At 42.3% G+C, this 57,671-nt stretch carries 36 protein-coding genes and 1 tRNA gene (1 of these 37 cut by a window edge); 30 read left to right on the top strand and 7 right to left on the bottom strand.

The genetic code is table 11. The annotated features are described in order from the left end of the window. The 5 genes from HMPREF9420_RS11255 to HMPREF9420_RS11235 form a co-directional block, all read left to right on the top strand. Positions 1-894 carry the 3' portion of a sigma-54-dependent transcriptional regulator gene (locus HMPREF9420_RS11255; protein WP_007135830.1) on the top strand. It extends 366 nt beyond the left edge of the window, so 894 of the gene's 1,260 nt are visible here — the last part of the coding sequence; the start codon falls outside the window, past its left edge; it ends in the stop codon at positions 892-894. A gap of 29 nt (positions 895-923) precedes the next feature. Beyond that, positions 924-1,436 (top strand): LPS assembly lipoprotein LptE, encoded by a 513-nt coding sequence (gene lptE / locus HMPREF9420_RS11250; RefSeq protein WP_044079253.1) that lies wholly within the window; start codon positions 924-926, stop codon positions 1,434-1,436. A 6-nt stretch (positions 1,437-1,442) separates the two neighbouring features. Then, a complete protein-coding gene (locus HMPREF9420_RS11245; RefSeq protein WP_007135828.1) occupies positions 1,443-2,282 on the top strand; it encodes a hypothetical protein in 840 nt (279 codons plus the stop codon). A 4-nt stretch (positions 2,283-2,286) separates the two neighbouring features. Next, complete coding sequence (gene secG / locus HMPREF9420_RS11240; RefSeq protein ID WP_007135827.1) at positions 2,287-2,637, top strand: preprotein translocase subunit SecG; 351 nt, start codon at positions 2,287-2,289, stop codon at positions 2,635-2,637. 93 nt (positions 2,638-2,730) lie between these two features. Beyond that, a tRNA-His gene (locus HMPREF9420_RS11235) sits at positions 2,731-2,806 on the top strand. Between the two features lie 157 nt (positions 2,807-2,963). Here the strand turns inward: HMPREF9420_RS11235 and HMPREF9420_RS11230 are convergent. Continuing rightward, complete coding sequence (locus HMPREF9420_RS11230) at positions 2,964-4,238, bottom strand: NAD(P)/FAD-dependent oxidoreductase (protein WP_007135826.1); 1,275 nt, start codon at positions 4,236-4,238, stop codon at positions 2,964-2,966. 632 nt (positions 4,239-4,870) lie between these two features. Here HMPREF9420_RS11230 and dnaG point away from each other — a divergent pair. From dnaG to cls, 4 genes are read left to right on the top strand one after another with little or no spacing between them, the layout of a single operon-like run. Beyond that, positions 4,871-6,814 (top strand): DNA primase, encoded by a 1,944-nt coding sequence (dnaG, locus tag HMPREF9420_RS11225; protein WP_007135825.1) that lies wholly within the window; start codon positions 4,871-4,873, stop codon positions 6,812-6,814. Between the two features lie 21 nt (positions 6,815-6,835). Further along, positions 6,836-7,171, top strand: coding sequence for a 6-carboxytetrahydropterin synthase QueD (gene queD, locus HMPREF9420_RS11220; RefSeq protein ID WP_007135824.1), 336 nt, complete (start codon positions 6,836-6,838; stop codon positions 7,169-7,171). Continuing rightward, the gene (locus HMPREF9420_RS11215; protein WP_044078942.1) at positions 7,155-7,727 is read left to right on the top strand and encodes a 7-carboxy-7-deazaguanine synthase QueE; all 573 of its coding nucleotides are present in this window, start codon (positions 7,155-7,157) and stop codon (positions 7,725-7,727) included. Before queD ends, HMPREF9420_RS11215 begins: the two co-directional genes overlap by 17 nt. Further along, positions 7,728-9,152, top strand: coding sequence for a cardiolipin synthase (gene cls, locus HMPREF9420_RS11210; protein WP_007135822.1), 1,425 nt, complete (start codon positions 7,728-7,730; stop codon positions 9,150-9,152). A gap of 247 nt (positions 9,153-9,399) precedes the next feature. Here the strand turns inward: cls and HMPREF9420_RS11205 are convergent, their stop codons facing one another. Further along, positions 9,400-10,254, bottom strand: coding sequence for an OmpA/MotB family protein (locus tag HMPREF9420_RS11205; protein WP_007135821.1), 855 nt, complete (start codon positions 10,252-10,254; stop codon positions 9,400-9,402). A gap of 308 nt (positions 10,255-10,562) precedes the next feature. On the opposite strand from HMPREF9420_RS11205, the gene HMPREF9420_RS11200 reads away from it, so the two are divergent. From HMPREF9420_RS11200 to HMPREF9420_RS11175, 6 genes are all read left to right on the top strand, one after another. Then, positions 10,563-11,105, top strand: coding sequence for a carboxypeptidase-like regulatory domain-containing protein (locus HMPREF9420_RS11200; RefSeq protein ID WP_007135819.1), 543 nt, complete (start codon positions 10,563-10,565; stop codon positions 11,103-11,105). Next, entirely contained in the window at positions 11,080-12,903 is a 1,824-nt protein-coding gene (locus HMPREF9420_RS11195) for a MutS-related protein (RefSeq protein WP_007135818.1), read from the top strand. Before HMPREF9420_RS11200 ends, HMPREF9420_RS11195 begins: the two co-directional genes overlap by 26 nt. A gap of 443 nt (positions 12,904-13,346) precedes the next feature. Then, complete coding sequence (gene purL / locus HMPREF9420_RS11190) at positions 13,347-17,081, top strand: phosphoribosylformylglycinamidine synthase (RefSeq protein WP_007135816.1); 3,735 nt, start codon at positions 13,347-13,349, stop codon at positions 17,079-17,081. A 16-nt stretch (positions 17,082-17,097) separates the two neighbouring features. Then, the gene (locus tag HMPREF9420_RS11185; protein WP_007135815.1) at positions 17,098-17,634 is read left to right on the top strand and encodes a chromate transporter; all 537 of its coding nucleotides are present in this window, start codon (positions 17,098-17,100) and stop codon (positions 17,632-17,634) included. 13 nt (positions 17,635-17,647) lie between these two features. Then, positions 17,648-18,220 carry a chromate transporter gene (locus HMPREF9420_RS11180; RefSeq protein ID WP_007135814.1) on the top strand — a complete coding sequence of 191 codons (573 nt, stop codon included), beginning with the start codon at positions 17,648-17,650 and terminating at the stop codon, positions 18,218-18,220. 28 nt (positions 18,221-18,248) lie between these two features. Then, positions 18,249-19,133 carry a DMT family transporter gene (locus HMPREF9420_RS11175; RefSeq protein ID WP_007135813.1) on the top strand — a complete coding sequence of 295 codons (885 nt, stop codon included), beginning with the start codon at positions 18,249-18,251 and terminating at the stop codon, positions 19,131-19,133. 19 nt (positions 19,134-19,152) lie between these two features. On the opposite strand, the gene HMPREF9420_RS11170 is transcribed toward HMPREF9420_RS11175, so the two are convergent. Next, the gene (locus HMPREF9420_RS11170) at positions 19,153-19,641 is read right to left on the bottom strand and encodes a DUF1648 domain-containing protein (protein WP_007135812.1); all 489 of its coding nucleotides are present in this window, start codon (positions 19,639-19,641) and stop codon (positions 19,153-19,155) included. A gap of 261 nt (positions 19,642-19,902) precedes the next feature. Between HMPREF9420_RS11170 and HMPREF9420_RS11165 the strand changes: the two genes are divergently transcribed. From HMPREF9420_RS11165 to HMPREF9420_RS11155, 3 genes are all read left to right on the top strand, one after another. Continuing rightward, positions 19,903-20,802 (top strand): diaminopimelate dehydrogenase, encoded by a 900-nt coding sequence (locus HMPREF9420_RS11165; protein WP_007135811.1) that lies wholly within the window; start codon positions 19,903-19,905, stop codon positions 20,800-20,802. Positions 20,803-21,350: 548 nt separating this feature from the next. Then, positions 21,351-22,277 carry a magnesium transporter CorA family protein gene (locus tag HMPREF9420_RS11160; RefSeq protein WP_007135810.1) on the top strand — a complete coding sequence of 309 codons (927 nt, stop codon included), beginning with the start codon at positions 21,351-21,353 and terminating at the stop codon, positions 22,275-22,277. 121 nt (positions 22,278-22,398) lie between these two features. Further along, positions 22,399-24,213, top strand: a complete 1,815-nt coding sequence (locus tag HMPREF9420_RS11155) for a DUF349 domain-containing protein (protein ID WP_007135809.1) — start codon at positions 22,399-22,401, stop codon at positions 24,211-24,213. 403 nt (positions 24,214-24,616) lie between these two features. On the opposite strand, the gene HMPREF9420_RS11150 is transcribed toward HMPREF9420_RS11155, so the two are convergent. Genes HMPREF9420_RS11150 through ruvA form a run of 3 tightly spaced genes read right to left on the bottom strand, consistent with a single transcriptional unit; the run spans position 24,617 to position 33,336 of the window. Then, a complete protein-coding gene (locus HMPREF9420_RS11150) occupies positions 24,617-25,198 on the bottom strand; it encodes a GNAT family N-acetyltransferase (RefSeq protein WP_007135808.1) in 582 nt (193 codons plus the stop codon). A gap of 14 nt (positions 25,199-25,212) precedes the next feature. Continuing rightward, a complete protein-coding gene (gene sov / locus HMPREF9420_RS11145; protein ID WP_007135807.1) occupies positions 25,213-32,703 on the bottom strand; it encodes a T9SS outer membrane translocon Sov/SprA in 7,491 nt (2,496 codons plus the stop codon). Positions 32,704-32,718: 15 nt separating this feature from the next. After that, positions 32,719-33,336 carry a Holliday junction branch migration protein RuvA gene (gene ruvA / locus HMPREF9420_RS11140; RefSeq protein WP_007135806.1) on the bottom strand — a complete coding sequence of 206 codons (618 nt, stop codon included), beginning with the start codon at positions 33,334-33,336 and terminating at the stop codon, positions 32,719-32,721. Between the two features lie 1,005 nt (positions 33,337-34,341). On the opposite strand from ruvA, the gene HMPREF9420_RS11130 reads away from it, so the two are divergent. From HMPREF9420_RS11130 to HMPREF9420_RS11100, 7 genes are all read left to right on the top strand, one after another. Beyond that, positions 34,342-35,406, top strand: coding sequence for a glycoside hydrolase family 43 protein (locus tag HMPREF9420_RS11130; protein WP_007135804.1), 1,065 nt, complete (start codon positions 34,342-34,344; stop codon positions 35,404-35,406). A 17-nt stretch (positions 35,407-35,423) separates the two neighbouring features. Further along, positions 35,424-38,483: a hypothetical protein gene (locus HMPREF9420_RS12925; RefSeq protein WP_007135803.1), complete on the top strand. Its 3,060-nt coding sequence runs from the start codon at positions 35,424-35,426 to the stop codon at positions 38,481-38,483. Between the two features lie 225 nt (positions 38,484-38,708). Then, a complete protein-coding gene (locus HMPREF9420_RS11120) occupies positions 38,709-41,216 on the top strand; it encodes a DUF2339 domain-containing protein (RefSeq protein WP_007135801.1) in 2,508 nt (835 codons plus the stop codon). A 729-nt stretch (positions 41,217-41,945) separates the two neighbouring features. After that, the gene (locus HMPREF9420_RS11115; RefSeq protein WP_007135800.1) at positions 41,946-42,347 is read left to right on the top strand and encodes an FMN-binding protein; all 402 of its coding nucleotides are present in this window, start codon (positions 41,946-41,948) and stop codon (positions 42,345-42,347) included. A 102-nt stretch (positions 42,348-42,449) separates the two neighbouring features. Further along, on the top strand, positions 42,450-45,158 hold the full coding sequence (locus tag HMPREF9420_RS11110) for a SusC/RagA family TonB-linked outer membrane protein (protein ID WP_007135799.1): 2,709 nt from the start codon (positions 42,450-42,452) through the stop codon (positions 45,156-45,158). An 11-nt stretch (positions 45,159-45,169) separates the two neighbouring features. Further along, positions 45,170-46,771: a RagB/SusD family nutrient uptake outer membrane protein gene (locus HMPREF9420_RS11105; RefSeq protein ID WP_007135798.1), complete on the top strand. Its 1,602-nt coding sequence runs from the start codon at positions 45,170-45,172 to the stop codon at positions 46,769-46,771. A 2-nt stretch (positions 46,772-46,773) separates the two neighbouring features. Continuing rightward, positions 46,774-48,291, top strand: a complete 1,518-nt coding sequence (locus HMPREF9420_RS11100; protein WP_007135797.1) for a ComEC/Rec2 family competence protein — start codon at positions 46,774-46,776, stop codon at positions 48,289-48,291. Between the two features lie 739 nt (positions 48,292-49,030). Here the strand turns inward: HMPREF9420_RS11100 and HMPREF9420_RS11095 are convergent. Beyond that, positions 49,031-50,437: a C1 family peptidase gene (locus tag HMPREF9420_RS11095; RefSeq protein WP_007135793.1), complete on the bottom strand. Its 1,407-nt coding sequence runs from the start codon at positions 50,435-50,437 to the stop codon at positions 49,031-49,033. Between the two features lie 88 nt (positions 50,438-50,525). On the opposite strand from HMPREF9420_RS11095, the gene HMPREF9420_RS11090 reads away from it, so the two are divergent. From HMPREF9420_RS11090 to HMPREF9420_RS11070, 5 genes are all read left to right on the top strand, one after another. After that, the gene (locus tag HMPREF9420_RS11090) at positions 50,526-51,776 is read left to right on the top strand and encodes a CobW family GTP-binding protein (protein WP_007135792.1); all 1,251 of its coding nucleotides are present in this window, start codon (positions 50,526-50,528) and stop codon (positions 51,774-51,776) included. Further along, positions 51,776-52,492: an HAD family hydrolase gene (locus tag HMPREF9420_RS11085; protein WP_007135791.1), complete on the top strand. Its 717-nt coding sequence runs from the start codon at positions 51,776-51,778 to the stop codon at positions 52,490-52,492. Before HMPREF9420_RS11090 ends, HMPREF9420_RS11085 begins: the two co-directional genes overlap by 1 nt. Positions 52,493-52,688: 196 nt before the next feature. Beyond that, complete coding sequence (dxs, locus tag HMPREF9420_RS11080) at positions 52,689-54,569, top strand: 1-deoxy-D-xylulose-5-phosphate synthase (RefSeq protein ID WP_044078936.1); 1,881 nt, start codon at positions 52,689-52,691, stop codon at positions 54,567-54,569. Continuing rightward, complete coding sequence (gene trkA, locus HMPREF9420_RS11075; RefSeq protein ID WP_007135789.1) at positions 54,566-55,912, top strand: Trk system potassium transporter TrkA; 1,347 nt, start codon at positions 54,566-54,568, stop codon at positions 55,910-55,912. The genes dxs and trkA overlap by 4 nt, the downstream gene beginning before the upstream one ends. Then, positions 55,909-57,366 carry a TrkH family potassium uptake protein gene (locus HMPREF9420_RS11070; protein ID WP_007135788.1) on the top strand — a complete coding sequence of 486 codons (1,458 nt, stop codon included), beginning with the start codon at positions 55,909-55,911 and terminating at the stop codon, positions 57,364-57,366. Before trkA ends, HMPREF9420_RS11070 begins: the two co-directional genes overlap by 4 nt. Positions 57,367-57,671 lie beyond the last annotated feature (305 nt).

Here is a 57,671-nt window from a genome sequence, read left to right as displayed (position 1 = left end):
ACGCAGGCAAGACTGCTTCGTGTGCTCGAAACGGGTGAGTATATACGCGTTGGAGGCCAAAAGATTATGAAGACAGATGTGCGTATTGTAGCCGCAACGAATGTCAATATGCACAATGCAGTCAGTGAAGGTAAGTTCAGAGAAGACTTGTTTTATCGTCTAAATACTATCCCAATACAGATTCCTCCCCTACGAGATAGGGGCGAAGATATTATCCTTTTGTTCCGACTTTTTGCCATGCAGATGGCTGAAAAGTATCAGATTCCAAAGATAACACTAACAGACGAGGCCAAGAAATTACTCATGCAATACAAGTGGCCGGGTAATATTAGGCAGTTAAAGAACATTACTGAGCAGATGTCTATCCTCAGTAAACAACGCGAAATCGATGCAGACACGCTATTACACTTTATCCCTCACGATGAAGAAAGCACGCAATTAGCTACGATTTCAAAGCCTGGTGAGCACTCTTATGAAACAGAACGCGAGATACTATATAAGATATTGTATGAACTTCGCGGTAATGTCAACGACTTAAAACGCGACATAAATTTGCTGAAAAAGCAGATTAATGACAACAATATGATTGCCAACGTGCCAAGTTTCCAAGGGAATGCCATCGTCCCTGCACAGAGTTCATCACTCATTCGCAATGAAAGCGCTCACCCTTATGGCATTATCAGCACCCCGACACAAGAGGTTCAGCCCGACACTTACGATGCCGTCGCCGAAGAAATCAATAAGCCTGAGAGCCTAAATCTTAATGATTTAGGACGCCAAATGGTAGTAAAAGCTTTGGAACGCAATGGAGGAAACCGCAAAAAGGCAGCGCAAGAGTTAGGTATTTCAGACCGAACGCTCTACCGACGCATCAAACAATACGGACTCGATTAAGGCTTATGGCCTTACTAAAGCTCACGAAAATGAAGAAACTAAAATACATCTTAGCGCTTTGTTTGCTTGTTTTTATGGCCTCATGTGCCTTTAAAGGCTACAAGTTTAACGGCGCAAGTATTGATTATAGCAAAACAAAGACGATACAAATTGCCGAGTTTCCCGTTCGCTCCAGCTATGTTTGGGGACCTATGGGGCCGTTATTCAACAACCGGTTAAAAGACCAATTTGCCGATCATACGAAGCTAATCCAAGTGAAAAGGAACGGAGATTTGAAGCTGGAAGGGGAGATAACACAATACACTCAGCGTAATAAGTCGGTGACAAGTGACGGAAGATCTGCACAAACAGAACTTGCAATGACCGTTAATGTGAGGTTTACGAACTCGAAGAATCACGCAGAAGACTTTGAAAAACAATTCACATCAACTGCCAGTTACGAGACAACAAAGAGCTTAAATGCCGTTCAAGAAGAACTCGTTACACAGATGACAAAAGACTTAGTGGACCAGATTTTCAATGCAACAGTAGCAAATTGGTAAGTAAATATGGATATTAAGCGCCTTATTCTACATCCCGAAACTATGGACCGAGAGACCCTTTACGATCTCCGCAGCTTCATTGCGCTCCATCCTTACTGCCAAACAGCAAGACTGTTAATGCTGCAAAACCTCTATATTCTACATGATTCGTCGTTTGATGAAGAGTTGCGTAAGGCCGCAATCTGCATCACAGACCGTCGCATTCTCTTTGACATGATTGAGGCAGCTCACTATAAAGTGCACGCAGGAAAATCCACTTTGACGCAGAAAAAGCTTCATGAAACGACGGCAGAGAATGGAGACCGCACTACAAAACTTATCGATACGTTCCTCGATTCTATCCCCGAAGACACCGAAGATAAGACAAATGACAAGACCAAGCGCCCCACTCCAGCCGATGCTACCGTGGACTATGTGGCCTACTTGCTTAATCTTGAAGAGGAAGAAGAGCAGGAACAACATCGTCATAAGGCACAAGACCGCACGTCAACACTTATTGATAATTTCATCGAGGATGGCGGATTCAACCTCAGTACCGAAGAGAACACTGAGGATGAACTGTCAAAATACTACACACCCAATTATCGTTTAGAAGACCTGCCGCATGGAGATGCTACGCAAAATGAAGCTCCTCAACAGCCTATTGATAATGAAGAAGTAGACGATGTAGATGAAAATTATTTCACAGAAACCCTTGCTCGCATCTACATTAAACAGAGAAGATATGAGAAGGCTTTGGAAATTATTAAGCGTTTAAATTTGAATAATCCAAAAAAAAATGCTTACTTTGCAGACCAAATGCGTTTCTTAGAGAAATTGATCATAAATAATAAAAACAAAAAATAAAGCAATGATTTACACATTATTAGTCGTATTGATCGTACTTGCAGCCATTCTTATGGTCTTTGTTGTATTGATTCAAGAGTCAAAAGGTGGCGGTTTGGCATCAAACTTCTCATCTTCCAATGCCATCATGGGCGTGAGGAAGACTACCAATATGATTGAAAAACTAACCTGGGGACTCGCCATTTCAATGGTTGTTCTTAGCGTTCTTTGTGCTCGTGTGGCACCAAGTGCACCAACAGATCAAAGTGTTATGGAGAAGAATGCTACTGAAACACAGACTACTAACCCCATAAACACACAGGGTTTTGGGGCAAGTCAGCAAGTGCCTCAAGCTCCTCAATCACCTGCTAAATAAAAAATTAGTAAAAAATATAAGGAAAAGTTTGGTGTTTCCAAACTTTTCTTATACCTTTGCACCCGCTAAACAACAATAGCAAACGCATTAAATGGTGGATGTAGTTCAGTTGGTTAGAGCGTCAGATTGTGGTTCTGAATGTCGTGGGTTCGAGTCCCACCCTCCACCCTTAAACGGGAATTCTCTCACGAGAGTTCCCGTTTTTCGTGTTATAACGAATGAGGTCTGGAGCTGCATCCCTATGAATCAAATCCAAACAACACTGTTCAAGCGTGACACATCAGGGTGAAACTCCAGACCTCTAAGGCCAAAACAAGCCCGAAGGCTTATCGCTTTGCTTTCAAAATCAAGCGAAGACTCTGCTTATAATTCATGTAACTCCACATCCAATTCAGGAAAACAATCGTCTTATTCTTTACTCCCAAGATTGAACGTAAATGCACTATAAGCCATAAAAGCCATGCAAAGAAGCCGCCAAACTTAAGCTTTCCTATTTCAACTACAGCCTTCTTGCGGCCGATTGTAGCCATAGTACCAAGATTATGATAGCTAAAAGGCTGCTCAGTGTCGCCTTTTTCTTGCCTGATTAGATTCTTTGCAAGTGTCTTAGCCTGCTGAATGGCAACCTGAGCCAACTGAGGATGGCCATAAGGATAAGCCTCATCACCCTCTACAATGCATTGATCGCCGATGGCATATACATCTTTCAAGCCCTTAACTCGATTGAAACGATCCACTAAAATGCGGCCAGCGTGACCGATACTTTCAGTCGGAATACCATCGATATTGTTGGCTTTGATGCCACTAACCCATATTACTGTCTCTGCAGAAATACGCTGACCATCTTTCAATACTAATTCTTTGTCAACATAATCTGTAACCATGCAGTTGGTCATCACCTCCACACCAAGTTCTTTCAACGCCTTTTCGGCCTCACGAGATGAACGTTCTGACATTGCACCTAATAGGCGCGGAGTGGCATTAATGAGGTAGATGTGCATGCAAGATGTATCTAAATCGGGATAATCGCGAGGCAGAATAGTTTGTTTCATCTCTGCCAACACCCCAGCAATCTCTACACCTGAGGGACCACCGCCTACGATAGCAATGTTCATTAAGGCTTGTTTTCGCGCCTCGTTATCCTCAGTTTCCGCGCGCTCCAGATTCTGAAGAATCGTATTTCTCAGTCGCATTGACTCACTAACCGACTTCATCGGCAGTGCAGAAGCCTCGATATTCTTGTTTCCAAAGAAGTTGGTTGTCGCGCCAGCTGCCAGCACCAAGTCGTCATAATGAATCGTTCCAATGGATGTTTTGATAGCTTTCTCTTCAGTATCTATATGCTGAACTTCGGCCATTCTGAAGAAGAAGTTCTTCCAACCCTGGAATAATCGACGAAAGGGAAAAGAGATATTACTCGGTTCAAGACCTGCAGAAGCAACCTGATAAATTAGTGGTGGAAACTGATTATAATTGTTCTTATCCACCAAAACCACTTGAAAATCGGTGTCACGAAGGCTTGAAACGAGTTTCAAACCACCCAAACCACCTCCTACAACAACCACTCTTCGTTGTTCATTTCGCTTAATATTAGCTCTCATAAAATTATTATCCCAATTCAATTAATAACAAATTATACCCATCAAAAATAGTGCCGAACTCATAAAAACAAAGCGTTTCCGATATATTTTTTTTCATATCGTCCCATCTATGCCAAACTTTCAGTAGTCAATGACACATTAGTGCCCCCTTTGACAAGATGAAAGTAGCGGAACAGCAATGGCAGACGACAGAGCAAAATGACTGAAAACAGGTTATGAAATGCGTTATTTCACTGCATCATTTGCGTCATTTCATCGAGTAATTAGCGTCTAATTACGGCGTTGTCGATACGTAGTTATTTTATCATTTATCAGCGTTAAAATGACAAGAGACGCAAGAAAGTCTATTCACGATATAAAAACAACAGGCAAGAGAAAATCATATCAGCCCGCAAAGTCATCTGATTTATCCTGCTTTCCCAATAAATAAAGCCCATACTATAACTCATTTCATCATGCCGCTTGATGCGAGTTGCGCCTTTAGTGCCACTAAAACACGGCATAAAAAGAAATCAATCAAGATAAATGTAGCGCCAAAACATCCTCCCTACACTATGCGAAGAAATAAAAATCTCTTTTGAATAGCGTCATGTTTTGCAGTTTCATCGTTTTTTATTAACTTTGCCTTATCGATGATTGACTCACAAACTGTAGAACGAATTAAGGACGCATCAAACATTGTTGATGTCGTTTCAGAGTTTGTTACGCTGCGAAAGAGTGGCAGTAACTATAAGGGATTGTGTCCTTTTCACAATGAAAAGACCCCATCATTTTATGTGTCTCCAGCGCGCGGAACATGTCATTGTTTCGGCTGTGGAAAGGGAGGTAACGCCGTAAGCTTCATCATGGAGCACGAACAAATGACCTATCCTGAGGCATTAAGATGGTTGGCTCACAAGTACAACATAGAGATAAAGGAACGCGAACTCACTGATGATGAGAAACGAGAGCAAAGTGAACGCGAGAGCATGTTTATCATAAATGAGTGGGTTTCCAATTATTTTGAGGACATACTCCATAATAATGTTGACGGCGTTGCTATTGGAATGCAGTATTTTCGCACTCGAGGTTTCCGCGATGATGTTATCCGTAAGTTTAATTTGGGCTATGATTTAGCAGACCGTTTGGCACTTGCGCGGGCGGCAAAGCAAAAGGGTTATCAAGACGAATACCTGCTGAAGACAGGCGTTTGCTATCGAAACGACCGCGGAGAACTCATTGATCGCTACTCAGGTCGCGTCATATTCCCGTGGATTGGCATAAGCGGTAAGGTGGTAGGCTTTGGTGGTCGCGTGCTCGATTCACGCACTAAAGGAGTCAATCAGAAGTATGTGAACTCGCCAGATAGTGATATTTACCACAAAGATCATGAGCTTTATGGCATCTATCAGGCTAAAAAGGCGATAGCAAAAGAGGACCGTGTCTACATGGTTGAAGGCTATACAGACGTTATTTCGATGCATCAGTGTGGTATAGAAAACGTCGTTGCAAACTCTGGAACGGCACTAAGCATCCACCAAATTCACATGCTTCATCGCTTCACGGCTAACATAACGCTGCTCTATGACGGCGATTCGGCAGGCATACATGCGGCACTTCGTGGTACGGATATGCTGCTTCAAGAGGGTATGAACCTAAAAGTCTTGTTGTTACCAGATAGTGAAGACCCAGATAGTTTCGCTCGAAAACATTCGTCAGATGAGTTCAAAGACTATATAGAATCACACGCAACAGACTTCATTCGCTTTAAGACGGCGTTGTTACTTGACAATGAAAACGACCCCTTGAAACGTTCGGAAGCCATCAACTCCATTGTAACGAGCATCTCGATGGTGCAGAATCCTATCCTGCGTGATACCTATTTGCAGGATTGTTCGCATCGTATTGGCATCAATGAAGCCACACTTATCACGCAGATGAACAACATGATACGCGACAGAAAGGCTACGGGCTCAATGTCACCAACCGGAGTTCAGTCGGCACCAACAGGCCAACAGCCTTATGAAAAGAATCAAGCCGCCGCATTGGCACAAAGCCAAATGCACACCGAATCAAAGGTTGAGCAACTCATGTTGCAACTGATTATAAAATATGGTGACCGACTTGTCTTCAAAAACATTAAGGATGCTGATGGCAATCTGATTGAATTTTCGATTGGAGAATACATTCATTACAATCTATCTGCAGATGGATTATCGTTTGAAAACGAGCTTTACAACCGCATTTTACAGGAAGTTGTGGAGAAAGTTAGCGATCGTTCATTCAAGACCGAGCCTTATTTTGTGCATCATCACGATATAAACATCAGCCAATTGGCTATCAACATGACGGAAGAACGATTCAAATTGTCTGAAAGTCAACAAGAGAAGAACGATGATGATAGCTTGAAAAATCGAGCCATTCACTTGATGTTAGACTTTAGAATGGAATACATTGAGAAACATTTACGTGAATTAAAGCAGAAAATAGCAAAGGCTTCGTCAGATGAACTCCTTTCACTTATGGCAGAATATAAGGAGATGACCGAGATGAGGAATATCCTTGCAAAGCAATTAGGCAATAACATCATTGTGTAAACAGAATTAAACAGGAGGGATATGTATTACATAAAAAAGAGTTTTGAAATATCAGCTTCACACCATTTAAAGCTCTCTTATCAGAGCAAATGCTGCAATGTGCATGGCCACAACTGGCATATCACGATATATTGTAAGTCGCGTGAGCTCAACAAAGACGGCATGGTGGCCGACTTTTCAGAAGTAAAACGCCTCATACATGACCGACTTGATCACGCCGATCTCAACAAAGTATTGCCTTTTAACCCTACAGCTGAGAACATAGCACACTGGATTACCGAGCAAATTCCTACGTGTTATAAGGCTGAAGTGCAAGAAAGTGAGGGGAATGTAGCTATATATGAGGAAGACTTATAACGTTAATGAGATCTTCTTTTCACTGCAAGGTGAGGGCCGAAATACAGGTCGTTGTGCAGTGTTTATACGTTTCAGCGGTTGCAATTTGAAGTGTAGTTTCTGTGACACGGACTTCAAATCATATCGTGAAATGACTATCGATGACATTATTTCTGCCATTAGTAAGTGGAAGAAAGCAGGCTTTGTGGTTCTCACTGGAGGTGAACCTACCCTGCAAGTTGACGACAAATTGATTGATGCTTTGCATGCTTCGGGCTTCTATGTTGCTATGGAATCCAACGGAACAAGAGTTCCCCCACAAAATCTTGACTGGCTAACGGTGTCGCCAAAAGGCTCGGTTGTTGTGACAAAGTGTAACGAATTAAAGTGCATTTTCGACGGAGAAAGTATGGTAGATGATGCCGGAATACAAGCCGATTACTATTATCTTCAGCCCTGTGATGTAGGAGATAAGGCCAAGAATCAAGTTATCTTGCAAGCTTGTATCAGTTATATTCTATCACATCCAAAGTGGCGTCTGAGTCTGCAAACACACAAAATGATTGGTATTCAATAAATGTTCTATGTGTATTGGGTAATCATTCCCATCTACATTCTATCCATTTTGTTAGCCAGTTTGGCTGTACTCATGGACAATAGACAGCCTGCAAAGACTGTCGCTTGGCTCATGTTACTCTCCTTTATCCCGTTGATTGGCATTGTAATCTATATCTTTTTTGGACAGAATTATCGTAGGCAACACTTCATAAGTCAGCACAGTTTAGACGAACTAACGAAGCGAAGTATGCTTGAATTTGCCGAGCAACGCAACCTACAACTGCCCGAAAATGCGCGCCAATTGATTCATCTCTTTGCCAATCAAAGCATGGCTTTGCCATTCAAAGATAACAATGTAGAGATATATACCAATGGAAGCGACTACTTCCTTGCCTTACTTCGTGCCATAGGAAGGGCTCAAGATCACATCCATATCGATACTTACATCTTTGATGATGACCCACTTGGCATGCTCATTGCAGACGCTTTGATTGATAAAGTAAGGCAAGGTGTCGAGGTAAGGATTATCTATGATGACGTTGGTTGCTGGAATGTTAGCGACCGATTCTTCGTGAAAATGAGACATGAAGGGATAGAGATTAAACCCTTCATTCCTGTTCGTTTCCCCGCATTAACAAGCAAAGTTAATTATCGAAACCATCGAAAGATTTGCGTGATTGACGGAGAAGTCGGCTTCATTGGAGGCATGAATATCGCTATGCGCTATGTAAAAGGGAGAAAAGGACGGCCTTGGCGCGACACACATATGGCCATAACAGGAGGTATAGTCTATTCCCTTCAACGTGCTTTCCTAATAGATTGGTACTTTGTTTCACGCACATTATTGTCTGATCACCGTTATTATCCTGAGACTTCTCACGTGGAAACATCCGGTTGTTTGGCTCAAATTGTGACGAGTAGTCCCATACAACCATGGCCTGATATCATGCAAGGTTATGTCCGAATCTTAGTCGAAGCAAAGCGTTATGTCTATATGGAGACGCCCTATTTCCTACCTACCGAGCCGATACTTTTCGCCATTCGCACGGCCGCTTTGTCGGGAGTTGACGTACGATTAATGATTCCTATGTATGGTGATGCGAAGCTTGTTGAGTGGGCATGCAAGTCATATCTTGGCGAGATTGTAGAGGCAGGAGCCAAGGTTTTGCTTTATAAGGCGGGCTTTAATCACTCAAAACTCTTGGTCAGTGATGATTATTTCTGTACGTGTGGAAGCACAAACATTGACTTCAGAAGCTTCGAAAATAACTTTGAATGCAATATATTCTTCTATGATAAAGACTTAGCTTTGCGCATCAAAGAAATCTATTTGAATGACGAAAAGGATTGTGTCGACATCGAAGAAATACGCGATTACACGCACAGATCATTCGCTACACGACTTTGGGAGAGTATTGTCAGACTGCTTAGTCCGCTATTATAAGCAACAAACACTATCCTCTACGCTCCTGAAAAGAAAGTAAACAGCCCGTATCTCCTATTCTTCTTAAAACTAAAAGCATAGTAATCAGGCTGCAATTCGCTACAAATCATGCGGTAAAGTCCGTCAAATCACACGACAATTTGATAGAGATTACCCCACCCTTTTCCTTTAACGCCAAGACAAACGAAAAGGGTAAGGTCAACGAATCAACCCTACCCTCTTTATGATTTAAGCCACAAGGTGGTGACTATTTCTTCTCTTCGGGAGCTTTGTCAATAAGATCCATAAACTGATCTAACTTCGGTGTAATAATAATCTGCGTACGGCGGTTGCGCTGTTTGCCCAATTCCGTGTCGTTAGTAGCCACAGGATTATACTCGCCTCGGCCTCCTGCAGTGAGTCGTTTTGGTGAAACACCGAAATGATCTTGCAGATATTGTACCACCGATGAAGCGCGAAGTGCAGAAAGATCCCAGTTGTTTCGGATATTCTTCATTGCAGCCGACTTTGTGTTTACAGGCACATTATCGGTGTTTCCCTCAATAAGTACGTCATAATCTTTATAATCCATGATAATCTTTGCAATCTTTCCAAGCGTCTCTTCAGCCCGATCATTGATTTCATAACTACCACTTCTGTAAAGCATATTATCCGCAAGAGAGATATAAACGACGCCTTTCAGCACGCGAACATCTACTTCTTTCATCTCCTCACGACTCAAAGAACGTGTCAGATTGTTAGTCAACACTAAGTTGAGTGAGTCGCTCTTGCTCTTCACTTCAACCAAATGGCGGATATATTGATTACTTTCGTTAATCTGATCTACCAGCTTTGAGATATTGATATTATTGGCATTGGCGTTCAAAAGGCTTTTATCGAGCGAACCTTGTAACGCTGCAAAGTCCTTCTTTTGCTGTGCCAACTGCTCCTCAAGACTGGCAACTCGCGCCTTACTTGCAGCCAGTTCTTCTTTCGTATTCTGATAGTTTGCGGTCAGTTCTCTATTTTCTGACTGACAATTCTCTAAGTCTTTCTTGCTTGCGCAACTGCTAACGAGCAACATTCCAGCTGCCATCGTGAGCAACAATACATGTTTTTTCATATTACTCTCTTTATAATTTATAGTTCATTCATTAGGTATTGCAAATATACGCCTTACAAATTGAAACAAGAAAAAAGTTTACTTTGTTTTGTGTTATTTAACGAACGTCAACCTCCTAAGCTGCTTTTACTCGCTCTTTACATTGATTTTCTGAGGCCGTTTGATTCAGAGGGTTTCTTTAACATACAAGAAATATTCAAAAAAAGATAAGAAAACATAAACGCAAAGAAGCTTTATTGCACTTTACTTTTTTATGTTTAACTTTGCGACAAAAGTCATATCAGACCATTCTTAAACAGGAACGAAAAATGAAAAAGAAGCTAATCTTTTCAACGTTATTGCTTTTCGGAACAATGCCCCACGCCTGGGCACAACACGAAGGCATTGTTCTTGACATGGAAACTCGCCAACCTTTGGCTGGTGTTAAAGTCTACACAAACACCAACAAGATGTATATGACTGACCGACAAGGCCACTTTTCAATCACAGATCGAACCACACGGAGTGTCACTTTCTCGCATAGTAGTTATGTAAAGCGCACACTTAACCTCACAAACTATAAGGATACGGTGTTGCTTTTGCCTAAAGACATCACGATAAACACGGTTGTTATCACCGCAAAAGCACCCACAATAATGAAGAGTGCGCCTATAAACGCCTCAACAGTAATTAGTAAGGACCCACTCTTGAAACCTTCTTCACCTACTGGCTACAACTTTCTTTGGTTCTTAGAAAGGGGTAGTAAGGTGCCGGGAAAGGTCATGCGAAAGGCTCACGAGGCTGTAAAGAACTATACACCCGACCCAAATCCAAAACAAAAAGATAATGAACAATCAAACGTACTACCTTGAACAAAAGGCAAAAGCAACTGCCATTGCAACACGACTGAAACGATTCAGCCGACTCTTTATCATTGCAGAGATTGCACTTTTCGCACTCATCATAGGCTCATTGGCCATAGCTTTCATGACCACATGGACGCTATTGGGAAGCATTTTGGCTGTTATCAGCTTCATTGCCTACGTGTTTACACGCTCCTTTGACAACAAAAACACACACAATATAAAGCAAACCGAGCAACTCATTGCCGTATATACCCACGAACTTGAAGCCATTAGCGGAGACTATTCGGCTTTCGACAGCGGACAAGACTTTATAGATTATCAACATCCCTTTACCTATGATCTCGATGTTTTTGGGCAAAACTCACTCTTTGCACGCCTTAACCGCACAGTGACCACAGGGGGACGAGTGCAACTATCACGTAATCTTTCATTCAAAGATGTGCGGTTTCAGCATGAAGAAATACGCTATATGAGTCATGAAGTCAATTTCATGGACCGCTTTCAAGCCTTGGGAGAAGGAACAAAAGTTGACACTTTACAATTGCTTTCGATTCGAGATAGCCTCACAACAGCATCAATTCCTCGATGGTTTTCTACCCGATGGTCGCTCATTGTGGCTTCACTGACCCTCTGTCTGCTGCCATTACTCATCATTCTTTCCGTCTTCAAACTCGTTGACGGCAATGTACCGGTGTTCTATGCTACGTTGCAATTCTTCATCGTTTACCTGCTTTGTAATAGCCCCGCACGGCAGATTGCCAAACAAACGGCCGTAATTCACGATGCAGCCGAAAACTTTTTGTTGCTCATAAAACAAGCGATTACCCTGCAACAGCTGCCTTCTTCCCTGCAAAAAGAAGTCGAAACACTTCGCAATGCACAACAACAGGCCACATTATTAAATAGTATTATCAACCGACTTGACCGCAGAGGAAACATCCTTGGGCTGATGCTTATCGACACTTTTGGACTGAACGACTACTTCCTTATCCGCGAATACCTGCGTTGGGAGGCTGACTTCAAGAATCAAATCGAAGCAGAAGTTGTCGCATTAAGCCACATTGATGCCCTCGTTTCGTGGGGACGCTTCGCCTATAATCACCCAGAAGCTACCACAGCCGAAGTCACTTCAGACACCAATGTCAGTGTAGAGGCTGAGGAAATCTACCATCCTTTCTTGGGAACGAAAGCCATAAAGAACAACTTTTCGATAGTAAACGGAAGCTATACTATCGTGACTGGAGCCAACATGGCGGGTAAAAGCACCTTCCTAAGGACCATTGGTATCAACTATATCTTAGCCAGAAATGGCGGTCCTGTGTTTGCAAAACGCATGCGAACTTCAACATTTAACCTCTTCAGTAGCATGCGAACAACGGATGATTTGGATAGAGGAATCTCTTATTTCAATGCCGAACTCCGCCGACTTCAACAGCTAATACGCTTTTGTAAGCACCCTTTCTACACCGAAGGAAAGCCAACAGAGAGTGCGTCGACACTCATTATTCTCGATGAAATACTAAAAGGCACGAACTCACTCGACAAACTTAATGGTTCAAGATTATTCTTAGAGAACATCTGTTGCCTACCCGTTACTGGCCTCATCGCCACACACGACCTCAAACTTTCAAAGCTTCAAGACACCAATCCACAGCGATTCAGCAACTATTGCTTTGAGATTGAACTCGGAACGGATGTCACCTATTCTTATAAAATCACGCCGGGCGTGGCACGAAATCAAAATGCAACCTATCTGCTGAAAGGCGTATTAAAAGAGATTAATGCTGAAAGCGACAAACAATAACGTGCATTGCAGAGCATTAAATGGGCTAAAACCTTTTCAACATCTACGGCGTTGACCACTCCACTACACGCATAACCTATGGTAGGTTGACACCAACCTTGGGCTATAAGCCTTACAATGCCTACAACGTTGAACTGCAATTGCTTTGCAATCTCCGGCATTTTACACGATAAACAGCGTCATTTTACGCCACAATTTGCGTCATTTTATCGCATGATTTGCATCAAATCATGTAACGACCTGACGCTTGTGCGCTATGGTTATCTATGCCAAGACCACATCAAATGTTCAAATATGCGCTGTGTTTCACCGCCAACAACACCCGTGATGGCAACACATGAGACTTCAACGAAATAAAAACTACCCATTTATTTTGATTTATGAGTGATTTACATTAACTTTGCACAACAGAATATATCACCTATTTATAACTATATAAAAGTATGATTCTTTTCTTCAGAACGCCTTCAAAGAGCGTGATTGCAACAGAGATTGACCATCAACCCCAAGCTGATGAGATTAACAAATTAAGCTGGTTGTTTGGTGATGCAAAGCCAGAGGAGGCTCAACAACTTTCGGGTTTCTTCGTCGGTCCACGTAAAGAAATGATTACTCCATGGAGTACGAATGCCGTTGAGATTACTCAAAACATGAGTCTTAACGGCGTTTCGCGTATTGAAGAGTATTTCCCCGTAGACTCAGAAGAGGCAGAACATGACCCAATGTTACAGCGTATGTATCATGGTATCGGTCAAGACGTCTTCAAAGTAGACCATAAACCCGAGCCAATTAAATACGTAAATGACTTGGAAAAGTATAATGAAGAAGAAGGACTTGCATTGAGTAAAGACGAGATTTCCTATCTACATACGCTTGAAAAAGACAATGGTCGTCCGCTAACGGATTCTGAAATATTCGGTTTTGCGCAAATAAACTCAGAGCATTGTCGCCACAAAATATTCGGTGGAAAGTTTGTAATTGATGGGCAAGAAAAGGAATCTTCGCTCTTCAACTTAATCAAAAAGACAACGCAAGAGAATCCAAACAAGATACTTTCTGCCTATAAAGACAACGTCGCTTTTGCCCAAGGACCAGTCATTGAGCAGTTTGCGCCGGAGAATCAAAGCACAAGTGACTATTTCAAAGTAAAGGAAATAGAGAGTGTTATCTCTCTAAAGGCAGAGACACATAACTTTCCTACGACGGTAGAACCATTCAATGGAGCCGCTACCGGCACAGGAGGTGAGATACGAGATCGCATGGGTGGCGGTGTTGGTTCATGGCCAATAGCTGGTACAGCCTGCTATATGACAGCCTATCCTCGCCTGAAAGACGACAATGGTAAAGTCGATGTAGACCGCGATTGGGAAGATATTGTCCCCGTGCGCCAGTGGCTTTATCAGAATCCTGAACAGATATTAATCAAAGCTTCGAATGGTGCGAGCGACTTTGGAAACAAGTTTGGTCAGCCATTAATTTGCGGTTCAGTGCTCACTTTCGAGCATCAGGAGAACCAAGAGAAGTATGCTTATGACAAGGTTATCATGCTTGCAGGAGGTGTGGGCTATGGAAAGAAGCGCGATTGTCTAAAGAAAGAGCCCCAAAAAGGCAACAAAGTGGTCGTTGTTGGCGGTGATAACTATCGCATAGGCTTAGGTGGTGGCAGTGTATCTTCAGTCGACACAGGTCGCTATAGCAATGGAATTGAGCTGAATGCCATACAGCGTGCCAACCCCGAAATGCAGAAACGAGCTTACAATCTCGTTCGTGCCTTGGTGGAAGAAGACGAGAATCCCGTTGTAAGTATACATGATCATGGCAGCGCAGGGCACTTGAATTGTCTTTCAGAATTAGTCGAAGAGTGCGGTGGAGAGATTGACATGAGCAAACTTCCTATAGGAGACAAGACGCTCTCTGCAAAGGAAATCATTGCTAACGAGAGTCAAGAGCGCATGGGATTACTCATTGATGAGAAGTATTTAGACCACGTTCAACAGATTGCCGAGCGTGAACGTGCGCCGATGTATGTAGTGGGTGAGACGACAGGTGATGCGCATTTCAGTTTCAAACAGGCTGATGGTGTGAAGCCATTCGACTTAGATGTGGCACAGATGTTTGGCCATACACCGCAGACAATCATGGTAGATGAGACCGTAGAACGCCGATATGAGGACGTCACTTATAACGAAACACAACTTGATGACTATCTAAACCGCATGTTACAACTTGAAGCTGTGGCCTGCAAAGACTGGTTAACAAACAAGGTTGACCGTTCAGTTACGGGAAAGATTGCCCGTCAACAGGGACAAGGTGAAATCCAATTACCTCTCTCCGACTGTGGCGTTGTGGCCTTAGATTATCGTGGTGAGAAGGGAATTGCTACCGCAATGGGCCATGCTCCGCAAGCCGGCTTGGCTGATCCAAAGGCAGGTAGCGTGCTCTCTGTAGCCGAATCATTAACCAATCTCGTTTGGGCGCCGTTGGCAGAAGGCTTAGATAGCGTCAGCTTAAGCGCCAATTGGATGTGGCCTTGCCGTTCACAGAAGGGCGAAGATGCCCGACTTTATGAAGCAGTTGAGGCATTAAGCGACTTCTGTTGCGCCATTCATGTGAATGTTCCGACTGGAAAAGATTCGCTTTCTCTATCACAACAGTATCCAAACGGAGAGAAAATCATTGCTCCAGGCACTGTAATTGTCAGCGCCGGAGGTGAAGTTAGCGACGTAAAGAAGACAGTTAGTCCTGTGATTGTTAACGATAAGAACTCCAGTCTCTATCACATTGACTTCAGTTTTGACGAACAACATCTCGGTGGTAGTGCCTTTGCACAGAGTCTTGGCAAAGTAGGCAGCGATGTTCCGACTGTAAAGAACCCCGAATACTTTGTAGATTGCTTCAACGCTATACAGGAATTGATTCATCGTGGATGGGTAATGGCGGGCCATGATATTAGTGCAGGTGGCTTAATTACAACGTTATTGGAGATGACTTTCGCTAATAAGACGGGAGGATTGAACATTAATCTACACGCGATTGCAGGCAAAGACATCATTAAAATACTATTCGCTGAGAACCCAGGAGTTGTAATTCAGGTGAGCGATACACACAAAGAAGCACTCATGGAGTATCTCGATGAGTCGGGAATTGGCTATGCTAAGATTGGTTATCCAGTGCCAAATGAACGCAAAATCACTGTAAAGAAGGATGAATATGTACATGATTTCGACATCGATGCACTGAGAGATACTTGGTTTAAGACTTCATATTTGTTGGATCGCGACCAAAGTTTCAATGGAATGGCAAAGAAACGATTCACCAACTACAAGAAACAAGCGATTGAGTTAAAGTTTAATAGCAACTTCAAAGGTACCTTAGAAAGCTATGGTTTGACTGCCGACAGACGCGAACCATCAGGAATCAAGGCCGCAATCATACGTGAAAAGGGAACCAATGGAGAGCGAGAGATGGCTTATACGCTTTATTTGGCAGACTTTGATGTTAAAGATGTCACGATGACCGACCTCATTAGTGGACGCGAAACGCTTGAAGATGTAAACTTCATTGTGTTCTGTGGTGGCTTCTCTAATAGCGATGTACTCGGTAGTGCGAAAGGATGGGCAGGCGCATTCCTATATAACGAGAAAGCAAAACAAGCCCTTGAGAAGTTCTATTCGCGTCAAAACACGATGAGTCTTGGCATTTGTAATGGGTGTCAACTCATGGTAGAGTTGAACTTAATCAACCCAAATCACGAGCACAGAAGCCACTTATGTCACAACACTTCAAAGAAGTTTGAGAGCACATTCCTTGGCTTAACTATCCCTAAGAACAATAGTATCATGATGCAAAGTCTTAGTGGAAGTAAGCTCGGTATATGGGTTGCACATGGTGAAGGCCGTTTCTATCTGCCCGAATCTGAGGACCATTATAACGTTGTTGCTAAGTATAATTATGCCGAATACCCAGGAAATCCGAATGGTTCTGACTATAATGTTGCTGCAATTTGTTCGGAAGACGGACGCCATTTGGCTATGATGCCTCACCCAGAACGTGCAATCTTCCCATGGCAGAATGCCTATTATCCACTCAATCGCAAGCAAGATGAGGTGTCACCATGGATAGAAGCCTTCGTCAATGCACGCAAATGGATAGAAGAGAAGACAGGAACAGAAGAATAATAACAAACAAAAAAGAATGTATCTAACATTATTCAAGACATTCTTTAAGCTGGGTATAGCCACCTTTTGGGGTGGCTATACCATGCTTTCCAAGATAGAAGATGATGTGGTTCGACGCCATCAATGGATGAGTCAGCAAGAGTTTACCGACCTACTTGCCTTGGTTCAGACCTGTCCTGGTGTCTTTTTTATCAATATGAGCACATTTATTGGCTATAAGATAAAGAAGACTCGCGGCGCTATTTGCACCACTTTAGGAGCTGTTTTGCCGTCATTTCTCATCATACTTCTTATCGCAACGTTCTTCCATAAGCTTCAAAACAATCCGATTATTGCGTCAATCTTTGCGGGTATTCGACCTGCTATTGTGGCCTTAATTGCCGTTCCTACGTTCACCTTGGCTAAGGAAACACACATCAATCTGACAAATTGTTGGATACCAATTGCAGGAGCTTTGGCCATTTGGCTACTCGGAATGAATCCTATTTGGGTTATACTTGCGGCGGCTTTTGGTGGATATATCTATGGAAACTATATCAAACCAACAGAATAAACAACATCGATAAATGGTATTTCTACAGCTTTTCATCGCGTTTTTTGCAATTGGTTTGTTCGGCTTTGGTGGCGAATATGCCATGGTTTCGTTACTCCAGAACATCCTTGTCAACCGCTTTCACTGGCTCAGTGTAGGCGAATTCACGAATGTTATCGCTGTAAGTCAGATGACACCTGGCCCAATCAGTCTCAACACGGCTACCTATTGTGGCTATACAGCCATACAACAAGCCGGTTATTCTGACTTGCTTGCCGTGGTTGGTTCTATCACTTCAACCCTTGCTTTGGTCCTCCCTTCGTTCCTGTTAATGCTATTTGTTTGCAAGATGTTCATCAAATATATGAACACTACGACTGTACAGAGCATATTACTTGGCTTGCGTCCTATGATTGTTGGCTTGTTATTGGCATCTACTTTACTATTAATGACCCCCGAAAACTTCTCTACTCCCGCCAATCCTTGGGCGTTTTGGATTAGCATTGGCCTTTTCATTGCGACATTTGTAGGTGTGAAAGTCGTTGGCATTAACCCCTTACGAATGATTGGTTATTCAGCCTTTGCAGGCCTACTTTTATTATATTAATTCACGATATCAACGACTTTAGCCATCCATGACAGACAAATCACGACTGAAAGGCTATGTAGAAGCCATTATTTCTTCGGCTACTTTTGGCACAATTCCCCTTTTCAGCATCCCCGTTTTGGCTGCAGGCATGCAGATATCCTCATTACTTGTTTATAGGTTTGGATTCGCTTGTTTGATGATGATGGCTGTACTCATCTATAATGGAAAGTCACTTCGCATCACCTTTGGAGAGGGATTACGACTCACTTTCATGTCACTACTCTATGCCGTTTCGGCCATTTGTTTAATCAATGGCTATCATTATCTGCCGAGTGGAGTGGCTACAACCTTGCTGTTTTCCTATCCCGTATTTACCGTAATCCTTGAAATCATCTTCTCACACCACCGACTTACGTTTCCCGTTGCATTCTCCATAGCACTCGCTGTGGCTGGCGTTGCGATGTTATCTGGCATTATTGTGAACGGCTTTGACGTCAATTCATCCATCGGTTTGCTGTTAGAACTCTCCTCAGGATTACTCTATGCAATCTATATGGTGGCTTATCCGAACATGAAAATAAAGCGAATGGGCAGCTTAAAGACAAACTTCTTTATGTTCTTTATGGCTATGATAATCCTGGCTTTATATTCATTTTTCACCATGGGACACATCCAACCCATTGGCGATGTGCATGTGTTTTTCTACCTATTATTATTAGGTTGCATCCCAACAACTATCAGTAACGTGACCTTAGTCATGGCAATGAAGCACATAGACAGTACGAGTGTTGCGACACTTGGTGCCTTTGAACCGCTCACTGCCATGCTGATTGGCATATTAGTCTTTGGGGAACCCATGACATGGTATGTCGTTGCAGGCTTTATGATGATTGTTGCAGCCGTATACATCTTAATTAAACATCACGCATAACGACTGAAAAGTTAGCGTATTATCCTAACTTTCTAATCTTAAACGAAATGCTTACAGACCCATAAACGAGTGAACAAAGTAACAGGATAAAGGCTATCAACACCACCATTTTAGGCAAAACTACGGGTACAAGCAACATGATTACGCACGCCATTAAAAAGATAAAATGAAACGTTAACCGATACATGAACTTGCGGGTCAAAGCCTTTTGCGCCTCATTCATCTTGCTATAAGAGAGTCGGTCAACATGAATCAAAGACACTTTACCATGTGCAGCCAAGATGCCGAGCAGGCCTAAACACACTCCTATGACTGCAAGCACCATCAAAGTTGACTTCGGTCCATACGCTGTTGGAGTTGAAAGATTCCATTCATAGTGTGTAGGTATTGTCTGAGGTGCCAGATCATAGACGTGCGCGGCAAGCATAACAAGGCCTACCAGCAATGCTAATATCAAGAAATCATTACGATATTTCGTATTCTCTTGTTGGTTTTCAGGTGTTGACATTGCGCTTTTTATTCATTTGTTTACTATGCAAATATAAATAAAATAAATGGTTATACATGCTTTTGTCCCTGCTATTTATTCATAAAAAACTAAAAACGAGTCATGGATAGCACCCTTTCAAACGCATCAAACACACCGAACTATGCCACAACTATTAAAAAATGACAAAACAAAAAGAAAAGATTGAATTATTCATTAAAATCATGTAAATTTGTGAACACTGATTAAATCAGGAGAAATCTAACGAAAAAGAAAACCAAAATGAAGAAGATCAGAGCAGCAGTTGTAGGCTATGGAAACATCGGTCACTACACTATTGAGGCACTTGAAGCCTCACCCGACTTCGAGATTGCAGGCGTTGTGCGCCGCCAAGGAAGTCAAGACAAACCACAAGCACTGGCAAACTATGAAGTGGTTGACGACATTTCAAAACTCAAAAACGTTGATGTTGCCATCTTAGCAACACCTACTCGTAGTTGTCCCGAGTATGCCGAAAGGATTACTTCTTTAGGCATTAACACCGTGGATAGCTTCGACATACACACTTCTATCCTTGATTATAGGACACAACAGATGGCAAACAACAAGAAAACTAATACTGTAAGTGTCATCTCAGCAGGCTGGGATCCGGGCTCAGACTCTATTGTTCGAGTACTCATGGAGAGTCTCGCGCCGAAGGGTTTAACCTATACCAACTTCGGACCGGGTATGTCAATGGGTCACTCTGTGTGTGTGCGTAGCAAGAAAGGTGTAAAGAATGCGCTCTCAGTTACTATCCCATTGGGAGAAGGAATCCATCGCCGCATGGTCTATGTAGAATTGGAAGACGGCGCAAAACTTGAAGAAGTGACCGCTGAAATCAAAGCCGATCCTTATTTTTCTCATGATGAAACCCACGTGTTTGCAGTGGCTTCTGTAGACGATGTGCGTGACATGGGACATGGGGTGAACTTAGTTCGCAAAGGCGTTTCAGGCAAAACACAAAACCAACGCTTAGAGTTTAATATGAGCATCAACAATCCGGCACTCACCGCTCAGGTATTAGTCAACGTGGCACGCGCATCAATGCGTCTTCAGCCCGGTTGCTACACAATGCCCGAAATCCCAGTTATCGACATGCTTCCAGGCACGCGTGAGGAGATTGTTGCTACTCTTGTATAAAGCAAAATCAATGTAAAGGGGTTGCAAAAACCATAATATTTATTGATGAAAATACTAAAAAAAGCGGACTAACATAGTTTGTCCGCTTTTTGTGTTGTATGCTTCGTCCTTCCCCCTCCTACTCCTTCCTGTGCCAGCATGCCTCATATTGAAAAGTAAAACCTATCTTTTTAGGGCGTGAAAAGCGTCATTTCGCAGTGCCATTTGATGCAGTTTACTGTGTGAAATGGCCTATATCACATGATGAATCTACACTAAGCGTGTTATATAGTAGCACGAAACGACTTGCAACCACATTATCTGTTGCACTTATCTCCACTTGAATCATGTCTTATTCTGTGCGAACACAAGTAATTTTTTCGTTTTTGTTGCCAAACTTTCTTTCTGAAAGCATGTAATGTTTCAACATAATTGCTTATCTTTGCAGCGTTAAATCAAAACATAATTCAAATATGGACGATTATCACGCGGAAACATTTCGTTTGAAGGCGTGAGGTTTAGCATGATGCTAATCCCCACACCTTATTAATCAATGGAGGTTAGCAAGAATGAGAAACTATTGGAACATAGAGAAGAATCTAAATGCCATTAAAGAGTGGCAACCCAATTGTTGGATACAAGTTACATGCCCAACAGACGAAGATCAGGAATATCTTCAAGACACATTTCATATCCCCGACTACTTTCTTTCAGACATTAGCGATACCGATGAGCGTGCCCGCTATGAATATGATGACGGCTGGATGCTCATCATTCTACGTATTCCATACGTAAAAGAGGTACGTTCGCGCACACCATATACCACAGTTCCGCTCGGTATTATCCACAAACGAGACGTTACAATCACGGTATGTTACTACGAAACGAATATGATGATAGACTTTGTTAGCTATCAACAGAAGCGACATGAAGGCTTTACTGACTTCGTAGATATGACGTTTAGATTGTTCCTTTCAAGTGCAGTTTGGTATTTGAAACGACTCAAACAAATCAGTAACCTCATTGAAAAGGCGAAACATAATCTTGATCAAGATGTGAACAATGAGAGTCTAATTGGACTGAGCCGACTACAAGATTCGCTGACATATTTTATCACTTCAATACGTGGAAACGAGAACTTGTTGCAGAAACTAAAGTTCAAATTGCAGGTGGATGAACTCGATGCAGACCTTATTGAGGACGTAGGCATTGAGATGACTCAGGCACGTGAGACAACAAATATCTACTCAGACATTCTCAAATCGACGATGGATACCTATTCAAGTATCATCAACAACAACATGAATACCGTCATGCGAACCCTGACTTCGGTAAGTATCATCATGATGTTCCCAACACTTATCTCAAGTCTTTTCGGCATGAACCTCGTCAATGGCATGGAAACGAGTACGTATGGATTTACGATTGCAATCGTTCTTTCAGTCGTTGTATCAGGCGCTTCGTGGTGGATTTTGAGACGTAAACGTTTGTTATAGCGTGTAAAAAGAAAAAAACAATGATTTAATTAGGATTTTCCAGTTTTTTTATTTAAGTTTGCATGATGTTAGTTATTGCATCATGCAATGGAAAACTCAAGTCATAAACTAAATCGGTTAAATGATGGACTCTCAAGAAAACACCCTAAAAGAGGGAACAATAAGTGAAGAACAGCAAGTTAAAGAAACATCTGTTCCTGTTGAAAACACAGCGACTACGCTCACAAATTCAAAGAATTATAAGAGCAAAGCAGAAATTATTGAACGACTGAAAGAAATAGTTGGCAATGACGAAAACCCCACAAAGGAGGAACTCGACCATCTAAAGACATCGTTCTATAAGTTGCATATTGCAGAGCGAGAGGCTCAACAGAAGGCTTATCTCGAGGCAGGTGGCGACCCCGATAAATATATTTTGGTTCCTGATGAAGCAGAAGATGTGTTCAAAGCAGAAATGGGAGTCATCAAAGAACGACGTGCAAAACTCTTCCTACAGCAAGAAGCTGAGAAACAAGAAAACTTGGAAAAGAAGCTCAATATCATTGAACGAATCAAGAATATGGCTTCCTCTCCCGAAGAAGCAAATAAGAATTATAATGAATTCAAAGAGCTTCAACAGCAATGGAAGGATATAAAGAATGTACCAGCAGACAAGGCTAACGAGCTATGGCGTAACTATCAACTCTATGTTGAGCAATATTATGATCAGCTAAACCTTAATCGTGAGGCAAGAGAATACGACTTTAAAAAGAATCTCGGCATAAAGAATCATCTGTGTGAGGCGGCAGAAAAGCTCGCCGAAGAACCCGATGTAATCAGTGCTTTTCATCAATTGCAGGAACTACATCAGCAATTTCGTGAGGTAGGTCCAGTCGCAAAGGAACTCAGAGACGAAGTATGGACACGATTTAAAGCGGCTTCTACGATCATCAATAAACGTCATCAACAACACTTTGACGAGCTACGCGCCAAGGAAGAAGATAACCTTGTGAAGAAGACTGCACTCTGTGAGAAAGTTGAAGACATTGTAAAAGGTGAGCATAAGGGTGCGAACGAGTGGGAAAAACTGACGAAAGAAATCATTGATATCCAAGCAGAATGGAAGAAGATTGGCTTCGCTCCGCAGAAGATGAACGTCAAAATATTCGAACGTTTCCGTGCAGCATGCGACGATTTCTTCTCAAAGAAAGCTGCATTCTTTAAGGAAATGAAACAGCGTTACAATGAGAACATTGCTAAAAAGCAGTCACTCATTGAGAAGGCTGAAGCCTTAATGGAGAGTACCGACTGGAAAGTGACAACCGACAAGATGATTGCTTTGCAGAAAGAATGGAAGACTATAGGAGCTGTTCCAAAGAAGGCTGGTGACGAACTATGGAGTAAATTCCTTGAGGCTTGCAACAAATTCTTTGAAGCACGCAATGCTGCTAACGCAGGAACTCGTAATGAAGAGCGCACCAATCTTGACAAGAAGAAAGCCATTATCAGCCAACTCAAAGAATTGGTAGAGGGTAGTGTCGATGACTTACAAGAGAAAGTGAAAGAATTAGTCGATGAATATGCAAAGATAGGTCACGTTCCTTACAAAGAGAAAGATAAGCTCTATAAACAATATCACGAGGTTCTTGACAAACTTTATGATGACCTTCATGTCACAACAGCAAAGAGAAGATTAGATAATTTCAAGAGCAACTTGAAGAATGTAGTAAAGCGTGGCGAGGATGCTCTTGACAATGAACGAGGTCGTTTAATGAGACGTTACGAAGGATTAAAGCAGGAAATCAACACCTATGAGAATAATCTTGGTTTCTTAAATGCAAGTAGTAAAAAGGGAAATAGCCTCATAGACGAGATGAATCGCAAGGTACAGAGACTGAAAGATGACATGGAATTAATCAAGCAAAAGATTAAAACTATCGACTCAGAAAACAAATAAGACAGAATGATTTCACATCATAAAGAGATGCATCTAAATGGATGTGTCTCTTTTTTTTAGTTCAATTCCAACCTAAATTAATTATAATTGGATAAAGCCAACATAGACTTTGATTCGCTTAAACAGCAACTCCATGAGACTTATGCAAAGAGATGCCAATACCATTAGGATGAAAGGGGAAAACATAAGGCCAAAAAAAATTGATTGTCTCACGACAACCAATCTTCTTAACCTTAATAATCTAATACCATGAAAAACACATTGCAAAGATATATGTAAGTTTCATTAATTCCAAATAAAACTACAACAATCTTCTATTCTTTAATACTTTTTAATTAAATATGCAAGTTCTAAGGACTTTTTAAAAGAGAAATGACTCTTTTCTTCACCTTATATATATAGGTCACTGGATTTTCTTTTGCAGATGTTTCATGGGATGTGAGCCCCACTCTCCATCGTCAACATAATGAAAACCCAAACGATGATAGAGCCGCTCTGCATCTGGATTACCTTTGTCAACCAACAAATCAACAGGCAATCCGAGTGCCTCAGCCTTTTTACATGTAGCATTCAGCAATGCTGTAGCTATGCCTTTTCCCTGGTAACGGACATCAACAGCGAGGCTATCTACATAGAGTTCTCCAGCTTGAGTCTCGTCATTCATACCAGAATAATCAATGCCAAAGCTATTTAAAGCCTCATCTATGAAGGCTTGACGCAAGGCCCTTAACCGACCACCCTCGTAGCTTACACAACACCCAATGACTTGATTATCATCTAAAGCGACAAGCGTATGAAGAAAAGAATATTGCGAATCGTTACGCTGAACAAGTCGTGTCATCAGCTGATGAAAGTCATTTAGTGTGTGGTTTGGGCCTGCAAAATAGCGACAACAATCGTGATTCATGGCCAACATAATTAAACTTGCGATGTCAGAAGCCTGATGTGGCTGTGCATTTGCTATGATTATTTTTTCTTTTTCCATTGTTATAAAGAGGTTTAACGAGTCAAAGAGAACTTTACACTCAATCCAAAATCGCGTGTAGATGTAGGATAACTATTACTGCTTAACAGCGGAGTATTGTTCTGAAAGTCATAGAAGAAGCTCATTGTAAGCATGCGTGAGAGTGTATAATCAGCTGTAAAGCTCAGCCGAAGTGCTGAGTTTCCACTGCTGGCATTGCTTGTTTGTGAAGCAATATCACGCGTAAGGGAAGCTTGTCTACGGAAACTGAAATCGAGATTAAGATTCAAATCATGATTCACTCCATTGCGTTGAGGAGTTGAAATAGACTGTTGTGTGTCAGTGTTTGCCCCCTTCTTATGATTTTTTGCTTTCCGTTTGGTTTGTAAACCGAATAGTTTGAAGTCATTGATACGATATCCTAAGCCCACAACCCAATCTCTACTGATAGCCTCATTCAATTGAATGCTCGTCATACTAAGGTTCAAACTACGAATTGTTCGATACTCCAATTTGGCTGTCATGCCACTATTAAAGGTCATATCTATGCCCAATAATGGAGAGAAGGCCTCGTTAACGCTGACTGTAGAGACATTGAACATTGAATTAGGAATTGGATTTCCCGAAGTTGCATCAATGATAAAGCCGAGTCCATTCATGTATTCCTGATAGCTACTAAAGGAGAAATACGAGCCAACAGTATAGATACTGCGATAAGAATGATTGATATTGAAACTGCGAAAGACTTCTCGGAACCATGGCAATTGAACCAATCCACTATAACGTATATTCCAATTTGGGAGCAGTTTTGACAATGAAGGGAAGATAGAAAGGCCTTTACCTTTCATGCTTGTATAGGCAGAAAGGAAGGCAGGAACCATCACATCAGCGTTATATTTGGATATCGTTCCGTTGGAAGGATTAAAAGTTTGTCCTGCAAAAGGAGTTCCTGCAGGATATCGACTGCCATAGTATTGCGCCTCAACACGCTGCCGAAAGTCATCAAGAAGACTGCAGAACTTATCAAAACTCTTACTATGATAACCGCTATTTGCATTACCTATGCCTTCAAAAGCACCTCCTATAGAAATCGTTGTCATAGCAAACGTACCACTTTGCATCGTGGGATGGCCTGCATACATATACTGAATGCTGCGTGCTTTGGTAGAAACGCGCGTCGCATTTAAGTCGATCGTGAAATCACGGAAAGGCACAATTGTAGCCCGAAGCTGTAAATCCTCAGTAGAAGTAGTGTTAGCTGGGGTCGCGATAGAATCGTTAATGAGTAGCCAATTGCGACTAAGTGCTTTATCAACATACCCATCTCCGATGACACCAAAAGCGAAATCAAGTCCTGGAGAAAGTAAACCACTGCCACGAGTCTGCCCAAAAGCTTTCCCAATATTAGGCATAAAACCAGGCAATGTCATAGCATATTGATTACGATAGCTAACACTTAGGTTTCTCACCATCATCAATACGCGAGCCAAACTCTGTGCCGTTCGATACCAGTTCTGGCTTTCTAAAGGTGGTTTTACATTCACTGTAACCTTCACTTTCAGTGCAGAGTCAATATGGTTTGTTATGCGTAACCTATCGTTATCAACCTTCTTAAACCTCAATTTGAAAGGATGTCCATCCTCAGTTCGTGCATTCACCACAATTCTTCGGCTATGCTTAGCATGCGAAATGACAATTGTCGTATCAGGTTTCAATGTGATTTCTTGTTCAAAACTGCCTTTATTCTTCGGTAAATCAAGTTGAGTTTGATGCGGTAATTGCTTCTTTTTACCACCCGAACTCTGTCGATTATAAATCGGTCTTCGGTTGAATCGCTCATTCGTTTGCTTCAAGAAAGGAATGTGATTGTATAATCTCTCTAAGTTAAATGAACCATTCACATTAAGGTTTCGATTACTTGTAACCGTATTTCCAAGGCTTATATGGTTCTCATTCTCCGTTCCTCGCACCCATGTATAGCTGGCATTATATTGCGCATCGGTACTAATCCAATCAAAAACTGGAATTAAATTCAACGGAAGTTGATAGGAAAGAGTGAACGATTGCTGATAATCTAACGGCGTCCCAAGTCGTTTTATGCTCGTCCAAACGCTATCTCGCCACGCATGATAACGGTCGGCATAGAGTGATTTGTTTATAGGCGTGTAGGGTTCTTCTATTCTTGACCGCGTGGCGCTTTGGAAATTCATGTGTATATTGCGTGTCAAATCCCAACGAAGTGAGAAATCTCGGTTCCAAAGAAACTGCTCATTGAATATCAACGGCAACCGATTGTTCTCCAAACTCTCCATATCTCGTTCCTGGAACTCATAGTAATTGCGCATTAATTCACTGTTGAATCCGACACTCTGTGGCAACCAATTGAATCCAAATCTCTTTAAGATGTCCCACCACTTTGACCTACTTTTAATACCTTTAAAAGGCTCCCAAGTCTTATAATTTGGGCTCCAATTATAGTTCATTGCACCCCTCCAATTATCTTCTTTCTCGTAAACGGTTGTCTCACCACTTGTGAAACTATGTGAATGACTATAGGAGAATGAGAAGTTAGCAGGGTCATAAGGCATGGGAGAATTCTTCGTTTGAATTCCTATTCTCACATTAGACAAAGAAAGGTTTGTATTAATTCGTTTCGTAACTGCTATCGATTCTATACTGTCTCGCTCTGCTTTTGAGGCTGATTCTAAAGCATCTTTCAACGATAAATCTGTATCTAAAGGATTATATTTCGGTTTACTTGTTTCATGACTTACTGAGTAATAGAGAGGTGCTGAGACTTTAATCTTGTCGGGAAAGAACTTACCTAATTCCAAGCTTGTAGTCACACTATAACTTGAAATGCTTTCTTGTGTTCTGTCAGCAACCTTACTTTCCAAGCCCCCAAAGCCTTCACTGACATATCGCCCCTGTACATTTAGCGTGCCCAAATCAGACAACTGAACATTTAAATTGCCATTTGCAGCCCACCCACCTTTATTATTATACTCCTTCAGACGCAGCTCATTAACCCATACTTCGCCACTCTTTACATCAGAAGAAAGGTTTCTTACTCCGATAATCATCGTCTTTATTTCCCCCAAAGAAGGGTTACCCATGATGGTAACCAAATTTGCTGGGTGAGCATTATCATATGCCGTGAAGGCCTGAACAAAGCTTGCATGTCCCTCAGCCTTAGCCTTATTGCGTTGCAATTTCACGTTGGTCAATAACGCCAAAGGTATGTCTATCATATTCTCTTGAGGCCAAACCGCAGCACGATCTGACGGAGAATTAAGGTTATATCTGCCTGCAGGAGTAAGCTTTAATGGTACTTGATACTCATAGAAGTTATTCTTATAGTCAGATCCCAAGCGTATAAACACGGCCAATTGATTGTCATTTAACTGTGTGTTATTTTGCTCAAAGGCATTCGCATGAACGTACATCTGCAAACGTTTATACTGCCTTAAGTCGACCGTTGCATTCTTATAGACAGCCTTACTCTCACCATGTGACAAGTTATTTACAATGAAATCAAGGGCCTGTTCATTACTTTCTACCAACTGAGGTTGTGTGGGATCTTGTTCCCGATTGATGCCCGGTGGGAGGATATAATTAACGGGTGACTTATCACCATTCTCCTCTAAACTCACCGAACTGACTGCAAGTGTCCCCGAACCTGTATGATTATCCAACGCATTTTCATAGATTCTCCAATCTCCTCTCACGAGATCTAAGCTCCCAAAGCGTAACACAATGGGATGCTTAAAGCCTGTAAGGAACATACGCATAAAGCGAATACTCGTGAAATCGGAAATCGAACCAACCCGTCGTTCATATTCTTTCAGAGGAATACGGAATTGATACCACGTAACCGTTTCAGTCTGTCCATTTCGCAATGGCACGCTTGCATCGCGCTTATCTACAATGAAATTATTCCCTACTACCATATCATTTGGACGCAAAGAAACATGATATTGGTAATACTTTTCATATTCATTTAGCGTATAATCCTGATTGATATCCTCCACATCCGGTGTCGTCTTATACGATGTATCATATCGTTCTTGGCTGGATTCACTATCGGGAGAATTACCTTGTGGGTTATTAATATACTTGTAACGCCGCAGGATGTCGGCCTTCATTCGGTCGTAATCAGAACCTCGGAAATAATGATAGTCGTCGTTAGCTGGGTCATTATAGATTGAATCCCACACCGAAGCACTCACATGTCCCTGTATAGATGAGAGGAAGTTTTGATAGGAAGTATAATGCCGTTCCTCTTCATTATTGAGACCATTCAAGCCTACATCCTGCATCGCTCGAGCCCCTTTGGTCGTTGCAAAGGCATAAGTTACCACATTGGATGTAGGGATTTTACCCCACTGAGTAGTAACATAACTATGCGAACCATCTACCGGCATACCGCTTTCATAGAACTTTCTTCCATCATGAAGCACATCTTCTGAGACTTCACCTAAGTTCAAATAGAAGTCTCCTCCATAATCGTTTGCGTTGGGTTTTCGGTTAGAATAGATGAATGGATCAAGCAACCAGAACTCCACATACTCTATATTTGCCTGTTCAAAATCATTCGTATCAAGCTTTCTCATGAGTCCACCCCAGTGACGTTCTGGGTTGGTAAGCGTTCCATCTTGACGCAAATTAGGGTTAAAATTATAAGGACCTCGCTCGTTGGGATAATAGGATATATTAAATACATTCAATGTAGATGAGGAACCATTATAATTATTTATGTCACGTTTTGGATAGAGTTCACGCGTAGAAACCTCACGAACATAGTGATTAGAAAGCTGTGCTAAATCTCCTTTTATATGTGCAGGTGTCAGCGAACTACTACGTCGTGTGAACAAAGGATCTATCGTATACCAAGCTAATTGCGAGCGATTGAAGCCGCTTGTCAACGTAGTTTTATCTGCACTTTCAGGGAACATTGAGGGCACACTTGATAGACTCCATGACGTTGGAGAGGCGATATCAATCTTATTTGTCGTGCTTTCAAAGTCATCAAGATACGAGGCATTGTCTTGTGTTCCGCTATTCTTTCCTGCCACAAGTTGTGCAAATTCGCCCGTGAAATTAATCTGAGAAGGTTGTGTAAGATGTAGAAACGGCAACTTATTCAACATGTCAGTAAGCCATTGACTCTCCTTTTTCCAATTAATGTTCAAGCCCCACAACGTGTTGTTCAGAGGCTCACTGCCCATCGAAACCTTATTTGTCATGGCCTGTTCTGATAGATGTTGCAACGTACCGCTTAGCTGAAGACTGCGTGAAATGTCGTATTCCCAGTTCACACCAAACATTGTTTTGCGTTGCATTCCATAATCATTGTTACTCTCAAGTGACACATTTACGGGTGTGCCCGCATCGAGAATACTCTGATTTAAGATAGTAACTTCGCCGGCACTATAGTCCACACTATAGTCTGATCCCTCTGTTAATCTCATGCCACCAGCCGTTACTACGACCGAACCTTGAGGGATATTATAAGCTCCAAGCGCAATAACATTAGCCGAAGAACCACGAAATTGTCCCACAAGTTCATACTTATCTTTCTCTGCTATCTGCTTTGCTACAGTGCGAGTATTATCATATAATTCGCTAAACACATATTTCTTTGCCTTGGCAACTGGCACACCTTTACTCACAAGTCGCCTGTAAAGGTCGTCTCCAAAGGGTTCAGGTTCGGGGAGAAACACGCGTCCATTGCTCACCGTATACCCCTCTACATAATCAAAATAGCCATTACTATAAGGACGATTATTATTATCTAACCGGTCAGCACCAAGGAGTTTAACGATTGATTGCTGCTTAACTTGCGGCTCAGGGATATAGTTTAAGTAGACTCCTGTGGTATCACTTTGGTACTTGATATCAAGTCTAAACCGCTCCTTCTCAACCATATCTCCAAGTCGATAGACATTCTTCATCATCAAGTTCCAGTTGCCTTGCGACGGAACATTATTCGTATTCTTCAATGATTTGACGAACAACGCCTCATCAACATTCGTCCTATCGGCCGCAAACTCACCCACTTGATAGGTCTGTCCACCATAAGTATACTCGAAGGCTACAGCCACTACTTGGTCTGTACTGATACCCGTATTGAGACTGATAAAGCCTAAAGCCTTGTTCACGGTATACTCAGAAGGGGTTAACAAGCGTGCACTCTCAAGCTTCTCATAGTCATTTCCGCCCGTCAACCCTGCCCCATCAAGCACCGACGAGGTTTGATTGATATCACGTGCGGCATTAAATGACCCCGTCATTGCAGTGTATTCGGTGTTCGCATTGTTGCTCGGAACCGTCATTCCTAACGTCGACCAATGGTGTGTATTGCTTATATTGGCATTCTCACCCAAGTCTGTTAGTGCCACAATATTACGCGTATTTGCTGTTGAACCCGACTTATTCGTCACCCAAACCTCCACGCGTCCGATGTTAATTCCTGTCTTTACATTCGGTAAAGACTGCATGCCCTCGGCATAATGTTCACGAAAATACTTTGCAAGGAAATAGTGGCGGTTCTCTTCATAGTCTGCCGCGCTGAACTCAAATGGAGTCAACTGCACCCCACCCCGACTTGAAACGCTCTTTGAGGCGCTTTTCTTCTGCGAAGCAACCAACTGCATTTTGAGTCTGCCAAACTGCAAATCGGTGCGCAAACCAAACAGCGATGTGGCACCACGGATAAGTGATGAGTTCGAAGGAAACGAAATATTACCTGCCTCAACGAGTTTAACTATCTCATCTTCCTTGCCTTCATACTTCAACTTTAGATTCTGGGCATCGAAGTCAAAGGTTGCATCGGTGTTGTAATTCAAGTTCATATTGACCTTGTCTCCCACCTTTCCATTGACATTTAGATTAAGTTTCTCATCGAAATTCATCGTGGTTGTATGCCGCCGATTGATAGTCAATGCGGGGTTATCTATGTTTTTCATCGTTGCACCAAACTTCAGTTCGGCTGTTCCTTGCGTGCGAATCCGCACACCACCAGGCCCAAAAATCTTCTCCGCTGGGCCTAAATCGAAATGCATATCGCTGAAATCAAACTTATCTTTCCCTTTCTGTTGAAATATCTCTGCATTTTTTTTACGGAAAAAGGCATGTTGTTGTTGACGCCCACTCCAGTCTAAATATTCATTAGGAAGCATCATTACAGGTGCCGAAAGATAGGTTCCACTCAGCCGACGCCCAATAAAATAGGCATTTAACGAGTCATTATACGAAACCTGATTGCGCAAATCCTGAGGTGTTTGCAAATCAAGCGCACTGCTATCAAGGTCGGTCCACGTGATGGGTTGTGTGCGTTGAACGCGCCAAAGCGGCTTTTTCACACGCTTTGTTGAATCGGTCTCCATCTCACGGCGGTCTTTTTGTGGCGCCACTGCCTGCTGTTGACCACGATTTTCGCGTTGAAAGAAAGGCACACTAACCCCATAACTGACAGCAAAAGCCATCAGCAAGCCTAATAACAGATATGCTTTCTTGTTACTCAACGAAAGAAGTTTGTGCTACTTTAATAGTTTAAGGGCCTCTTTAACCACTTGTTCTACGGGGAGATTTGCCTGCTTTTGCAAGATAGAAACGACCACTTTTGCAATGGGAGCTGGCGAGAAACCAAGCATGGTTAAAGCCGCAACAGCCTCTTCTTTCACGGCATTATTCAACGTGCTTTCAGCCTTTTCACCGCCCACATGCAGTTCATTTGCAATACCACTTGCCATGATTTTATCGCGCAAATCAACGATGATTCGTTGTGCCGTTTTAAGCCCAATGCCCTTCACTGTCTTTATCATTCGCTCATCACCATTGGCAATTGCGTTGCAAAGTTCAGTCGGATTCATCGACGAAAGCATCATACGTGCGGTATTAGCACCCACACCCGACACCGTAATCAGCAAGCGATAGAGTTCTCGTTCCTGCTTATTCACAAAGCCAAACAACGTGAAACTATCATCTCTTCCGCCTGTAGTCAGCGCCTCATGTACGTAGAGTTTCACCTCCTTTTTGCCTTGAATGCCACTATAAGTAGTTAGTGAAATGTTGAGTGCATAGCCCACTCCAGCCGCTTCAACGACTGCCAACGCCGGTGTAAGTTCGGCAAGTTGTCCCTTAATATATTCTATCATTGCGTTTAATTTTCCTGTATTTATATTCTAAAAACGCGTACGCGCGCGTTATATTGTATTGAAAACATAATCTCATCAGACTGAAAAGTCAACACCAATGGTCTGCATTACCACGATAACAAGCTATAGGAAACGCCACATCGGTCCTCAAAACAGACTATTGTTTCAACCCATAAACTTAAAAATGCGCTCTCCATTTCGTGGCAAACCATGTAAATATAAACGATTGTTTTTAACACTTTAGAAATGCTTCTATTAGGCATGAGTAAGATAAATTATTTCCGTTTTTCTACAAAAAGCAACGAAAGTCAACCGCATTTAGAGCTCATCGCGATGCAAAATGATTGAAATCACACAGCCAAACAAGTCAAATTAGCCCACAAAATGAATGAGATTAAGTGATAATTTAAGTCATTTCGCTGCACTTTTTCACATGATTTTTGCGTATTATTAGATGCACTTTTTGTAATGACTTGAAGGTCAAGAGAATACAACACAGCAGAAAATGACAGGAAATTCACATGCAACCATCTCATGCTTTGAATTTAATGGTTATTTTATCTCTATCGTAAAGATAAATGATTGAAATTAACATTTCATACGCAGTGGTTGAAACAATAACATAAGCAGATTCTTTCTATCTAAGAATAAACGTCGGCTTATCAGCCAACAACAATGCAAATAAGGTAGAAAATCACTCAAAACTGAACACTAAAAATAATAATGCACAAGACGAAAAAACTTGATTCATCATGGGCTATTCATCAAAACACGTACTCATTTCAAGCTGTTTTATTGTTAATTTACACTAAAAGATTTCACGAATAATAACATTTTTCTAAACTTTTTCTATCTTTACAACGCAAAACTTTCCCCATCATGGGTTTCATTCTGTGACAAAGCGATATGCAAAGTCGCGGAACACGATTCACAAAGTCTGAAAGATGATGAGCAAAATGCTATGATAGCATATCCAGAAAACAATCTAAACCAATAGAAATATATATGATTAACCTAAGCAAGAAATTAAAGTTTGCGTTACTTTCACTATTTGTTTTGCCCACCATGGCACAGGTAGAACAAGTTAAAAACCCTTATGGCTACCTCTATTGCCACATGAGTCGTAAAGGAGAATGGACGGCTTTTGCGCTCAGTAGAGATGGACAGAACTGGCATGACCTTAATAATGGTAACGAGGTTTATAACACAAAACAACTTTCTCAGATAGAAGGTGGCGCGCGAGATGCCTATATTGCACGCGCGGCAGACGGCAAAGGGTTCGTTATGGTCACTACAGACATGTGCCAACAAAAGAGTCATCAATGGTCGAACTATGGCATAAACCTCCTTCATTCGAATGATCTTATCCACTGGGATGGCGTCACTTTTGACTTCAGAAAGGGTCAAAGCATCTTCTCAGATAAGTCATCTCCCGATGTATATAAAGACTATTCAGCCATTCATCGCGTGTGGGCTCCCCAGGTGATTTGGGACAAATCATATCGTTGGCCCAATGGAAACAAAGGCGGATATTTTATTTATTACTCGCTGCTTAATGGCAAAGAAGACAAATACGACCGTGTTTTCTACTCGTATGCCGACCGAACTTTCACCCACATCACTAAGCCACGAGTGCTCTTTGACTGGGGATATGCAACCATAGATGCCGACATTGTGTGGGTGGATGCAGACAAAAGTTGGCACATGATGATAAAGAAAGAAGGTGGAAAACGAGGCATCTTTACGACCAAATCAAAAGAACTGACGGGACCATGGCCTGCTCCCAACGAGACAGACTATGTGAGTTTTGAAGGCAACAAGCAATGCGAAGGCGCGTCGGCCTTTAGGATTTGGGGCGAGAAAGGCTGGAGAGTAGGTTATGTTGAGTACTCTTCTTGGCCAACGAAATACCGCATTTGTCAAGCCGATGAAAGGCTACAGAATTTCCATTCTCCCACAGATATCAAAGGTGTTGCAGACCCTCAACATGGTTCTTTCCTTGCACTTACGAAGAAAGAATACCTGAATTTAGAGAACTATTGGAACAAACAAGATGATAAAAAAAAATAATTAACGGCGAAGACTCCATGAACACACTTACCAAGAAAAATCGAAAATGGATGGCTGTTGCGGCATTTCTCATGCTCGCTCACCACGGATTAGCGGCTAACGAGATTGTTGAAACGCCACAAGTAAAAGGAAAAATAACCGTCAACAAGGCACAAGACTATGTTATTACCGATAAAATCCCATTTACAAATGAGGGTTCTGTTGACATAGAAAACACTGAACATGCCGCAGTTATCCTTCGAGAAATTAAGCCATCACGCGTACTTAAGGACTGGATTTCACATATAACCATAAAAGGAAGTGCGGCAGCTGATGGGCAAAACTGCCAGGTTAAGATGTATGGAAGAGGCTCAATCATCTTGCCTTATGACAAGGAAATACGTCCTCTAATGTGTTATTCGGGTCGGAATTTCAACGGTAAATCATGCAATGATTACACTGAAGGACACAACGGAGAAGGCTTTATGAAGTCGCTAACGGAAGGCACTTTGAACAACAAAATCATGTCATTCAAGCTGAAAAGAGGCTATATGGTGACGTTCGCTTTGGGTGTAGAAGGTTGGGGATATAGCCGTTGTTTCATTGCCGATAAAGAGGATTTGGAAATGAATCTGCCTGAAAACATGGCCTCAAAGGTTTCTTCTTATCGACTCTTTAAGTGGCAAGATGCGAAGAAAGGCAATGCAGCCAGCACGGAATATAAATATCTTGACTTAGTAAACGCTACCTCAGGATTTGGTTGGAACGAGGGACATAACTTGCTTCCTGACATGGAATGTGTTCCCAATCATATCTATGAAGGCTATCCCAGCATATCAACAATTGGCAAAGTGAGCTGGGCTTGCCATAGCAAGAACAACAATGAACCCGGTAATCCGTCTGATGATCATCCGCAAGATGTAGCAACCGTACTCGCAAACTGGCAGGAAGTGATGCGCACGGGATTGCGTCTTTGCTCAGAATCTTCACATGATGGTTCGATGAATCATTTGCAAGCCTTCCTTGATTCGATAGATGCCAGAGGGTGGAGATGCGATATTATTGACCTACATTGTTATTGGAATCAAGGCCAATTCAATAATCTCACGAACATAAGCAACCGATATGGCAAGCGACCTATATGGATTTCGGAATGGGTTTGGGGTGCATGGTGGAGCGGACAAGGCATATTTCACCTTGTCAAAGATGCCAATGATTTCTCTCAGCGGGCTCAAAAGGCACTCTATGATGGTACGCGTCCCATCCTGGAAAAGCTGAATTCGAATCCTATTGTGGAGCGATACTACTATTGGGATAGCGAGAAACGCACGAGTCTTTGGTCGAGAAATGAAGCCGATACATTGTCGATGTTAGGTAAATACTATGCAAACATGGACGAACCCCTGGCATTTAATCGCAAGAATGAATACATTCCAAAGGTGGTTTACCGTCCTGCAACAGACTTTAACGCCTCACTTTTAAATGAAACTAATGAGGTAAAACTGACTTGGAACGACCCCAATGGCGACATGGTAGATTCAGTTGTCGTGCTGTGTCAGCGTCCGGGAGAAGAAGAATATCGTCATATCGCTAATATTTCTCTGCGTGATGCAAATTCAGTTTATGGCAGTTCGTATTCTTATATAGATGAAGCGCCTAACGGAACAAACAAATATCGCATTGCAATTTACCCTGTTGGGAAGAGTGAACCATGTCTAAATGAGCCTCAAACGATACTTATTGTTTCAAAGAAAGCCATTTGGAAAGATGTTACATCCAATTATGTTGTGAATGCAAACTTTGATGATGAGCAGGAATTTTCAGTCAGTTTGCCAACTGGAACGGATAAACATCAAGCCATAAATGGCTGGAAAACCACGAACAATAGTAACCTTGGATGCAGTGGAGTGTTTGGAATTGCAAGCGGACAAGAGTTAAACAAAAAGCAAGTTCCATTGACTAATGCCGACAACACCAATGTAGGTGGAGCCTTAGGCATTAGTCAAGGTTGGAACACGCCAGCCTGTTATACGCAAAAAATCAAGCTTCCGGCAGGCACATATCGCTTTTCTTATGCCGTATTTAATGCAGGAAATGCGACTGAAACAAGTAATCTTTGCGGCTATAAAATAGGTTCTCATGCCTTTGTTTATAGTGATTACACTTCGTTAGAAGCAGGGAAATGGAACGTGATTAACTTTATTCCAGTTACCCTAATGAAAGAAACAACCGTAACTTTATCCTTAGGTTTCATTGCAGGAAATACCACCTCAACAAACAATCCCTATTATTTCTACGATTATTTTAAAGTGGAACAAGCAGATCTTAGCAAGGTAGATGATGCAGGATATGAGGCAGTTTACAGTGATGTTACAGAGAAATTCATGCATAATCCAGGGTTCGATATTGAGCAAGATTTCCAAAACCATGACGTCAGCAATGGTGCTTCAAATCATTATATGGCTACAAACTGGACAACAGATAACCATGCTGATTATGGTTCGAGTGCTGTTTTTAGCTTTAAAAACCCTAAAAAGCTCAATAAAATAACATCCCCTGACAACAACACTTACGGCGAAACATCAGGCGGTTGCTTAGGAATTGTTCAGGGATGGGGAGCAGAAGCCTGCTACAAACAGAGCATTCAACTACCTAAAGGGACTTATCGCATCAGCTATTCTGTATACAATGCAGCTAATGATGAGACTGAAATTGCAAGCCGATGTGGCTATAAAATACAAGATAATCCCTTTGTTTATGACACTCAAAATCGGTTTAACGTGGGGACATGGACAGAGAGATTACTCCCCGAATTCACGATTAACGAGTCCACTCCTATCACGATTTCATTAGGTTATAAGGCTGCAAACACAACATCAGATAAGCATCCTTTCCTCTTCTTTGACTATGTAATGATAGAGCAAATTGGGGATAAAAAGACCCTTGGTCTACATAAAATAAGATACAATTCCTCACAAAAAGGCATGGGTACTGCCACAATCTATAGCACCGAGGGGGTTAAACGTCCTACCCTGCAGCGTGGATTGAACATCATAAAATATGCAGATGGAAGTACACAAAAGGTCATACGTAAATAACATAACATATTAACTACACACCTAATAACAACTATAACAATCATGATTAAAAAGAAATAACATAATTTTTTCATTGAATAGCCTCTCCGAAAAACAAGTTTGGAGAGGCTTTTTTATATCACTTCATTTGATATTTTCATACTAAATTCATAAACATTAACATGGAAGGAGGGGAAATTCCATAGGAGAATGATTATCTTTACCAACGAAACAACAAACAAATAGATGAATTTTGACATAATCATTGTATTGCCTTTGCTTGCTGTAATCGGCTTTGCACTACTCACACTCATTATCCTTCAGCGACTCTCGGATATCAACAAGTCACTCGATGCTATTCAATCGGAGTTGTCTACACTAAAGAACGCTGCTTTCAAATCCGTTGAAACTGATGATAAAGTGGCGGAAGAAACGACTGCAAAGGTGGTAGAAACCGATGCAAATACACCTTCTGCACAATCCGTTTCGCCTATAACCGCGACAGAAGAAAAGGGCAACGAGCCACACGAAGCTGTCAAAACAGCCACTATTGAGCAACGCATTGAACAGCCACCAACCATCGCTGTTGCCGTGAAAACTACTGAAACTGAAAATCAGAAGCCTGCAAAAGAAAAACAAACCATTGCAAACGAAGAGGTAGCTACTACGCAAAGCAAACCTTCTTCCATTGCAATCACCACTTCAAATAAGCCACACACCGACCCTATTGCTGTCCAAACAACCACCGACAAGACTGCAAAAACGACTCCAATCCAACCTGCTCACACCACGGCGCAGGCTCCGTCATCCGATGATTCAAAGGTGATGACGACGAATTTTGAACGATTCATCGGCGAAAATCTATTCGGAAAGATTGGTATTCTCGTCTTTATTCTCGGCATAGCCTACTTTGTTAAGTATGCCATTGACCAGAACTGGATCAATGAAGTGGCTCGCACCATCTTGGGATTTGGCGTGGGTATTGCCATGCTTGGCGTGGCTCAATGGATTCACAAACGCTATTACACGCTGAGTTCACTGCTCGCCGGTGGCGCCTTTGCAGTGTTCTATCTCACGGTTTCCATTGCTTTCCACTACTATCAGCTGTTCTCTCAGACCGCAGCTTTCGTCATTTTGTGCTTCACAACGATATTTATGGCGGCGGTTTCCATACGCTATAATCGCCTCGAATTAGCCGTAACAGCCCTCATCGGAGGCTTTATTGCACCCTTTATCATTAGTTCTGACACCGGAAACATCATTGTTTTACAAACCTATCTCAGCATTCTTAACCTCGGAATGTTTGTACTTGCCCTATATAAAAAATGGGGATTACTGCCTATTGTGGCTTTTGTCTTCACCTATTTCATCCTCCTGCAGACGGTCATAGAAAGCGATTTATTCCCTACTCCCCCACATCTCTTCTCCATTTTATTAGGCTTTGCCACCCTATTCTTCTTCATTTTCTTGATTCCTGTGCGCCTCATCATGCAATCAACTTACGGCGGAGGCATCAGAAAAGGGCTCTTGTCGGTCATCACATTGAATGGTTTTGCCTATCTACTTTATGGTGGTTACCTCATCGAGGAGATTGCATTTGGAAGTAAAGAAACCGGATATTTGTCGTTCTTCATTGCGATTGTATATCTTGTTTTCTATCTCTTCTTGCGCTTTCGCATATCAGGTCACGACACATTACGCAACTTTATGCTCGCCCTTACGATAGCTTTTGCATCGATAGGTGTGCCATTATTGTTCAATAGTTCAGCCATTCTCATCACTTGGTCCACTGAATCCGTATTGCTGTTATGGCTCTTTACGAAAGAGAAATCAGTCATTTATGAATGCACTGCAGCAGTATTAGCCGCTCTTTCCTTTATTCTTTGCTTGACATTGGGAGTATTTCAAGACTCAGATCATGGGATTTTTGCTTTTAAGATGTTTCTGAACAGCCACTTCCTATCGTTATTTACGTTTGCAGTTTGCTCGTTCTTAGCTGCTATCATCATGCAACGCAACCGACGACTCTTTAGCAAAGGCCGCCGTCTGCTACGCTTTACACCATGCAATGTCATTGCCTATGCGATAGGTTTCTTCTTCGTTTATATCGCGTTCTCTGATGAATTTACAGCCAATTTGAATGAATTTACAGCCAATGCTGCCAGTGCGCTGACGATAACCACCATGCTTTTGGTCGGCACTTTGTTGCTGCATCGCCGATTCAAAGTTAGAAAATATAAGCTGGCCTATGTCATTTTGCTCTGCGCCATCACCTTTATCTATATGCTAAATATATGGAGTGGTGATGCATTCCGCCTGCCATCGGTCTTGGCTTTGCAATGGATTTCAACGCTAACTGTCGTAATATTGATGGCTTATGTCATTCAGAAAATGGCATCATTACAATGGGAAAATCATCTCACTCGCTCTGTCTTTGCAGCCCTTTCAACTCTCGTGTGGCTCACAGGTGCCCGACTTCTGCTGCTCACTTTCTACAATCCGAGCTTCGATGCAGGCTTCTCCCTCTCGTTGGGACTGGCTGCTTTCATCCTCATGGTTATTGGAATGCGTAGCAAGAGCAAGGAGGTGAGAATGGTAAGTTTGGCTGAATTCGGCATCGTTTTAGGCAAATTAATCCTTATCGACGTGTGGTCGATGGCAGCACTTGGCAAGATTGTGGTCTTCATCAGCCTCGGTTTGCTGTTGCTAATGCTTTCTTTCCTCTATCAAAAACTTAAAGATGTGCTCTTCTAAGCGAGCAAACCATGCTGCATTGGGCAATAAGACGCCAGGTGCATGAAAGCTTATGGGGCTGAAAAGGGCATAAAATGTCATGGTTTTCAGCCTTCAAAGGAGGTGGAAGTTCACAGCATTAGCAGGCTGATGCTGTAAAGATTGTATCCCAATATTTAACACTTCGCCAACCCATCATCTACAGAATAAAACGACAAAAAACAGGGATAAAATCGCGCTCCACCTCACTTTTTCATAAAAAATGAGCCTCTTTGTTGTGCAAAATGACGCAAATCACACGCCAATTTGCCTGAGATGAGTCGATGAAACGATAGAGATGACAGCATAAAACGACTGAAATAGCATCATCTTCTCACATGTCATGACCTCGTCTTTCGATTGATTTCTCACAACTACCTAATATATAATAGGTTATGAAATGATGAAAAACGGCGTGTTTTCAGACAGAAAGTATCGAGCGTTCTAAATTCGTTGGTTGTGCAAAAGCATTTGTAAATAATCGCGATAACTTTTAACACACTTTGCACTATGCCTGTATTTGCATAGAAGTTAGGGGGAATTCGTCACCATAAAGTCATCTTTTTGTCGCATAATTTCATATAAATCAGCCCCTGTTTACACCGTCGAAGTAGCGCCAAAAACACAAATTCTTCACGCAAAGTCTTTCACTTTTCATTTTAATTTGCTAACTTTGCAGCCCTATTATTAGTTTATTTAAGGACAAAAACAATGAAAAAGAGAATGAATGGGCTATTGACAGCCATCACCATTTGTGCGATGGTAGCCATCATGATGAGTGCTATGCCAAGCGAAAACATCATGACAAAGGATAACGATACGACGGTAATCAACACAGAATTACTAAGTAAGAATGTCAAAGGATTTAAGGGAACAACCCCTGTTAAGATATTCATTGTGAAGAATAAGATTGCGAAAATCGAAACACTTCCTAATCATGAAACGCCTAAATTCTTTGATAAGGCGAAGGCTTTATTGTCAGAATTTACTGGGAAAAGCGTTTCAAAGGCTGCCAAAATGGATGTAGACGGCGTTAGTGGAGCTACATATTCATCGAAAGCCTTAAAGAAAAATGTGGCTCTTGGCTTAGCCTATTACAACAAGAATAAATGATATTGAGCCATAAAAGCTCAAAAAAAATAAAAGGAGAAGTGTGGAACTTCTCCTTTTTTTATTATATTTGCACTATAAACATGAATAAGATTACGCCCTAAAATGAAACTTCTGTATCCGCTCATTGCATCGTTCTTGCTAATAGCCTCACCCACTTGGGCTTATAAGAAGAAAAAACTGGCAGACTCGATCGACATAAAACGCCTCGTGCCTAACACCACAAAAGGGCCCATAGACATCATTACTGCCCGACAAATCAATAAAAGTTTGGTCACAAACGTATTGAATGCACTCAATGGTCAGGCTGCAGGCGTGAGCATTTCTTCAGGAGAAAACCGCATGGCTCAACTCAATAGTGTGCGCGTAAGAGGTACAACTTCGCTCACAGGAGGCAATGATCCACTCGTCATTATCGATGGAGTTTATAGCGATTTAGCCACACTTTCCATGGTATATCCAGCCGATATAGAGCGCTTTGTGATTCTAAAGAATGCCACAGAGACGGCAAAATATGGTGCAAAGGGAGCCGCGGGAGTCATTCAGGTGACTACGAAAAAGGGCTATGGCAACCTGTTTCACATCAGTTATGACGGCAATATAGGGTTTGAAACGAAGTATAATAAGTTGAAAATGCTATCAGCTCACGACTATATTCGTACGGCAAAACAACTTGGTTTCAGTGTGGTTGACGGCGGATATGATTCTAATTTTCAAGACGCTATTACGAGAACAGGCTTCGTTCAGAAGCATCACATCGCCTTTAGTGGTGGTACAAACGACGGAAACTATCGCGCTTCGGTGGGTGTAATGCAGCATGAGATGGTGGTAAAGATTACAGAAAGGCGTAACTTTACAGCCAAATTTGACCTCATACAACGTGCTTTCGACAAGTTGTTAGAAATTGATTTTGGCGTGTTTGGTGCGACACAACACAACAAATACATTGCCGATGAACAGAAACTCTTTTATGGTGCTGCCACACAAAACCCCACTTTCCCTGAAGGAATGAATGCACAGGGCGGATGGGATCGCAATGGTAGTGCGAGTCAGATAGCCTCTCCACTGGCTGAAATGAGGAAGAAAGACCACGAACAGAACATGATTTTCAACACCCATTTGGGTCTAAACTTCAAACTTTCTCCGTCACTTCATCTGCTCTTATTTGGCAGTTATAGTTATAATTCGCTTGAAAATGCATCGTATTTCCCTACTTGGGTATGGGCACAAGGACAGGCTTTTCGCGGTGAACACAAGAGTGAAGAGTGGCTCGGTAATGCCACTTTAGAGTATAATCAACAATGGGGTGTGCACAAACTCAAGGCAAGTGGTATGATGGAATACCAGAAAAGTCAGCGCAAAGGCTTTTGGACAACAGTGAAAGGCTTTACAACTAATGACATCGGATATAACAATTTAGCCGCTGGTTCGCTTCGTCCTTATGGGGGAACTGGCTCAGAATATAGTGATCCCGCACTTGTTTCTGTGATGGGAAGTGTGGGATATTCGCTGATGAATCGTTATCTTTTAGACCTCAATCTGCGTGCAGATGGCAGTAGTTTATTTGGGAAAAACAACAAATGGGGCTTCTTTCCATCAGTTGCAACGGCTTGGATTGTAAGCCAAGAACCCTTTTTCAAGCCACTCACCAATGTCGTTAATCTTTGGAAAGTGCGTGTGGGCTATGGACAAAGTGGTAACCAAGGTGGCATCGACTCCTATTATTCAATGGCTCTTTTGCGTCCAACGGGAGTGATCAGCTTTAGAGATTCGCCAACAACTACATTCGGAGAATTCCGCAATACGAATCCAAACTTAAAGTGGGAAACGCGTAGTACATTTAACATTGGTACGGATTTATCTCTACTTAACAATCGAATCGTCTTCACTGCCGAGTACTATTACAGCATGATTACCAACATGTTATACCTCTATGACGTGCCAGTTCCTCCCTTCACCTTTAATAAATTCCTGGCCAATCTCGGTAAGATGAGCAACAGCGGAGTTGAGTTTGGTCTTGGCATTACACCCATATCGCGGAAAGATATGGAACTAAACATCAACATGAATGTCGCCATTCAGAAGAACAAACTGATATCTCTCTCGGGCGAATATAATGGTAATCACCTCACCGCTGCAGACGTTTTAGGCATCGGACAGCTTAATGGTGCGGGCTTTCATGGCGGTAATAACAACATCGTTTATCAGGTAGTTGGGCAGCCACTTGGGGTATTTTATCTCCCGCATTGCACGGGATTGCACGTTAACGACAATGGAAGTTACAGCTACACGATTGCCGATTTAGACCATAATGGGGCTGTAAACTTGGAGGATGGAGGCGACCGTTACATTGCAGGACAAGCCACTCCGAAATGGACTTTGGGTTCAAACATCGGCTTCCGATATAAAGATTTCGATGTCACTCTACAGATAAATGGAGCCTTTGGGCATAAGATCTATAATGCAACCAGCCTTACTTACATGAACATGTCAAGCTTTCCAGACTATAATGTGCTTGCCAAAGCGCCAAAGATGAATATCAAAGACCAGATTGCTACAGACTATTGGCTCGAACGCGGAGACTATATTAACTTCGATTATCTAACGATTGGTTGGAACATTCCTATCAAGTCACACTATATAAGCGCCCTACGTGTGTCGTGTTCTGTAAATAACTTGGCCACAATTACAGGCTATAGTGGACAAACTCCAATGTTAAACAGCACCATCGTTAATAACACTTTAGGAATTGACGACAAGCGAACCTATCCGCCGTTCCGTGCATATTCTCTCGGCATAAACATTCAATTTTAGTCCAAATCCACATGAAGAAGAGCGTATCTACCCACATATCGACTTTCCTTTTCATAGGAATCACACTGCTATTCAATGCCTGTCTTGACGAACATCCAAGGGATCAACTCAGTGAAGACAAACTAAACACAACGGCAGATAACTTATATATCAACACAATTGGTAACCTTTATCACCAGATTGGAGGTTATAATGAGAGCCAAGGACTACAAGGTACCTACCGAGGTGTATACGATTATAACACCTTTTCGACTGATGAGGCGTTGCTTCCCATTAGGGGTGGCGACTGGTATGATGGCGGATTCTGGCAGAATCTCTATCATCACACGTGGTCATCTACCGATATTCCGCTCTACAACACATGGGTTTATCTATACAATAGTGTGTCACTTTGCAACAACGCCCTTTATGAAATAGACCAACACAAGGCTTTACTTACCGACCAACAATACAAGGAATTTACTGCCGAAGCACGTGGACTTAGGGCATTGTTCTACTTTTATATCATGGACATGTGGGGCAATGTACCTCTTGTTTTGAAGGAAAACACGCCGTTGAATGAGGTAAAACAGTCACCCAGAAAGCAAGTAGCGATAACGCTAATCAACGAACTTCTTGAGGCGATTCCTAATCTTCCAAACGTCCATAGCAATCATGAAGGCATCTATTATGGCAAATTTACGCAGCCAATAGCCTACTTCTTATTAGCTAAAATATTGCTAAACCACGAAGTATATATAGGAGATGATACGATGACTTTCAACATTAATGGTCATCAACTGCCTGCTTTCCAAGCATGTATTGCATGTTGTGATAAGATAACTCAAGCCGGTTATACCCTTGAAAATAACTATGCTGACAACTTCATTGTACACAATGAGAACTCCAAAGAGAATCTTTTCACCATCCCGATGGACAAGACTCTCTACACCAATAAATTCCTTTATCTCTTCCGAAGCCGTCATTACAGCCATGGAGGTGCCTATAAACAGGACTCTGAAAACGGCACTTGTGCTACACTTTCAACCTTAAAGACCTACGGATATGCCACACCTGAGGAGGACAAACGCTACAGAATAAACTTCTTTAGCGATACCGTTCGCGTGGATGGAAAGTTAGTTTATATGCCCGATGGAGAGCCTTTGGTGTATTATCCGACTAAAGTGGCGTTGAGTTTAACTGCAAGTAAATATGAAAAGACAGCCGGAGCACGCATGGCAAAGTATGAGATTGACCGCGCAGCCTTTGATGATGGTCGCCTACAAGACAACGATATTGTGCTCTTTCGCTATGCCGATGTGTTGCTGATGAAGTCAGAAGCACTCGTCAGAAGCGGCAGAAATGGAGACAATGAGCTTAATCTCGTGCGCCATCGCGCTGGAATGCCATCGCGACATGCCACACTTTCCACCCTGCTTGACGAGCGTTTGCTTGAACTTATGTGGGAAGGCTGGAGACGCAATGACCTCATTCGCTTCGGACTTTTCCACAAAGCGTATGACCTTCGGCAACCCATTGAGGGAGAAAGCAGCGGATTTACCACGCTGTTTCCTATTCCGACGAATGTACTTAAGCTTAATCTTAACCTCAAACAAAATCCTGGTTATAAGTAGAAATGCAGGTAAACGGCTTTCTACAACGGTTTCCTCTGCTCCGCATTGCACTCTATTTAGCCATCGGAATCATTGTCGGTGAAGTCTGCTATCCCACACTTGGCACAGGCTTTTGGGCCATTTGTGCCAGTATTGGCCTTGTTGCGGCCTTTCTGTTCAAGCCTCCTAAATGGCAAAACTGCTGTATTCTTTTCGTCACACTGACGCTCGGCGCAGCACTCATCAGCAGGAGTAACCAAAAGGCCGACCGCCCATTGCCCCATGGAATCAGTCATTTCGAGGGAATCATTACAAGCACTCCCACGCTGAAAGGCAAGACATGGCGCTGCGACTTGATGCTGACACGACTGAATGGGCAGGCGCTTCGCGAGGCCATGAAAGTCAAAACCACTATCCTTAACGACCCCAACAGGCCCATGCAACTACAGGTTTGCAACGGAATCATCGCCACTTCGGTGCTCAATAAACCACAAAACCATTGGAAAAACACATCTTTCGACTATGCGCTTTGGCTCAGACGCCATGGCTATCAGGCAGAAACCTTCATTCCCTACAACCAGTTTCACACGGCAAAATTCCCCATTACATTGAGTCGTTGGCAACGAATCACCCTGCACATCAGGCAGTTTCGCGACCACATCTTACGTCATTTCACGACCTCAACTGACATTGAACAACAAGACAAAGCAATTCTACAAGCCATGGTGTTAGGCCATCGTGAGGCTATCAGTAAAGCCACTCGCGAAGCATATTCGCGTTCAGGTGCAAGTCATGTACTGGCACTTTCGGGTCTGCACATCGGCATTATCTTCAGCATTTTCTTGCTCGTTTTCAGACGAAATGCCTTGGGAATCTTCCTCTCTATCATTGCAGCGTGGGCCTTTGCCCTCTTCGTTGGCCTCCCATCTTCGGCTATTCGCAGTGCCGTTATGCTCACAATTTATGCACTTTCCACCCTATCGAACGAAGAAAATCAAGACTTCAATAGTCTTGCTTTGGCTGCTTTGGTCGTACTTTTGCCTCAACCCATGATGTTGTGGGACATTAGTTTCCAGCTCTCTTTTATGGCTGTAGCCGGTATTCTCATTGCCTATAAGCCCTTATTCTATGCTGTTTACCCCACAAACTGCCTGCTTCGATGGGCATGGGGCATGATTTGCATCTCACTTTCGGCTCAAATGCTCACGTTTCCACTGTTACTTCACTACTTCGGAAACTTCGCAACATACTTCCTTTTGACGAATTTCATCGTCATTCCTGCCGCAACTGCCATCCTCTATCTTGCCCTTTTAGCTTTTGTTTCAATGCTAATTCCTGCCTTACAAACATGGATTATCAACCTCATGACAATGATTGCAGGCTGGATGAACACTGCCGTCACAACCATTTCTCACCTGCCTTATGCTGCAATTGATAGTGGAAAAATCAGTATTTCGCAAACCATTTGCCTCTATATTGCCGTGTTTTCTCTCATGAGAATCTATTATATCATCAGTGAAAGACATCCCCTGTTGCACTGATAAAAAGCTTTTTAGGAAACAGATTCAGGCAAAAAGGAGAATGAAAAATTAGTTATGATTTAATTTTACAAACCACTTCGCAAAACGAAGTTATTCTGAACAAACTTTCGATTGAATGAAAATACGGCCAGAAAACGCCTTGTTTCTAAATCTCTCACTATCAGTTCATTAAACGAATCAAATGAAAACACCTTGCTTTTACGTGGCTTAGACAACATGATTTCACATGAAATTATGCTGCGTTTTGACGCATATTGTGTTATGATATCCTATGGTTTGCGCCACAAAATAAGGCATTTGAGCGCGTAATTCAAGGCATTTTGCGCATAGCAAAGGCTTATATCAAGAAACAAAACACAAAAAAACAACGAGAGAAATGAATTTTTCGACGTTTTATTTTCTATTTGATGCTACAATAGACAAGGTGTTTTTGATAATAAATATTTACTAAATCATCTCCTCACAACTTCTATTTGAGGAGATGAAAGACCTTTAACCCTCGCCCTATTCCATGCAAACAGGGTTGACACAAATGGTCAACCCTGCATGATTTTGACCTCAAAGGTCAAATGAAAACTTGATAGTTAGTTATTTCTTTCGTGCCGATAGCAGCGCAAGCCCAGTCGTAGAACGACAACAAAGCATCGAAACTGCGGTCATGTGCATGGCATTTCAGCCATCCGTTCCACCCTATTGGCACGTTAAGAAGTGCTTAGTCAAGAGCCAATTTCAGCCGTAGTTATTCGTCTTCCATAAACAACGGATCGTCTTGCATCAGCATAATAGGCTTCTGTTCGGCAGCCTTCAAGATTTTTTCTGAGGCATATTTCTTATCAACGACAAGGCGGAAAAGGTATTCATTGAACCAACGATTGGTCATAATCAAGTAACCTTGGTAACCATAAGAAGGCCCCCAACTGTTTTCTACCTTCCACTTCACGGGCTTACCCTGCTTATCTAAGTCGACAGCGGCAAGCGTCATAGCGTGTGTTGAGCCACTATCGAAGGTGCGAATGCGGTCAGCTTTATCCATGTTATACGTCACTCCAGTAAGTGAAGCATAATCATAGTTGTCGAGATCTAAGTAGCCTCGTTTGCGATCGAGTTGCTTTCCAACGTCATAACTGCTATACATCTTATGACCATCCTTGATAGATGCAATGGCCAACTGCGCGATTTCATCCATCGGAAGGTTTAGATATGTCCAGTTATGTCCGTCATAAGTGTGGCGATCATACTTCACTTCATACGTCTTATAATAAGGATGTCGGGGGTCGTTCATCACCATGAGGAAGGTGCCATTAAGCGGTTTGCCGACAGTTTCGTCATAGAAAGAGCGCGGAGTATATTGTTTTGGTTCGCCAACCACCTTGCCATTCTTGTCTGTAAAGGCATAAGTGAAGGTCTCAACCGGCTTTCCTAAGGTCAAGGTGAGCAAGTGATAGATGGTTGAAAGCATTTCCGTCTTGCGCTCGTTGATAGCCTTTGAGCTCTTCTTTTCTGCCACCATCTTCCGCAATTCGAGTCCATCTTCGCGTAGTTTTCGCGACACTAACTTAGCCATAGTCCTTGTGTTTTCGCTCGAATACGTTTCAGGTTGCACGCTCTTTGGAACCAAACCATACTTCTCTGCAAGGTCTGCGACACCGCAAAATGTACCTCCGTCGTTGATAGGATTCTTGAAAAAGAATTGCACTTTGGCATCCTCAATGGGAAGTTTTGCATTGTCTATGACAGCCTGAAGCATGAGATTAGCCTTCTCTAACTGGTCATAGAAGAAGAGATAAGCATGAGAATACTCCACCGCGAGTGTGTCATTGTGCGCCTTTGCGAAGTTAGCACGCAACACATTCAAGCCAGAAAACATCCAACAACGCCCCGAACTCTCTTGGTTTTGGATGCTTTGTTTGGGCGTTTCATTGCTGAAATACGTGTTGAATGCACCTTGATGAGCATGGTTTCTCGCCAAATCATCAATGTTGTTTGAGGCAAAAGCATTCGCCAAAGCACGCTCTGCAGGTGATGACTTCTGTGAGGTTTCAATCTTCTTTAACATGGCAGAAGAGATTCCTCCAGGTTGATTCTGTGCCATCAGCACTGGGGCTGAAGCCAGACAAAAGACAAAAGTGATTGTTTTTTTATTCATAGTAGTGCAAAGTTACACATTATCAACTATTTTTTATACCTTTGTATGCGATTTATCCATTAATATATATTAAAGAAAGGAAATAGGAATGAATAACAAAGAAATACCAGTTTTACTGCTGACAGGATATTTAGGAAGTGGCAAGACAACGCTTGTCAACAAGATATTAAGTAACAAACACGGCATAAAGTTCGCCGTTATCGTTAATGATATCGGTGAAGTGAACATCGATGCGGACTTGATTCAGAAGGGAGGTATAGTCAATCAGAAAGACGAAAGCCTTGTAGCTTTGCAGAATGGATGCATCTGTTGTACGCTTAAAATGGACCTTGTTGAGCAATTGAATGACATCGTTAACATGAAGAAATTCGATTATATTGTCATTGAAGCCAGTGGAGTTTGCGAGCCAGCTCCTATCGCTCAGACGATTTGTTCAATACCAACGATGGGACCAAAGTATATTAAGAACGGCATTGTTAAACTTGATTGTATCGTCACAGTGGTTGATGCGCTGCGCATGAAAGACGAATTTGGCAATGGAGATGAACTCATTAAACAGAATATCGGCGAAGAAGATATCGAGAATCTTGTTATCCAACAGATTGAGTTCTGCAACATTATACTGCTTAACAAGACTTCGGAAGTAGAGCCACAAGAGTTGGAACGCACAAAGAAGATTATTCGTGCACTGCAACCTAAGGCTGAAATCATCGAGTGTAACTATGGAGATGTAGACCTTGAAAAGATTATTAATACAAAACGATTTGACTTTGATGAGGTGGCAACATCAGCGGCATGGATTGATGAAATAGAGCATCATCATGGCGATGAACACATAGATGACGAGGAGGAAGTACACGAACATCACCACGATCACGATGAACACGACGAACATCATCACGAAGATCACGAGCACGAAGAAGGCCATCACCACCATCATCACCATCATCATGAGGGAGGAGAAGTTGAAGAATACGGCATTGGTACATTCGTTTATTATCGTAGAAAGCCTTTCGACCTCGTGGGATTCGACGAGTTTATAGCAACTCAATGGCCTAAGACCGTCATCCGATGTAAGGGGATTTGCTGGTTCAAAGATGAGCCACAAACTTGTTATGTGTTTGAACAAGCAGGCAAACAAATGGGACTTCGCAATGCAGGTCAATGGTATATGACCATGCCAAAGAAGGAACTTGACGAACTCATGGCACGCGAAGAACGACTCCGTCAGGATTGGGATGCAACCTATGGAGACCGCATGCAGAAGTTAGTTTTTATTGGTCAACATCTTGATAAAGAAGAAATCACACGATTGTTGGATGCTCGACTTGTTGACTAATGCCTATACAGCTTAAACAATTCAAGGTTATTGCCATCGATGCTGATGACACATTGTGGGACTGCCAGTCACATTTTGACAATGCAGAAGCCGTGTATTGTCAGCTCTTGGCGGCCTATGCAGGAGCCAAACACGTATCGGATGCACTCTTTGAAACCGAGAAAGCCAACATGGATTCATTGGGATATGGCACGAAAGCATTCACATTATCACTCATTGAGAATGCCGTTAAGATATCGGAAGGCCGTATAAGTGGTAAGATTATAGCCGAAATATTGCAGTTGGGCAAGGCTTTGTTGACCTTTCCAACAACACCTTTACCGGGTGTTGAAGACACATTGATTGCACTTAACGAGCGAAAGACCGACGAAGGTTATCGACTTGTGGTGTTCACGAAAGGCGAATTGCAAGACCAAGAGAATAAACTCAAGCGGTCGGGATTGGCAAACTACTTTGACGATATCGTCATTGTGTCTGACAAAACCGAAGAAGAATACCGACATTTATGCGTGAACAATGGCATTCATCCTAAAGAATTGTTAATGATTGGCAATTCATTTAAGTCGGATATTGCACCCGCTTTGAGCATCGGTGCATATGCCATTCATGTACCATTCAGCGTTGCTTGGAAAATGGAACTGGCTGAAACATTCGACCATGAACGGCTTATCACAATTGAAAACTTTAGAGATTTGATTGCTTTCTCCACCTTATAATATATAGGGGAGTCTGCAATTGCGTCAACAAAAGAAATATTTTAGGGAAAGGAATAAAAGAAACGACGCTGAGATTCGCTCTCCAGCGTCGTATTTTTTGCTTGAAAGTAGGTGATAAAAAAGAATTTATCGGTTTTCTTTGCCTAATACATGATATTAACGTATCTTTGCAAATAGAATCATACTCAAGGTATTGATGAATACGAATAAATTTGGATTATTAGATCAAATCAAATATCCTGCAGACCTTCGGAAGCTTAAACTCGAGCAATTACCAGAGGTTTGTAAAGAACTTCGCGAGGATATTATCCACGAAGTATCCGTTAATCCCGGACATTTTGCATCGTCTTTAGGAACTGTAGAGATTACCGTTGCATTGCATTATGTCTTTAATACGCCCGAGGATCGCATCGTTTGGGATGTCGGTCATCAGGCATATGGTCATAAGATTCTTACTGGAAGACGAGACAAATTCTATACAAACAGGAAGTTAAATGGTATCTGTCCCTTTCCAAGTCCAAAGGAAAGTGAATACGATACGTTTGCTTGTGGTCATGCAAGTAACTCAATTTCTGCGGCCTTGGGTATGTCTGTGGCTGCTAATGGCAGTGAACGCCACGTCATAGCTGTTATTGGTGACGGCGCAATGAGTGGCGGATTAGCCTTTGAAGGCCTTAATAATGTGTCAAGTACTCCCAATGATTTACTCATTATTCTCAATGATAATGATATGTCAATTGACCGAGCTGTGGGTGGAATGGAGAAGTACTTACTGAATCTTGACACTAATGAGACCTACAATAAACTACGCTTTAAGGCCAGCAACTGGCTGCATCGGAAGGGTTATTTGAATGAAGAGCGCAAGAAAGGGATACTCCGTTTCAACAACGCCTTAAAGAGTGCACTGAGTCATCAGCAGAATATCTTTGAGGGAATGAACATCCGTTACTTCGGACCTTTTGATGGACATGACGTCAAAGAGATAGTACGCGTCTTGCAACAACTTAGGAACATGAAAGGTCCTAAGCTGCTTCATCTGCATACAACGAAAGGAAAAGGATACGAACCAGCCGAGAAAAGTGCCACAATATGGCACGCCCCAGGTAAGTTTGACCCTAAAACGGGAGAGCGCTTAGTGCAAGATTGCAGTGATATGCCCCCCAAATTCCAAGACGTTTTCGGTCAAACCCTTTTGGAATTAGCCTTGAAAAACGATCGTATTATAGGCGTAACACCCGCCATGCCTACGGGTTGTTCCATGACAATTCTACAGAAATCATTACCTCATCGCATGTTTGATGTGGGCATCGCCGAAGGCCATTCAGTAACCTTTTCGGGTGGAATGGCGAAGGAAGGACTATTGCCTTACTGCAATATTTACAGTGCTTTTAGCCAACGAGCTTACGACAATATTATTCATGATGTGGCTTTACTGAAGTTGCCAGTTGTACTTTGTCTCGACCGCGCGGGACTCGTTGGAGAGGATGGTCCGACTCATCACGGCGCATTTGATATGGCAGCTTTGCGCCCAATTCCTAATCTTACAATTGCCAGTCCCATGGATGAGCACGAGTTAAGAAGGTTGATGTACACGGCACAACTGCCCAATCAAGGTCCTTTTGTGATTCGTTATCCACGAGGAAGAGGCGTACTTAAAGACTGGAAGTGCCCTTTAGAACAGATTGAAGTGGGCACAGGACGCAAACTTAGAGATGGAGAACATATTGCAATTATCAGCATTGGACCTATTGGAAACATTGTAGAGAGTGCCATTAATGCATCAGGTGAAAACGTAGCTCATTATGATTTACGTTTCTTAAAGCCTCTCGATGAACAGTTGTTACATGAAGTTGGCAAGAAGTTCTCACGTATAATCACGATTGAAGATGGAGTCCGTAACGGCGGAATGGGGTCTGCTGTACTCGAATGGATGAATGATCATGGCTACTCACCCGTTATCAATCGCATGGGACTTCCTGATGAATTCATCGAACACGGCACTGTTGAGGAGTTACAAAAGATATGTCATATTGACCAAAACAGCATCATTGCTGCTATCAAAGAGACTAAGAAATGAAAATTATTATAGCCGGCGCATACGCCATAGGAACTTATCTTGCAAAGTTCTTATCCCGTAACAATCAAGACATTATCCTCATGGATGAGAGTCAAGAGAGGTTAGAGAAGTTAGATTCTGACTTTGATTTGATGACAATGCACGCCTCTTGTACAAGCATCGAAATGCTAAAAGAGGCAGGAGTAGCGTCAGCTGACCTCTTCATTGCAGTCACTCCTGATGAGAATAAGAATATGAATGCCTGCATCATTGCTAAGGCATTAGGAGCCAAAAGAACTGTAACCAAGGTAGACAATTATGAGTTTGTAGCGCCCAATTTGAATGATTTCTTTCAACATTTAGGCGTGAGTTCTATCATCTACCCTGAGCTTTTAGCTGCTGAAGACATTAATAACGGACTAAAAATGAGTTGGGTTCGCCAACGCTGGGATGTGCATGGGGGCGCTTTAGTGATGCTCGGCATCAAACTTCGCGAGTCATGTGAGGTACTTAATAGGCCGTTAAAAGACATCAGTGGGCCTGATGATCCTTACCATGTCGTGGCAATCAAGCGCGATGGCGATACGATTATACCGGGTGGAAACGATGAACTTAAGCTCTATGACATGGCATATTTCATGACAACTCGCCAGTACATACCGTTCGTTCGAAAGATTGTAGGCAAAGAACACTATGTAGATGTGAAGAATGTCATGATGATGGGTGGCGGACGTACAGCCGTAAGAGCCGTTAAAACCATGCCCGAATACATGAATGTAAAGATTATCGAGGCCGACGAACAACGCTGCGAACGACTCAATGAGCTTCTCGATGATGACCGAGCACTTATCATTCATGGCGATGGACGAGACGTTTCGTTGCTTCAAGAAGAGGGAATCATGAGCACACAAGCCTTTGTTGCGCTCACAGGAAATGCTGAAACAAACATCCTTGCCTGCTTAACGGCTAAGCGAATGGGCGTCAGAAAGACTGTGGCCATGGTCGAAAATGAAGACTATATCAATATGGCTGAGAGCTTAGATATAGGAACTATCATCAACAAGAAAGCTATTGCAGCCAGCCATATCTATCAGATGATGCTCGATGCCAACGTGCATAACGTGCGCTTTCTTATGAATGCAAATGCTGATGTGGCTGAGTTCATCCCCCAAGAGGGCTCGAAAATTACAGAAAAAGCGGTCAAAGACCTACGTCTTCCTCATGGAGTGACGATAGGAGGACTGGTTAGAAACGGCGAAGGTTACCTCGTTTCAGGTAACACTCGCATTAATGCTGGCGACTCAGTCATGGTGTTTTGCCACGACATGAATATGAAAAAAATAGAGAATCTCTTTAATAAATGATTGACAAAAGCATCATATTTAAGATTATTGGCTCGTTACTTTTCATCGAAGCCCTACTCTTGTTGGCTTGTCTTTTCATGGCCATCGGCTACCAAGAAGACGATGTTCCTGCCTTTATTATTACCATTATCCTGACTACACTCACGGGAATCGTGTTGCGTTATCTTGGGCGTAATGCAGACAATAACATGAGTCGACGCGATGCTTACCTTGTAGTGACGCTCTCTTGGATTATCTTTAGTTTCTTCGGAACCTTGCCTTTCATCATCAGTGGATATATTCCAAGCTTCACTGACGCTTATTTTGAGACAATGTCTGGCTTTACTACCACGGGCGCCACTATCATTGATGACATTGATAAGCTACCCCACGGCCTACTTTTCTGGCGTAGTATGACGCAGTGGATAGGCGGATTGGGCATTGTTTTCTTTACAACAGCAGTGCTTCCCTCGTTTGTTGGCGGCTCTGTTAAAGTGTTTGCAGCTGAATCAACAGGTCCAATTTCATCGCGCCTCCACCCACGTTTGAGCACAGGTGCTAAGTGGATATGGGTAGTTTACCTTGTACTGACCATCGGATGTGTGCTGAGTTTCATGGCTTGCGGCATGGGATGGTTTGACAGTATCAATTATGCCATGGGAAGTACTGCTACAGGTGGTTTCTCAACGCACACCGATAGTGCGGAGTTTTTCCGTTCACCGGCCGTAGAATATGTGGCAACTTTCTTTTGTTTCTTCTCCGGAGTGAACTTCACTTTGATGTATATGGCAGCCAAACACCGCTCTATCAAGATGATGTTCAAGAGCGAAGAGTTCCGTTTTTACACGTTTGTTGTGTTGGCATTCTCATTGTTTATCATGGCAGAACTCATGATTCACAATGGTTACGACTTAGAAAAGGCATTCCGATGTGGCATCTTCCAGGTGGTTTCTTTCATCACAACAACGGGTCTTTTCAATGATGATGCAGGCAAATGGCCCCATGTTACCTGGGTTGTTTTAGCCACTTGTATGTTCCTTGGGGCTTGTTCGGGTAGCACAAGTGGTGGATTTAAGGGCATCAGAAGCATGATGATGTTGAAGATTATGCGTAATGAGTTCAAACAAATCCTACATCCTAACGCCGTACTTCCTATTCATGTAGATGGTAGTAACATTCCTTATCAGAAACGAGTAACGTTACTTTCATTCCTTTCGGTCTATCTTTTGATATGCCTTTTCGCTTCATTTGCTATCATTTCTGCAGGAATTGACAACACAAATGCCATCACTATCACACTGAGTTCGTTGGGAAATGTAGGCCCATCCTTAGGTCTTGAGATTGGTCCTACCATGAGTTGGTCTATGCTTCCGGCATGGATTAAATGGCTATGCTCGGCACTTATGCTGATTGGTCGACTCGAAATATTCACTATTCTCGTGATTTTCACTCCAGCTTTCTGGAGAGATCGGTAAATCTCTGCCCCTATTTTACCCTATTCTTGCATGCCATTCGCCACACAATGGCATGCAAAGCATAAGCTGGAATTAATGGCATTTGGGGGAATTGTAAATAGGATTGCAATGCAACGCCATTGGGTTCATGCCCCATTTCCGATAAATATATCCGGAATTATAAATGCCTTCGCCACGCAATGCCACAAATATTGCGGTAAGTTTTCAATGAATGAATCTCTCAAGATGATTATTCTCAACTTGCAACGCCGTAGGTGTTGTTCTTTTGACAGCCCAGGGTTGGCGAGGAACAAGCCTACCCTGGG

The sequence above is a fragment of the Segatella salivae DSM 15606 genome, from assembly GCF_000185845.1.
GTDB classification, from domain to species: Bacteria; Bacteroidota; Bacteroidia; order Bacteroidales; family Bacteroidaceae; genus Prevotella; species Prevotella salivae.
Note: the sequence above shows the minus strand (reverse complement) of the source record. Positions and strands in the feature narration are given on the sequence as shown.

Bases quoted from the DNA above. Each gene is read 5' to 3' on its own strand.
- lptE (WP_044079253.1), top strand. From the start codon at position 924: ATGAAGAAACTAAAATACATCTTAGCGCTTTGTTTGCTTGTTTTTATG.
- HMPREF9420_RS11245 (WP_007135828.1), top strand. From the start codon at position 1,443: ATGGATATTAAGCGCCTTATTCTACATCCCGAAACTATGGACCGAGAG.
- secG (WP_007135827.1), top strand. From the start codon at position 2,287: ATGATTTACACATTATTAGTCGTATTGATCGTACTTGCAGCCATTCTT.
- HMPREF9420_RS11230 (WP_007135826.1), bottom strand. From the start codon at position 4,238: ATGAGAGCTAATATTAAGCGAAATGAACAACGAAGAGTGGTTGTTGTA.
- dnaG (WP_007135825.1), top strand. From the start codon at position 4,871: ATGATTGACTCACAAACTGTAGAACGAATTAAGGACGCATCAAACATT.
- queD (WP_007135824.1), top strand. From the start codon at position 6,836: ATGTATTACATAAAAAAGAGTTTTGAAATATCAGCTTCACACCATTTA.
- HMPREF9420_RS11215 (WP_044078942.1), top strand. From the start codon at position 7,155: ATGAGGAAGACTTATAACGTTAATGAGATCTTCTTTTCACTGCAAGGT.
- cls (WP_007135822.1), top strand. From the start codon at position 7,728: ATGTTCTATGTGTATTGGGTAATCATTCCCATCTACATTCTATCCATT.
- HMPREF9420_RS11205 (WP_007135821.1), bottom strand. From the start codon at position 10,254: ATGAAAAAACATGTATTGTTGCTCACGATGGCAGCTGGAATGTTGCTC.
- HMPREF9420_RS11200 (WP_007135819.1), top strand. From the start codon at position 10,563: ATGAAAAAGAAGCTAATCTTTTCAACGTTATTGCTTTTCGGAACAATG.
- HMPREF9420_RS11195 (WP_007135818.1), top strand. From the start codon at position 11,080: ATGAACAATCAAACGTACTACCTTGAACAAAAGGCAAAAGCAACTGCC.
- purL (WP_007135816.1), top strand. From the start codon at position 13,347: ATGATTCTTTTCTTCAGAACGCCTTCAAAGAGCGTGATTGCAACAGAG.
- HMPREF9420_RS11185 (WP_007135815.1), top strand. From the start codon at position 17,098: ATGTATCTAACATTATTCAAGACATTCTTTAAGCTGGGTATAGCCACC.
- HMPREF9420_RS11180 (WP_007135814.1), top strand. From the start codon at position 17,648: ATGGTATTTCTACAGCTTTTCATCGCGTTTTTTGCAATTGGTTTGTTC.
- HMPREF9420_RS11175 (WP_007135813.1), top strand. From the start codon at position 18,249: ATGACAGACAAATCACGACTGAAAGGCTATGTAGAAGCCATTATTTCT.
- HMPREF9420_RS11170 (WP_007135812.1), bottom strand. From the start codon at position 19,641: ATGTCAACACCTGAAAACCAACAAGAGAATACGAAATATCGTAATGAT.
- HMPREF9420_RS11165 (WP_007135811.1), top strand. From the start codon at position 19,903: ATGAAGAAGATCAGAGCAGCAGTTGTAGGCTATGGAAACATCGGTCAC.
- HMPREF9420_RS11160 (WP_007135810.1), top strand. From the start codon at position 21,351: ATGAGAAACTATTGGAACATAGAGAAGAATCTAAATGCCATTAAAGAG.
- HMPREF9420_RS11155 (WP_007135809.1), top strand. From the start codon at position 22,399: ATGATGGACTCTCAAGAAAACACCCTAAAAGAGGGAACAATAAGTGAA.
- HMPREF9420_RS11150 (WP_007135808.1), bottom strand. From the start codon at position 25,198: ATGGAAAAAGAAAAAATAATCATAGCAAATGCACAGCCACATCAGGCT.
- ruvA (WP_007135806.1), bottom strand. From the start codon at position 33,336: ATGATAGAATATATTAAGGGACAACTTGCCGAACTTACACCGGCGTTG.
- HMPREF9420_RS11130 (WP_007135804.1), top strand. From the start codon at position 34,342: ATGATTAACCTAAGCAAGAAATTAAAGTTTGCGTTACTTTCACTATTT.
- HMPREF9420_RS12925 (WP_007135803.1), top strand. From the start codon at position 35,424: ATGAACACACTTACCAAGAAAAATCGAAAATGGATGGCTGTTGCGGCA.
- HMPREF9420_RS11120 (WP_007135801.1), top strand. From the start codon at position 38,709: ATGAATTTTGACATAATCATTGTATTGCCTTTGCTTGCTGTAATCGGC.
- HMPREF9420_RS11115 (WP_007135800.1), top strand. From the start codon at position 41,946: ATGAAAAAGAGAATGAATGGGCTATTGACAGCCATCACCATTTGTGCG.
- HMPREF9420_RS11110 (WP_007135799.1), top strand. From the start codon at position 42,450: ATGAAACTTCTGTATCCGCTCATTGCATCGTTCTTGCTAATAGCCTCA.
- HMPREF9420_RS11105 (WP_007135798.1), top strand. From the start codon at position 45,170: ATGAAGAAGAGCGTATCTACCCACATATCGACTTTCCTTTTCATAGGA.
- HMPREF9420_RS11100 (WP_007135797.1), top strand. From the start codon at position 46,774: ATGCAGGTAAACGGCTTTCTACAACGGTTTCCTCTGCTCCGCATTGCA.
- HMPREF9420_RS11095 (WP_007135793.1), bottom strand. From the start codon at position 50,437: ATGAATAAAAAAACAATCACTTTTGTCTTTTGTCTGGCTTCAGCCCCA.
- HMPREF9420_RS11090 (WP_007135792.1), top strand. From the start codon at position 50,526: ATGAATAACAAAGAAATACCAGTTTTACTGCTGACAGGATATTTAGGA.
- HMPREF9420_RS11085 (WP_007135791.1), top strand. From the start codon at position 51,776: ATGCCTATACAGCTTAAACAATTCAAGGTTATTGCCATCGATGCTGAT.
- dxs (WP_044078936.1), top strand. From the start codon at position 52,689: ATGAATACGAATAAATTTGGATTATTAGATCAAATCAAATATCCTGCA.
- trkA (WP_007135789.1), top strand. From the start codon at position 54,566: ATGAAAATTATTATAGCCGGCGCATACGCCATAGGAACTTATCTTGCA.
- HMPREF9420_RS11070 (WP_007135788.1), top strand. From the start codon at position 55,909: ATGATTGACAAAAGCATCATATTTAAGATTATTGGCTCGTTACTTTTC.